Consider the following 57671-nt stretch of genomic DNA (forward strand, 5'->3'; position numbering starts at 1 on the left):
AAACCCAGGCATTGGTGGTGCTTGCTCGCAAGCTCTGCCGGGTGGCATTTGCCTTGATGAAAAATCAGAGCGAATACCAGCCGAAGCCTATGTTGCAGGGTTGCCCTGCAACATAGAATCTCCCACAATAATGCAGAACCTGTGGGAGCGAGCTTGCTCGCGATGGCTAACGCTCAGCCGCCACGTCCTTTCAAGCGTGCAACCCCGCCGCCGCAAACATCGGCTTACGCTTTTCTCCAAAGCCCGTAGCCACACCTATATATATATGTACGTCATTCCCGCTGAAACGGCGCGATAGGGTCCCAGCCCTACTCATCACCGGGACACCTGAATGACTGTCTTCCCTGAAAATGCACCTGGCGTAACGCCGCATGCTGCCGGCGTACTGCTCAGACCCATCAGCCTGTTACCCCACGGTATTCGATTTCAACCCCATGAATTCGCCGATCAATGGCTAAATCAATGGGGCCTTATTGGCGATACGCGGGTACAGGTCACTTATCAAGAGGTCGAGACAGTCGATTCGGCCGCTCAAAGAAAAACCTCATGGGTGCCTCTGCGTGACGCTGTGACACGAGGTTTTTTGATTGCCCATCAAAGCAGGGCGACCGCTGAGCCTTCTGCGCGCGAGGGTTGGGTTTATCCCCACCGAAGTCATATGTCCCTGGGCTTCCCCTCACTGCGGGTCAACGGTAAAGGCCTTTCAGCAGACGTTTTGCAGCAATTGCACGCCGGCATTGCGCCCGGCTACCAGGGCATTGGGCAGCCCGTCATTACTGAGGTGGACGCCCAAGGCAATCTGCTCAGCCCCCGTGAAAAAGAACAGATCAGGCAACTGGGGCACCTGGATGCCAATCAGGTGAAACTGGCGCGTCTGTTCGCCGCTTTGCCAACGTTCGACACCGTGCTCAAGCGTCTGCTGGTCAGCCGCATCAAGGCAAAGATCCCTGAGCGGAAATTCCGCGCCTCACTGCTCCAGGGCATCGACCCGGATCACTGGTATGTGAACCACTTTGATGTGGACTCGCTCGGTGGTCGTTCATTGACCGCCTCACAGTGCTTTACCGACGTGATGTTGGGCTGTTTAGCGACGGATACACCGCCCACTTACTCGCGCGGTGGTGTGGGCTTCTACACCCGTCCGGATTCGGTGGAAGAGGTCGACAGCGTATTCGTCAGCCCGCTGGACGCGAAAATTCCAGCGATCATGGAGTCCGTGTTCTATATCGCCGACCCCGTAACCAATGACAGCTTGAAGCAGCAGTTCCGTGACGATCTCAGCGCCTTTCGCCACGACAGAAACGGTGCAGATGCGTTCGATACGTCGACCACTGAAGCGGCACTTGCTCATCTGCTGTGCCGACGATTCCTGCATCTCTTCGACTTGTACAAAGTCGACCGGGATCCGGCCACCCCGTTAACCCAAAGTGCGCGAACCCTGCAGGATGAAGAAGATCGCCTGCTGGACCTCATCACCACTCACCCTTCGATGGCGAACAGAAGCCGTTTGCTGCGCACGTCCATTCCCCATGTCTATGCCGTCATGCTCGACATGGGCACCGCGAAGCCACGGAAATGGCCCGCTGCGATGGTGATCAAGCGCACGGATCAGTCTTCGCTGTTCCTGTACTCCCTGGAAGGGGGAGTACAGCGCTTTCGCTCTTTCCAGGACCTGGTCAATCACGTCAGCCCGACCTACGCGGGACAGAAGCGTGGGATCCGGGATATTGCTTCTGAACTGTCCGAGTCTGTTTTTGCCGTGGCGGCGGACGACCTGCTGCGGCACCAAGGCGCCGCGCTGGAGGCGGTCCTGAATGCCTCGGGCAACGAGACACTTACTTTGGCGGCTTATGCGCTGAAGGCTGAAGATGCGCTGGGGTTGCCCATGTTGTCGCTGGCCGGGCCGCTGGCGGCGCGCCGGGAAACTTTGGTTGAAAACAACCGAGCCGATTTTTATACAACCGCAACACGTGCGGAAAAATCGAACTACCGCAGCCTGGAAACGCAGGTATTGGAAGCCGCCTACACACTGGCGGGTAGCGATATCCCGACGTTGTTGCAGTTCACCCGCCAGAAGATCAAGCAGTACCTGCAACACACGGTGCACCCCGGCATGGATCCCGACCCGGACAAGACCTTGGTCACGCTTTCCTATGGCAAAGGTGCCAACCCAAGGCAGTCACGTATCGCCAGCCTGACCGAGTTGATGCTCGATAACCTGCGCCCGACTCAATACCCGAACGCGATGAGAGAAGTGCTGGCCGTCTACCTTGCCGATCAAGATGGCCAGCGTATCCGGCATCCGGCCAATGGCTTCCTGATCACGTTGACGGGCGGTGAGCTTGCCAGGATGGCGACGCACATTGATGCCGGCGGCCGTTATGAAACCCTGCTCCGGAAGGAAATGAATAAACCTGACTACAAAGCAGCCTGGCAGGCGGCCTACCTGGCCAATATGAAATTCAAAGGCCATGAGGCCGGGCTCAGGGGCGATGACGCCTTCAAGACCACCGTGCTCGATAGGGCCTTCCATCCACCGAAGCCCAAGAAGTTGATTGCTCTCTGGCTGCAGGCTGTTCTGCAATCGTCCGTTGCCGAGACACGTGCGCTGGTCCAGGGACGAAGGGTGCAGGTCTATGCGCTTGTGCTGGGTGGAAGTGTCGGGGCTGGCGAACAGCATGGGACGATGGGCAATGCGAGCAGCATTGATGGCGTGCTGGTTTTTTCCGATCAGGACGGGCCGGACATCAAGGGAACCGTGGGGGTCTATTTTCCGGACAGCCCCGAGGGTGATGACTTCCATGAGTTTTCCAGTCTGGGCGAAGGGGTGGCGGGGCTGTTGCAGCAAGAGCAATGGCAGGGATATTTCCGCTCACGCATTTGCACCCTTGATCCCGAAGAGATAAAGCGCACGTTGGGGCAACAACGTGGCCGACCGTTGATCCGCGGCGAGTTGATCCCTGGCAATCTTCTCGAGGCCCTCCATCGCGCGCACGTCAATTTCCATAGTGCTTATGCCGATCACCGCTCCAACAGCAACCGGGATGTTCATCGCCAGACGTCTGCCAGGCTGGTGATGATGGCGATGGAAACGTTCATGGACCTGGCCGGCATCTTCCTGGTTCCCGGCTTCCAACTGCTCAAGAGCGCCATCAAGACCGGCTGGTTGATGGTCAGGACCGGCGCTGTTCCAGCGAACCTGAGCACCTTGGCCTTTGTCCACAGAGTGGCCAATTATGGCGGACGAGGGTTGGCGGGTGGCGTGAGCGTTCCGGTGCGGGGACAGTCCTCTTTCCTGGCCGTGACGGCCCGCCAGAGCCAGGGCGAAACATTGGCAGGCCTGCCTTTGGAAGACGCGCTTTACCGCCGTTATGCCGTGACGGATACCTCGTTGCTACAAGGGCTGGCCGCAGATGCCCGGGGCTTCTATCGCCCCACGCTCAATAACAGCGCCACACGTCCGGTTTACGTGCGACAACCCGATGGGACGGTGTTCCGGGTGCACGACCATACGAAGTTGACGGCGACCGAGGCCACCCTTGTCGACCCTGCTACCGGGTTGAGTATCCGTTCCAGTGGCGTGATGAGAAGTACCGTGGCGCGGATGCCCGATGGCGAGTGGCGCGCTATAGGGTTTGGTCGGGGTGGTGGGAAGCGTCCGGCACCGGCTGAACCGGGTCCCTCGAAACCCAAGGTGCCTGCTCCGTCGTCGGCGTCTGTTTCCGGTTTGATCCGTACGCCAGGCGTCTGGAATACTCAAGTCATGGAGCTGGTCCCGGCCATCATCACGCGCCTTGCGAGCTGGCCGCAAAACCGTAGCTTGCTGATCATCGATGAGATCACGGCAGAGCGTAGTTGGTCTGTGCGCTTTACCCCGGGCGCGGTGGAAAGTGTCTATCCGATGAGCAACCACCCAGGACAGTCGAGCACCGATATTGTCTTGAGACGAACGGCCCAGAACCATTACAGCCTGGTGCTGGGAGACCGTGTCGAGGAGATCCCTGGCGACGGTGATTGTTTTTTCGATGCCGTTGCCCGTGGGCTGAATGAAGGGCAAGCGCAGGAGACTTTCTCGATGCAGGGGCTGCGTAATGCAGCGGCCGACTATGTCGATCAACATCCGGAATTGAATCAGTACATGGTGTCGCGAGCCTCCGGGGTCCGACAAGCGCTCTTTGAAAATGCCCCCTGGCTGGAAAACCTGCTGGACGAGGAGGCATTGTCCGATCTCAGCCGGATCATCTATGGGGCCCCCAACCCGTATCGCTTGTTTCAACCGACCCAGGATTACCTGAGGCTGTACGCAAACAGCGTCGGTCGCCGGACGCTGTTTGCGGCGCGAGAGGCCGACCTGCCACCGGAGGTGCTGCAGCAAATCGGGCGTTACTTATCGCCCCGTTCCCCAGAGCAACTGATGCCCGGCAGCGCACCGTATTACACCCGGGAGAACCAGACCCTGCGGCAGTTTTTCCAAGATACCCTGCTGGGTCCTGTCGAGGATTTGCACCTCACCGAACTGCTCAATAATGAATTCCTCCGGCTGTCTCAAGGCGTGATCCATATCATGCTGGAATACGGAGTCAGGGCCCGGCAACTGACCGACCATCACCCCAGGAATCAATTGGCCTACGTCAAGTTCGACCAGGCCAGGCATGGTCATCTTGATGATAACCAGCTTGAACAATTGCTCGACGGTGCCTACCTGGTGGACCGCGACGACCTGGATCAGGTGAAGTTGAGATTCGAGCGTGAAACGGGCCGGGTAATCGATGACGACTCAGAACTGATGGAGCAGTACATTTATTACGACCGGGCTGAAAACACCCGTGATCTGCTCATCGCTTCCCTCGAACGTTTCCCCGATTTGTTGAGGCGGGCGAATCTCCTCCTGAGGTCTGCGGTTATTTCATCCAACCTGGACGGCATGTTGCCTGTGAACGTAGTTGCAAGATGGCTGCGCAATCCGGCGCTCTCCGAGCGGCGACTGCGAGTCATCTCTGAATATGCCGATACGCGTTACAAAGAAGTGGTGAGGCACGGCGATATCGATATCCGCTGGATGCGATTGTTCGATGACAGCAATCTGCAGAATATCGTCACCCATCAACGGGTACTGACGGCGTTTTGGGATTACCTGGAAAGGCCGCCGGTGAAGGCTGGCGAGGCCAACCAGGCGCCTGTTATCCGGTTATTCAGTGCACCGGGGCAATTGCCCTCCAATACCCGGGTGAGCATTTTGTTCAATACCCCAAATCTATGGAGCTCGCTGCAACGTCTCCCCAGGCATCACGCCGTGCAGATCTGGGACGATCTGACTGGATCTCAATTTAGCGACTCCGTGATTCAATTCACGCTCGAGCGCCCCGGCGTGCTTCGTTCCGCGCTGGATTTTGTGCTCGCATTAAGAGGCAATCTTCGTGCGAACCGGATTGTCAGGGAGCTGTTCAGCGTTGACCAAAACCGCGCCCAACAGTATCTGTACAATTTTGATTTCCCGGTCAATCGCTTGGGGCACAGCCTTTTGGACTTCGTGACGTATCTGGAAAGCCACATGGCCGTACCGGACTGGGCCTGGCAGTACCTGAAGAGAGGGGTGACACCCGAATCGCTCAAGACTTTTGGAGAGATGAAACCGAAACCGGAGTGATCGGGCGGTTGGCAGCCAATGAGTTCATTGCCTATTAATCGCCATCGCGAGCAAGCTCGCTCCCACAGTCAATCTGTGATGATCACTTAATCCAGGTCCACAACAGATCCACTGTGGGAGCGAGCTTGCTCGCGATGGCGGAGCGTCAGGCACCGATAGCTATGCCCGACACTCCACCAACCCACGCACCTGCCCACCCTCGCGCTGATTGTCCTCACTCAACCAGCGCTCGAAGCCTGCGGCGATTGCCGGCCATTCCGAGTCCAGTATCGAGTACCACGCGGTGTCGCGGTTCTGGCCCTTGACCACCATGTGCTGGCGAAACACCCCTTCAAACTTGAACCCCAGCCGTTCGGCCGCATATTTGGAGCGGGCATTGCCGTTGTTGCACTTCCACTCCAGCCGGCGATAACCCAGGGCGAAAGACTCCTTGGCCAGCAGATAGACCGCCTCGGTGCTTTTCGGCGAACGCTGCATCGGCGCGCCGAAGGTCACGTGGCCGATCTCGATGCGGCCCTGGGCCGGGACGATGGACATCAGGCTGAGAATGCCCTGCACCTCGCCACTGGCGCGGTCGATCACGCTGAAGAAATACGGGTCGGTATTGGCCGCATGGTTGTTCAACCAGGCATCGAACGCGACGCGATCCGTGAACGGGCCATAGGGCAAGTAATCCCAGAGTTTCGGGTCGGCGCCGGGGCCTTCGAGGGCTTGCCAGAGGCCATCGGCATGCCGCGCCGGATCGAGTTTTTCCAGGCGGATGAAACGCCCTTCGAGCACCTGTGCAGAGGGCGCCGGGACACCTTTCCAATCGGCGAGTGAAGTCGACATGCTGCGCTCCTTAAAGGGCTTTGCGAAATTGAATGAAGCCTGGGCGCTCGGCGATGCGCTCGTACAGCTGGATCGCCGTGGCGTTGGTTTCGTGGGTCAACCAGTGCACCTTGCAGCAACCATCGGCCTTGGCGGTGGCATAGACGAATTCAATGAGCTGGCGGCCCACCCCGGTGCCACGGCTCTGTTCCGTTACCAGCAGGTCTTGCAGGTAGCAGGAATTCTCGATGCTCCAGTTCGAACGGTGATAGATGAAGTGCACCAGGCCTACCGCCGTGTCGCCATTCCAAGCGAGGGCAGCATGGGTCGGTTCACGCTCATCGAGCAAGCGCTGCCAGGTGCTTTGGCTCACGGCGTCCGGCAATTCGGTTTTATAGAACCGCAGGTAGGCCTGCCACAGCGGCAGCCAGGCGGCGTGATCGTCGGCGCTGACGAGGCGGACTTCAGGTTGGCTCATGTTCACTCCTTGGACGATTGTTCAGGCATCAGGTGGGCGAGCGCCCGGTCCTGCGGGTCGGGGCTGGCGGCGAGGCCGTTGCGTACGCCGGCGACATCCGCGGGGCTACGGTTCTGGCTGAGCTTGCGCTTGCCTTCCAGGCGCTGGATGGGCAGGGCGAAGCCGACGATGGCCTTGAGCATGCTGTCGATGTACTCGGGCGGCGCATCATCGATCTTCCACGGCTGCTCGCGACCGGTTTCGTGGCGGTCGGTGAGGGCGCGCACCAGGTTGCGCAGGCGATGAGCGTCGCTGAACACCTCGGCGCTGCCATAGGCGTGTACGGCCACGTAGTTCCAGGTCGGCACGACTTTGCCGTGTTCGGCCTTGCTGGCGTACAACCCTGGGCTGACGTAGGCATCGGCCCCGGCGAATATCACCAGGGCTTCGGCGCCGGCTTCCAGGTCACGCCATTGTGGATTGGCCCGGGCCATATGGCCGTAGAGGCTTCCGTTCGGCCCTTGTTGCGTGTCCAGCAACAGCGGCAGATGACTGGCCTGCAAACCCTGTTCACCCTGGGTGACCAATACGGCCAGGCGGCAATCGCCGATCATCTGGTGCAGTTCGGGCAGGTCTTCGACGGCAAAGGCTTTAGGGTTGTACATGATAATTTTCCTTGGCGAATGCGAGCATCCTAGGCAGGCTATTGGTCTGTTGTAAGAGCCACTTCCGGCCAATTCAATAGGTCCATTCGTGAGGGCTGCCATGCACAACGCCACGCCGCCATTGTCGTTCAACCCGGCAGGCATTGAGCTGGACCGCCGCCAGGGGCTCAGCCGCCAGCTTTACCAGGCATTGCGTACCCGGGTGCTCGATGGGCGCCTGGCCAGCGGCACGCGCCTGCCGGCCAGCCGCGACCTGGCGGCGGCCTTGTCGATTTCCCGTAACAGCGTGGTGCGGGCCTATGACCAGCTCTACGCCGAGGGTTTCATCGAAGGGCGGGTCGGTGACGGTACATATGTGGCGAAACTGTCCTCGACGACGTTGCCGCTGAAAAACATATCCACAAAAGTATCCACAGGGTTTTCAACAGGCTTACCCACAGCCTTATCCACAGATTGGCTCGATTTACCTGTGGGTCCATCCAGTAAAGTTATCCACAGCGAGGCGCTGAACCGCGTCGAAAAACACCATTTGGCCCAACCGCCCAGCGGCCCGCCGCGAGCGTTTCGGGTCGGTGTACCGGCTTTCGATCTGTTCCCTTTCGACGTCTGGGCCAAGCTGAATGCGGCTTTCTGGCGCAAGCCGGATCTGCAGCAGCTGTGTTATGGCGATTCCCAGGGCGATGCGCGCTTGCGCGGTCTGATCGCCGCGTACTTGCGCAGCTCCCGGGGGCTGCACTGCACGGCTGAACAAATTGTGATCACCAGTGGCGCACAGCAGGGCATCAGCCTTTGTGCACAGCTGTTGGTCGACCCGGGCGACGTCGTGGCGGTGGAAAATCCCGGCTATCGCGCGGCCGGGCATGCGTTCGCTGTTGCCGGTGCCGACGTCAGAGGCGTGCCGGTGGATGACGACGGCTTGGATTGCGCTGCGCTGGGCGGGTTGAGCCACTGTCGGCTGGCCTATGTCACACCGTCCCATCAATACCCGACCGGGGTGGTCATGAGCCTGCCACGGCGGCTGGAACTGTTGGCCTGGGCCGAGCGCAACGACGGCTGGATCGTCGAGGATGACTACGATGGCGAGTACCGCTACAGCGGCGCGCCACTGGCACCCTTGGCGGCACTGGATCGCCAGGGGCGGGTGCTTTACGTCGGCACGTTCGGCAAAGTGGCGTTCCCGGCCCTGCGCCTGGGCTACCTGGTGCTGCCGCCGGGCCTGGTCAACGCCTTCGCCCGACGGCGCGCCGTGGACGTGCGCCACTCCGAAGTCAGCACCCAGGCGGTGATGGCCGAGTTCATGGCCGCCGGGCATTTCCAGCGGCATATCCGGCGTATGCGCAGGGCCGCCCTGGTTCGGCGCGATGCGTTGCTGGCGGGCTGGCCCACGGCGGTTGCGGGTGTCGGAGCCCTGCCCACTGTCGTGGCCGGGCTGCATCTCACGGTCACAGTGGAGAGCATCGAGCGCGAGCGCGAACTGATCGCCCAAGCGACGAATGTGGGTGTGGAAATCAATGGCCTGAGCAGTTATTGGTTGCCCACCACCCCGTCGCAAGTGCGCGCCGGGCTGGTGCTCGGGTTTGCGGCGGTCCCGCCAGCGGCGATTGGCACCGCGCTGGCGAACCTGTCGAAGGCCTGGAAACCCTGAGGGCGCGCCGCCGGGGCATCGGCGGCGGCCCTGGTTTTATGGCCGCTCCTTTGGAAAAAACACCTGCTGGGCCTGGTCCACGGCAATTTCGCTACGGTAATGATTGATCAACTGACGCTGGCTAAAGCCTTTTGTAGAGACGTTGGCTATCCCCAGAACCACCTGCTCCACTGTTTTCAGGCGTGCCGAAAGGAACGTACGGGCAGGCACCCAGTTCGTGGAGTAGTGAAAGTCGGCGAACCAGAGCGTCTTGTTGGTTTTCTTGTCCTTGATTTCATACCTGTCGAGGTAACCATGTATGCGGCCCTTGATGCGTTGGCGGTTTATCCGTTTGGTGATGGAAATACGGTTTCGGTCTTTCAGCCAGATCACGCCACTCATGGTCGGAGGGCTCTGCTTGATGATGTTCAGTACGGTTTCGAATTCCTGTTCATAGAGCGACTTCGATTCTCTCTTGAGGCGCAATCGCAAGGATTCGGCCGAGCGCTGCTGCGCCTCTGATATTTCAATCGTTTCGTTGGTGGCAACGCCTTGTGCCTGGTCGAGTGCCTTCCTGATCGCGACGCCGACCTTCTCCATCCGGCTGGCATGGGCATTGAGGATCATTGCCACACCGGCCGGTGTGCGGCCTGGCTTTTTCAAGTCTTGTTCAATTTGCGCCTTGAACGCGGTCAGCCCGTCGATCAGGGCTTGGCCTTTGCGAACGCTCGTGTCCAGCGCAGGGACTGCCAGGGGAGGCGGGTCGGCCATCACGTGGGGCGCCCATTCGCCGGTTTCCTTGCGGTGGAACGAGACGATGATTTCCTCCGAGAACGGATTCTTCACATCGACCCAATCCGTTTCCTCGTGCAGTTGCGATAAGCGAGGCTCGCCGCTGATGACGCCCCAGAAGCGTGCCCTGATGAATTTTTTCCTGGCCCGCGGACGTGGCTCATGAGGGCTGCCTGACCTTCGCCGGTTGCTTCGCTCATCAAGGGCTTGCGCCAACTGCTCCAACGTTCGTCTTCTACAATCGCCCATCTGCCTGACCAGCCGAGTGAGTTGTACGGGGCTGGTGCTGCCTCGGTATTCGGTGCCCATGTAGTCGAGATGTTCTTCGATGGCGGCGAACTGTTCCGTCAGGCTGCCGAGCGCATCGATTTGTTCATCCAGCCGGATCATGCTTCGCTCATCCATGGCGTCGCGCAGGCTCTGGAAGGCCACCGTGGCATTGTCGACAATACGGTTAATTTCCACCCAGCCTTCAGGCATCGTCTCGACGCTTTCAAGAGACAGGCAGAGGTGGCGGTACATATCCAGCTGGATAAGTCGCAGATCGTCACTTTTGTAGACCGGCATCTTTGCGCGGTACTGGCGGACAAACTCAAAGCCTTCGCGTCCCATTTCCTTGAGCCTGGAAAAACGTGTCTCCATGTAGTCCAGGCGCTCGATCATGTCGTCACCGGCGTTGATCATCGTGTTGGCAGCATCGATGTGTTGTTGCTCCAGCGCCTTGACCTCGGACGTGATCATGCCCATGGCATCGGTCAGGGCCGGCGTAAAGCGCTCTCGCAATACATCCATTTCCGCGAAGGTGAAATTCACTTGTGCGTTCAGGTAGCCAAGGCTGACGCGAGGGTAATCGGGGCGTGACTGGAAGACCGGCCATTCAATCAGGGTCTTCAGCGCTTTTTCGTAGTTTTCTCGCTGGGCTTCCAGGGTCGTCAGATACGCCACACGCTTGGTTTCCCGGGCCGCGCCGGACGCCTGGTTCATTTCCTGCGCGTCCATGGTCAGCAACTTCTGGTTCGCCGGTTTCTGTTCTTCAAACTGGTTGAGTTCGGCCAGCAGCTCCACGTTGCGGCGTCGTGCCTCGGCGACGACCCTCTGTCGGGCGCCTTTCGAGCCGCCACCGCGTAAGCGCAAGCGGGTATCGATCTGCCACTGGCCGCGTACATCATGGATCAGCGGAGGGCCGGTGCGGACTCCGTCAATCATGCAGACCAGATCGCCCTCTACGGTGACTTCGAACCATTTCCCCGCCATCTTCGCGTACCACTTCCTACCCTTCGCATAGAGGCCCCTGAGCGCGCCTTCGGCCCTGGGTTGCCCAGGTGAGTCGGGGGCGGCGATGCTGAAGCTATCGAGCAGATTGGCGCGCTTGCTCGACCTGCCGATCAAGGCACCGCTGGTATGAATGACCTCGTAGTGCTCTTGTGGCAGCTCTGTCTTGGTGAGCGGCGCGAGCGTTTCGATAATGAGCTTGGGTTTGAGCACTGGCGGGATTTCTGGAGGAGCAATCTCCGGGGCCTCTGTCGGACGGCTACCTTTGCTCGCCCTGGTGCGGTCTATCACGTAATGGATGATCCCCAAGGAGACGTTCAACAACACATCGACAAAGAGCGCCCACTTGGCCTGGCTACTGGTTTCTTCGTCACTCTGCGTCAGCTCTTCAAGGTCGTTCAGGATCTGCCAGAGCCAGGTCGTGGTGGCCACCGTGGTGCCGAGGTAGGGCAGCGCCAAATTGAAAATCAGCCAACCGGCCTGCTTGAAAGACTCCCAACGGCTTTCGCGATTGGAGACCGACTGATGATCGGCGAGCGTGACCAAGGCATTGGCGTTGGCCCGGAACAACAGTGGCAGGAAGTCGGCGCCCAAGGTCTCGTCGCCAAGGCTGACAGGACCATTATTGGACAACGTCTCCAGCGGGGCTGCCACGAACTCCACGATGGTCCAGGGCGAGGGCAGGGCGCCTGGAAAGACATCGCGGCCATAGGTTTCGCGTACCTCATCGGGCAGCCACGCCAGTACCGATTGGCGCAAGGGAGCGTTTTGCCTGATGGTGTACAGCAAGTTGCTGAACGACGGGAACTGCCACAGCTGCGGTTCAAGCAACGGTCGATAAAGCAGGCAAGGACCGGCACTTGGCGTCTGCGGGCCGATCACGAACATGTTGGCAACGATGTCCTCTGAAAGCCCCAACTGCAGCTCGGGCACGAAAGCCAGTTTGCGCAGGACGATGGTTTGCCCGTCTACCTTGCGGTCGTCTTCCTGGGGCTCCATCAGCGCCGCGACATAACGACAACCGCGCTCATCGATATTGCCCTGTCCACGCAGTTTGCCCTCCAGCGCAAGCATGGGCAGCTGTATGCGCAACTGCGAGGTGTACAGGTTTTCGCGGCGGAACGACTCCGCCGGATCATTCAGCAGTTTGCGCTTGATCAGGTCGGGATAAACACGACCGATATCGACTTGGGTGATGAGCTTCTCGACGTAGTCCACCGTCAACCACGCGGGCAACACGGTCGTGTCGAGAGACCTCACCGTCTTGTTGCCCGGGGGCAGGGCAATCAGGTTTTGCAAGGCCAGGTCGACGAGGTTGAACCGCGTGGTATCGAATTTGAAGGGCACCACGAAGGTACCCCAGACAACCGGGCTTTTTATCTCGATCTCGATTTTTTCCGGGTCCAGCGTCGAAGCGTCGTCGTGGTCGGATTGCATCTGCGTTTTCAGCGCCTGCGCCGCATACGCTTTGAGGGGGGGAATGTCGTCCAGGTAGGTTTTGCCGGCGTGGGAGCTGCTCAGCGCCGAAAGATTCTTCATGTATTGGGCGAACAGGATCTGGTCGGAAACCGACGCGGCCTGCAGCCATTCGGGCAACTGTTTTTGGAACCAGCTTTCGCCAGGCCCTACGTCCACTCCGCTGGGGGCCGGTGGTTCGTCTTCTGCATAGCCCGGATTCAGACTGATGCTGGGGATGCCAAGGATCTTGACCTGCACGGCGATGATCCCGCAGGCCTTGCTGTCGAAAATATTGCCGCTGGGTTCATAGAGCCGCCAGCGAATTTTCGTCGGGTGGACCAAGGTGCCCAGGTGTTCTGGAAGGGCTTGTCCCAACGCGTGCCGTGAAGCGAACTTCTCATAACCGTTGAGCAACGAGTGCACAAGGATGACCTCCTTGTTGTCGATCAGGCCGATCAGCACCACCAGCGAGTTTTCATTCACGCGGTTGATCTCGTCGCCGTCGACCTCCTCGATGTCGACCAGATACGCGTGGCTGTCGTAGCTGTCGTTACGGTCTTGTGGGTCGGGGTACAGGAACAGTTGCCGGGCCATGTCGCATTCAGTCGCCGTCCAGCCCTCGATCTGCTTGACGTCCCAGAGCTTGCGCAGCGTGTGGGAGAGTTCATGCCAGCGTGGGCCGTAATTGCCGAACGGCATGTTCCAGTACGCCAGTTGCTGCTCCTGGCTGGCCGGCACCATGGCTGGCACCAGCTCGTTGATCAAGCGGCCGATCTGGTCGATGCGCACCGGCAAATGCACCTCGGGCGCGGTGATCGGCAGTTGGGTCAGGAAGTGCAGCCCTTCGATCAACAACGTGGGTTTGCTCTGGTCCACCCGCGAGGCCAGCAAATCGCTGAGCGATTCATAGCGGGTGGGGCGCGCCACGATCTCGCCACCAACAATGTCCCAGGCCGGTTCGCCGATGACGGTGGTATGCGGGTCTAGATCCAGTGACGGGTACAGCTTCTTGAGTGCGTTGCGCAGCAGCATGGCCGCCACTTCCGGGTAGGTGGGGCCTGCGAGCAGTTGGTTGACCAGCGTGCTCCTGATACTCGCGTTGAACGCCGGGGCGGTGCCGGTAGGGTCTGATGTCATCTGAGTTGTCCCTGTCTCGAGATGGATGAAAACCCCGAAGCCGAACGCTTCGGGGTTTCCATGCTAGAGAGGCAAGGGACGGGGCAGGTGGTAACTATGTATACGCAGCCAACACCGGGTGGGAGCAAAGCTTGCTCGCGAAACAAGCGCCTCGGTCCTTGGCAGACCGCAGGGCCTTCATCGCGGGCAAGCCTTGCTCCCACAATGGTCTTGCTCCCACCATGGCCTTTATCCCCCAACGGCCTTTATTGGCCGGATTTGATCCGGGTCCAGGCTCGTGTGCGCGCGCGCTCGGCATCCCGGGGCAAGGGTTGCAGGGTGTAGAGCGTGGTCATGGCCGCAGCGGTCGGGTACAGGTTGGGGTTGCCGCGGATCGCCGGGTCGACCATCTCGGTGGCGTCCTTGTTCGGGTTCGGATAGCCGACAAAATCGCTGACCGGCGCAATCACCTGCGGTTGCAGCAAGTAGTTGATGAAGGTGTAGGCGTCGTCCGGGTTCTTCGCGCCTTTGGGGATGGCGAGCATGTCGAACCAGATCGGCGCGCCTTCCTTGGGCAGGCGCATGTCCACGGTCACGCCGTTCTTGGCTTCCTTGGCGCGGTTGGCCGCCTGGGAAAAGCTGCCGGAGTAGCCCACCGCCACGCAGATCTCACCGTTGGCGATGTCGGCCATGTACTTGGACGAGTGGAAATAGGTGATGTACGGGCGGATCTTCATCATCAGCGCTTCGGCCTTGGCATAGTCCGCCGGCTTCTTGCTGTTGGGGTCCAGGCCCAAGTGCTGCAAGGCCAGGGGCAGGATCTCCGACGGCGAATCGAGCAGCGCCACGCCGCACTGCTTGAGCTTGCTGATGTTCTCTTCCTTGAAAATCAGGTCCCAGCTGTCCACTGGTGCGTTGTCGCCCAGGGCGGCCTTGATCTTGTCCGGGTTGAAGCCGATCAGGATGGTGCCGTACATGTAGGGCACGGCGAATTTGTTGCCCGGGTCGTTGGCTTCGATCAGCTTCATCAGCTTGGGGTCGAGGTGGTTCCAGTTCGGCAGCTTGCTGCGGTCCAGGGGCTGGAACACGCCGGCTTCGATCTGCTTGGCCAGGAACACGTTGGACGGTACCACCACGTCATAGCCGGAGTTGCCCGTCAGCAGCTTGGCCTCCAGGGCCTCGTTGGTGTCGAAGATGTCGTAGACCAGCTTGACCTGGCTGTTCTGCGCCTTGAAATCGTCCAGGGCCTTGGGCGTGATGTAGTCGAACCAATTGTAGACGCGCAAGGTGCGCTCCTCGGCCTGCACAGCGCCGCAAAGCAGCGCGGCGCACACGGCTGGAGCCATTAAACGCTTGAGTCTGTTCATGCTGTTATTCCTCATGGGGCGCTTTGGAAACCTTCAAGGACGTTCACGGCATTGATGCCGATTTCTGCCACCGCGTAGCCGCCTTCCATCACGAACAATGTTGGCTTGCCGAGCGCCGCGATGCGCTTGCCCATCGCCAGGTAATCCGGGCTGTCGAGCTTGAATTGCGAGATGGGGTCGTCCTTGAAAGTGTCCACGCCCAGGGACACGACGATGACGTCGGCGTCGTACCCCCGGATTTGCCCGCAGGCCTGCTCCAGCGCCGCGCTCCAGGTGTCCCAGCCTGAACCGGCCGGCAAAGGGTAGTTGAAGTTGAAGCCCTCACCGGCGCCCTCGCCACGCTCGTCGGCATAGCCCAGGAAGAACGGAAACTCCGCCTCCGGATGGCCGTGGATCGACGCGAACAACACATCGCTGCGCTCATAGAAAATCGATTGGGTGCCGTTGCCGTGGTGGTAATCCACATCGAGGATGGCGACCTTTTTATGGCCCTGGTCGAGAAAGGCCTGGGCGGCGATGGCCGCGTTGTTGAGGTAGCAATAACCGCCCATCAAATCGCCAGCGGCGTGGTGCCCCGGTGGGCGGCACAAGGCAAAGGCACTGCGCGCCCCACGCTGGATGTCCGCCTGGGCGGTGAGGGCCACTTGTGCGGCGCTGTAGGCCGCCTGCCAAGTGCCGGCGGTAATCGGCGCGCCCGCGTCGAAACTGTAATAACCCAACTGGCCGTGCAGGCTGGTGGGGATGACCGTGCGAAAGGTCCGCGCCGGCCAGGTGTAGGGCAACAAATCGCCGTCGCGGTTGTACTTGGCCCAACGGTCCCAGGCGCCTTTGAAAAATTCCAGGTACGCCGCGCCATGGATACGCTGGATCGGCCCCAGGCCGAAATCCTGCGGTGCCTCCACCGGCCCCAGCGCCCGCGCCTTGACCCGCTCCAATACATGATCGGCCCGGGACGGCATCTCGAAGCAGGGCATCAACTGCCCGTCCATCAACTCGCAGCGCCCGTGGTGCAGGTGGTGATCGTCCGAATAGATCGTCAGCATTTTTGTTCTCCGCAAGGCTGATCGGTATGAACACAGTCTTGCGGCGCGCGGCGTTTCAGAGAACGGCAGGAGAGGCCAAAAGGGGATCGGAATGGCCAATAAGTTTGACCGTAAATCGCCCCTTGTTGGCGCGGGTGTGCGCGGGGTTGGGGCATACGGGCAGTTGGCTTGAGAGGTTTGGAAAAGTCGCAGCGAACAAGCGTGCTCTAGGGGAAAGGAGAAGAGTAAATGAATGACCGGCCCCCCCTGGAGAGACCGGCCATTCAGTGCATCTTTTCAATCATTGGGGCTGGATGGCGGGCAGCGAGAGGGCTGCACGAATTTCGTTCAAGGACTCGTAGAAGTCCTTGGAGATTCCGAACAGCCCTTTGCGAATCTCGTGAATCAGAGCCTCGTCCTTTTGCTTGGCGATCTCAATGAACAGGGCAAACGTCAAGGAGATGCCCCGTGGCAGTCGCATGTAACCCTTATTTACAAGCTGCTGGGCGCGCAGTTCAAGCAATGGGAGGTTCCCTTTAAATACGGCATCCACTTTATCGATGCTATCCAGCTTCAGTTTGGTGCTGAGGTAGCGGTCGTACTGGATGGTGTGCTCGCTTTCATACCACTCCGAAAGAATCTCGATTCCGAATTTTTTTGCCAGCTCGGCATCCATCGCCGAAACCAGCAAATTCGACCGGGCATAGGTGGAGATGTAGTTGTAAAACTCCCGCTCCAAGGTCTCCAGGATCAAGGTGTTTTTCGATTTGCCAAGCGTATTGGCGACGGCGGCGATGGTCTTGTCCAAGCTGCTGCTCAAATTGCGCAGCGTGTAGGAGACCGTTTCGGCCTTTTCAGCATCAGTCATGGGAATGACTCCGGTAACGCTCCTCGGAAGTCGAGGAGGCAAAACCATACTCGCCTAAAGAAACCAAATCGTCAACAGTGGTTCAGATTATTTTATATGGTTCTTTTTGTGCACTGGCGAATCTCACGCGTTTGGGACATGCCCTATCCCCAGGCACGCAGGTCTGTACGAAGCCACCCAGCGCAAAAGACCAATCGCTAACCATCCCGAGGAGAGCACAGAATGGACACCCACCGCCAACCTCTGTGGGAGCGAGCTTGCTCGCGAAGGCGGCAGCACGTACATCCCCGGCCTGAAGGCGTACGCAGTCCATGACAAGGAAGCTTGCTCGCGCTCGGCGGAGCAACTGCCGATCAGATGATGGAATCAAGATCCAGCGTGTAGGGTTTACCAATGGCATACCCATGAGCACCACGGATCAACTCACTATCGTCATCCATTGCCGGCGCCATCGCCAGTTGCTCAGCCACCCTGTTCTCCGGGTGTGCCTGCCAGCGGGCCAGGTTGTGTGCCAGTTGCTCGGGTTGTTCCGCCAAGCTCCCATAGACGTCTTTTTCGCTCACCGACACGGTGCGCAGCGTGGCCAGGCGAGCGCGGGTGTTGTGCATCTTGTCGACCTCACGGATGAGCGCGATGTTGATGGAGCTCTCACTACGCCCATTGGGCGCGCCCCGTCCTGCCAGGTAGCGTTCTTCATCGCGCAACTGTTGGGTAATCCGTGTCAGTGCATGATCGATCCACTCATATTCGCGTTTTGTCGCCAGCGGGCTTCCGTCGATTTGCGCTTCCTGCCAGCGACGCAAGGTCGCCCAGCAAGCGGGGATGTAGCTGGGTGATCAACTCTCCAATTGAGTCGGCGTTGATTTCGGGCGGTATTACTGGTTTTTCGATTCGATATGAGCATATATTTTTTCGCAAAGCTCGATTAAATTTTGTGGCAAGTCCCATTCGATTTCACTCATTATCTGAACAGCTTGCTGACAAAATTTAACCTTGTCATTAATTGTTCCACTCTCATCAGCAAAGACTCTGCGTTCTTTACCTTTTCCTTTAAGTCCAAGAGCTCTATCCAGGTGATACCCAATCCCATGAATTGAAGTGGCTAAATCTACAGTTAGAATTTTTGTAAGGTTTTCAGCATCCAAGCCATCTCTTGTTTTTGATAGCTTTCTGTCAAATATTTTTTTTGCACTTTCAAGGACTATGGCTGGCGGCAGTAAGTTCTCGATTTCCTTGCCAGAAAGCAAGTGAAAACGATTCTGCAATTCATTCGACAATTTTTGAGCTCGTTCGGACTTGCTTGTAATATCGCCGTCAGCGATCAAGAAAGCATCCGCGCATAGTCGTGATGCATTCAACCGTTCTGTGGTGTCATCATCGTCATCGAAGCCCCAATGACCTAACGTGCCGCCCTGATACTCGACGAATGCATAGTGATAGTTTTCTAAATAACCTTCAAGTACGGTTTTCTTGGAGGCGTCCTTAAGAGTGTTAAGATATTTTTTCATTATCACCTTTAAATAGAGGCGATCTGTTATACCTTCTACCCAAATCGTTGAGTTTGCGAGATAGACTGATGAGGCTCGCACGCCGAGATCCGCCAGGATCTCCCTGTCCTTTGTGCACTCCTGCATGTAAAATCCAGTGCCATCTTGATTGCTCTTCTTACTTACTCTATGAATTAAAACTTCCCCATGGGTTTCAGCCAGATCAAGCAAATGATTAGAGTGTGTTGTAGCAATATATTGATGGTCAGTATGATTCAATAAAAATAGAGCTAGCTTTCGTAGGAGTCCTGGATGGAGGCAGGACTCCGGTTCCTCGACAAAAAATATTGATTTCTCCTGCTCCAGGAATGCAGCAGATGTAATTATGATCACTTGTTGAAGGCCGTCCCCAAGATCATATATCGAGAACTGTGCGTCGTTGCCTATCTTTACTGCAACTGTATCTTGGCCGTATTGAGGTATAAGCGTTATGTCAGCTCCTCCAAAAAACTCGTTGCCTAGTATCTTTTCATAATTGCGCACTCTCTCTCTCTCATCAGGCTGGCCAAGCAAAAATCGCGCTAACAAATTATAAAGATCAAAACCGGTAGTTACGTTGACTTTATTGGGCCCCGGAAAATAATCTCGCAGCGTTCGCTCAAGAAAAAGGTCTTTTCCATCCCCAAGAGGTCTCATGCCCCTCAGTATTGGTATGTAATGCTTTTTAATATTACTGATCTGCTCGGTTAAGTCTGTGAGGTTGCTTAGCACTTCCTCAAGGTTTTCCTGAGGAAGATGGCGCCGAATTAGATTGAAGTCGTTTACTGTGTCTCCTGAAGCTCGATAACCTGGATTGTTTGCATTGCTTAAAGTTCTTATAAGATCTCTAATTGTCGCTATTATTATGCTGGCTTCTTTGCAGTCTGCATTATATATGCTCATAAATTCATCGCAGTCTAAGTCGAGAATTTTTGAACAGCCGCTCAGTACAGTAATTATTTTTCCAAGATCACTGCAGGCATACCTGATAGCATCTCCTACACCAATATTTAGTTTTTCGGTCTCGGTAGAAAACAACGCTCTTAGCAACCGACTTTTTCCGCTATTGTTGGGGCCTACGAGGAGATTTAGTTTTTGTAGATTAATCCATTTCTCCTTCGGTGAGATATTTGAGTAACCGATCAGGCTCTTAGACCATATTTTTTGTACTTGCATTTCAAAAAATGCTCCACTCAATTGAGAGTTCGTGGATGTTAATAGGAGGGTAAACTCGCTAATTCAAGCCTCAAGAAAAGCGTTGGGTTTCTTTCGGACGGTGTGCGTTCCTTTTTGTGCGACACACTGATTAATTGCTTCTGGCCTAGAGCTTGTAAATCCGCTTTTTTATTTTTCCGATTCTGGAGAGTACGTCGCAAGGTGCAGAAATCGCAAGGCGTCGCGAGCAAGCAGCAACACAGGTGCGTTAGCGTTTGTGGTGTACGTCCTAAGCGGGACTTTTCGATGAGTTCTAAAGCTTCAAAGCGTTGCAACCTTTCAATCTTAAGGTGTTCGCGATCCATGCGAGGGAGCTTGCTCCTGCTCGACGGCGCAACCGTCGTAAACCGGCTGATGCTGTTTGTCTGGAAAATGCCTCGGCCTGTTTTAGGGCGGCTTCGCCACCCAGCGGGAGTAAGCTCCCTCGTCGCGGGATTGGTGCTGTAGCGGCTAGCGAGGGTCGACGTTATCCAGCACTCGGTTCGCCAGCAATGAACTCAGTTCGATCAGTTGCTGGACGCCGAGGGCGATGTGGCGGCGGGGGCCTTCCAGATCGAAAGCCAGATTGCTGATCATCGCGTCGGCGGATGCCAGGTTTTCGCTGAGGTTGGCGAGCAGGCATTCGTTGTCGGCGTTTTTTGCCACGGTGAAGAGCTGGTCTGGATTGGATGCTTCTTCGGACTTTTCCGGTTTGGGTAACAGATAGTGATCCAAGACGCGTTTGGTGGTTTCGTCGTGCTTTTTGTTTTTGCGACCGGAATGGGTAGACGTTGAGTCAGTTTCAGGAGGATTTGGAGTAATTTTGAACATCGTTGCGTTACCTCTAATGAGTAGGCCGCAACCATCTCGCTACTAAACGAAAGGAGGCAGCTGTGCGCAAGTTAGTAGACCGGTAGAGGTAACGGATCCCGGCGCGCCCGAAGGCGCCATGCGCACAGCCACCATCGAGTGCAGGCAATGCCTGACTGATGAGACTCATGCAACCGTTACTACTTCCGGGCTACTAAACCCGACCACTGATGGGCAGTGGCAGGGAAACGATAGAACCCATGGGCAAGGCGCACAAGCGGGCGGATTCTGGCGTAGTTGTAGGCAATGGCGCAAGGATGTGTAGCTGGGTGGAAGCGTTGCGGAGGGAGAATAAACAAGCCTTCGTAATGCCCAGGATTCGGGGCCAGGAAGCGTGCTCTTGCTCGGTGGCGCAGCGGTTTTCTGTAGGAATTTGCCGGCCTTTTTGGGGCGGCTTCGCCGCCCAGCGGGAGCAAGCTCCCTCGCCACGTGATCTGTGTTTCGGATCAGGCCCTGTGGTGTTGGCTCGATCGGCATTTCGCCCTTTGGACAGCTGTCAAAGCTTATCCAGGCTAGAAACCGTGGTGGTGTAGAAGGCCACGCCCGACTTGTCGATGACTTTTATCCTGCCGCCTTCTTCCTTGAGGTCTTTGAGGTACGGACCGAACGCTATTTCGTCGGGTGCGGTTCGCAGAATTTCTTTGTCGAGTACCGGTGTGTCTTTCCTCAAGACCTTAAGGTTCATGAGGAAGCAGTCGATGGTTAACTGGCACTCCAGGGCGCAGACATAATCCGCCCCTTTTATTTTTTTCTGCTTGAAGGTCCACTCGTTTTTATAGTGGTTGCGGCGGAACTCATCCATTGCGTTTTTCAGCAGATCAAGGGGCAAGGCCATGTGTGGGCGGCATTTTTCCAAGCCTTCCAGCAACAGTTGTATAAAGAACTCATTGAGCTCGTTGACCGATGTGCATTTTTTATACAGTTCGGTGTCCAGACCGACATTGACGATGAGCGCGCCGCTGGAGTTTACATAGGGCTCATTGACGGCTTGGCGGGTGCCGACAAAGCAGATTTTCTTGAAGTTCGGCGTTTCGAATTTTTCTGCACTCAGGTGGCGCTCAAGAAAGTTGCAGATCGATCGGCTTTGGTCGCGAAACGGATGAATAATTTCGTCGCTGAATTCGCCCAGGTCGGGGTATAGGTAGATTTCTTTTAAGATCATGGTCTTGAATGCCTCGCTGGGTCTGGTTCCCGCCTGCGTCGATTCGCGTTTCTTCGCTCAAAATCTCGACTTTCCAACGAGCAACTGGGCCGGCCGGCTCTTTTTTGATGACTCTGGATTCGTAACGCCCTCTTGAAGTCCAATACTCATACGTAGACCTGAGCGAGCCTCGTGAGGCTATCGCTTCACAGGCTCGTGGGTAGGTTATTTCCAGGCAGCATGGTAAGCCTGTCCAGCGATGACGCCACCGGCTCTATTGGCCTGTGAGTTCAGCAAGGAACTCCTCAAATGATTCGCATACGAACGCCAGATCCTCTTCATCCATCAAGTACAGGTAAATATTCCCGAAGTCAGCTTCCTTAACGGATAAGAGGAAGGAATTGCCACCGTGATCGTACGCAAAGGGGATCATTTGTTTTAGCAACGGAACGTCGTCCGTCAAGTCGCGATAGACCGTTTCGATAGGGGCTTGTCCGTATTTGATCGGAGTGAACCCACCCAGCAAGAAATCATTCTCGCTACTACTCTCAGACAAATCGCCGCCGTTGTGCTTTAGATAAAATTGCTTAAAGGCTGTCGGTAATTCCACATTGAATTTTTCCTGGAACTCATTCAGTTCTTGCATAGAGAGGGCGCGTTCGGATTCTTTGAGGGTCAGCCGCATTTGGATGCTCCTTTTGTTCTGCATTGAAGTGATCTGACTTTCCACTAAATCTTCAATATGACGTTCCTTTTGAGGCGGCTTCGCCACCCAGCGGGAGCAAGCTCCCTCGCCACGGGATCTGCGTTTCGCCTCAAATCTTGTGCTCAGCCAGCGTTCCGCTCTGCCTCTTTCTAGCTGGAATTCAGACGGATAATTTGATGGTTTATGTTATTGCGGTTTATGACGCCAGGAAGAAAAGTCGGATATGTAAATTTCATCCAGCGTTAGCGTCGGCGGTATGTTTTCGATGCTGTCAGCTATCTCGTCATAAGGTGTTGGCAAGATATAGCAGAGGCCGAAATCCTCGTTGAGGATTATGACGCCATTAAATATGCGTTGGCGTTCGGTTAGTTTTTTTATCTGGTCAAAAGGCATTCCTGTGGAAAGCGTATTTTGGTAAAGCCCTTTGTAGCGCGGGTTACAACCTATTGAGAAAATTGTTCCGTCAGGTAGGGTCGAGAGGGTGAGCGTACTATCGATTATGTACGCTGTTCTTGTCTCGCCGTCAGGTAATGTGTAGTTTTTTATCTCGACTTTATGGTTTTCATAGAGTTCATTCATATAGGTCGAGATATTGTCTTGCAATAAAATATTCGCAATTGAATGCTTGGATTTTATGTCGGCTGCAAAATCAATCATTTAAATTCCACCGTTCATTAACGTACCGTTTACGTAAACTGGGGAGTCTTTTATAAGGTCATAGTTTTTAAAGTCACCATGTCCAATCCTGCCGAATACAACATCTTCGCCGGCTTTATTGACTTTATAGACCTTCCAATAATCATTTCCATGGATGTTGGGCTGGGTAGGGCTGCCGCCTGGATGGTAGTCAAGCTTGTAGGTGGCTCCGGATTTTGTACTGCGCACATACTGGACGTGCTGAATCGCATCCGGTCTGCCGGCTTGTGGATAGGTTTTGGTCCATCCTCGCGATGTCAGGTAGCCGTCGACGTCAGCAGGTTTTTTCCCTGTTAGTTTTCCAGTCCATCGTTGGGTTATCGTATTTTTTCTGGCAAATCCTTTGGCCGAGGTACAGCTCAGTCCCAGTGGGTCGGCATACCCTGCAGGATTCGGCGCATAAGCGTAGAAATTAATGCCCCCCGCCAACCCAATCGGATCCGGCGTAGTAAACCGCCCCACATCCGGATCATAAAACCTGAACGTATTGAAATGCAGCCCGGTTTCCCGATCCAGGTACTGCCCCTGGAACCGCAAATTCTGCTCTTCGATGTAATACGGCTCGCGCACTTCCTCCAGCGTATTGCCCCAGACCCGATACGTGGCCTGCCACACATTGTGTCCGTCGGCTTCGGTGAGTTGTTCCGGCAGGCCGTTGAGGTCGTTGTGGTAGTAGCGGATCTTTTGCAGCGGGCCGCTGCCGTCGACGCGGGCCAGGGGTTCGTAGCCGTCGTCTTCGTAGAGGTACAGGCTGGTTTGCTGGTGGCGGTGTTCCTGCAACAAGCGCAGGCCATCCCAGGTGAAGCGAGTTTCGCCCAGCGGGTAACCATTGCTGTCGTGTTCGGTTTTTTCGATGCGCCGGCCCAGCGGGTCGTAGGCCATTTTGACCACGCTGCCGTCGCCGTTGCGCACCTCGATCAAGCGGCTTTCAGCGTCATAGGCAAAGTGCTGCACGCCGCGTTTGGCGCTGCGCTTTTCGATCATCCGGCCGAAGGCGTCGTAGCGGTAGCGTTTGTCCTGGTAGGTCAGCAGCTTGTTGTGCACCACCAATCCGGCGCCGGGGGCCGGGCCGTCCAGCAGGTTGGCGGCGGCGTCGTAGGTGAAGGTTTCGCGCTGGCCGTGCAGGCTGTCCTGGCTGGCGACGATGCGGCCGGTGGCGTCGTAGTGCAGGAGCTGGCGCTGTTGCGCGGCGGGTTGCTGGTCGAGTTTGCCGATGAGGTTGTCGGCGGGGTCGTACTCGAAGTGTTTTTGCACCGCCGCTGGCAGCAGCGAGGGTTGGCTGCTGTGACGGCGTTGCCGTGCGCGCAGGCGGCCGCTGCGGTCGTATTCGCTGCGGGTGTTGATCTGCCCTTGGGTGCGCAGCACTTCGCGGTGCAGGCGGTCGCGTTCGAAGTCGCTGATGACCTGGCCGTCGAGGTTGATCTGGTGCAGGTGGCCGCTGCCGTAGTACAGGCGGTTGACCCAGCGGCCATCGGGCAGTTGGGTCTGGATCAGGTTGCCGAGTTCGTCGTAGTGGTGTTGCAGGCTTCCGGCGGCGCTGTTTTCGGCGAGTAACTGGCCGAGGGCATCGTAGGCGAAGCTCAGGGTCTGGGCGTTGCCTTGCAGGTCGGTGAAGGTGACGGCGGTGAGTTGGTCCAGCGGGTCGTAGCTGTATTCGGTACGGCCATCGTCGGTGACTTTGGCGATCAGCCGGCCCACGGCGTCGCGTTCCAGGCGATGGACGGTGGGGGGCGGTGGGGCTTCGGGAACGAGCGCCAGGCCGGTGCCGTAGGGCGCGGGCATCGCCGTCACTGCCGCGACGTTGTCGAGGCGGTCGTAGTCGTAGCGCTTGGCGCTGCCGTCCAGGTCCTGCTGCTCGATCAACCGATCCCCGATATCCCAGGCAAACCGGTAGCTCTCGCCATTCTCGTTGGTCAGCGCTTGCAGCCGGCCGAAGCTGTCGTAGGCGAACTGCACCTGCCGGCCTTGGGCGTCTGTGCGTTGGCGGACCTGGCCGCGGCGGTTGTGTTGGTAGAGCGTGGTATGCCCGGCCGGGTCGGTGTAGCCGGTGAGTTGGCCGGCGGTGTCGCGCTGGTAGTGTTCGGTGCGGCCGTCCGGCAATTGGCTGCTGAGCAGACGCCCCTGGGCGTCGTAGCGGAATTGGGTGCGCTCGCCGAGGGCGTCGGTGATGATTTGCAGGTAACCGCGCGCGTCGTAGCTGAAGCGCGTCGGGTAACCCGAGCAATCGACGTGCTCCACCAATTGGCCGAACGGGTTCCAGCGCAGCTTTTTGCTTTTGCCGGTGGCGTCGATGATCTCCACGACCTGGCCGTGGGTGTCGTAGCGGTAGCGGGTGATGTGGCCCAGTGGGTCGGTTTCCTCCGTGCAGTTGCCGCGTTGATCGTAGCGGTATTTCCAGCTGTGGCCGGCGGCGTCGGTGTCCACCAGCGGCAGGGCCCAGTGTTCGAGCCAGAGGGTGGATTCGCTGCGGCCCAACGGGTCGGTTTCGCTTAGCAGGTTGCCGGCGTCGTCGTAGCTGAATTGGTACTGGCCGCCCTGTGGATCGGTAGCGCTGAGCAACTGGCGCTCATCGTTCCATTCGAACAGCCAGGTCTGGCCGAGGTTGTCAGTGAACTGGGTGATCTGGTGCTGGCTGTTCCAGTGCCGGGTGCTGACGCGTTGCAGGCTGTCGCTGATGCGGGTGATGCCCGCCTTGAGGTCATAGTCGAACTGGTAGGCGTCGCCTTCGTCGGTCCAGTGCCGGACCACGCGCCATTCCTGGTCGTCGATCAGGGCCCATTCGTAGAAGCAGTGCAGGCCGCTGGGCAACTGGTGCTCGACCATCCGCTGCCCGGCGTCGTAGCTGAAGCGCCGTTGCACCTGGCCGGTGGCGTCGCGCACTTCGGCGAGGGTGTTGGCCGCGTCGTAGGCGTAGCTGACCAGCACTTCCCGCGATTGGTCGGGGTAGAGGCGTTCGATGTGGGTGACGCGTTCGCCTTCGCGGATCAGCTCGACTTGCACCAGGTCGAAGGTGTCGCGCAGTCGCACCAGGCGTCCGGCGTCGTCGTAGTCGAGGTGGATGCGGTTGTCGTTGCGGTCGCCCAATTGGCTCAGGCGCAGGTGCGAAGGGTTGGCTGGCGAAGGTTCGAACAAACGGTACAGGCCGTCGTCGCTTTCGATCAGCAATTGCCCGTTCACATGGCGGCGCACGGCCAGGCCTTCGCCGGCGCTGAACACCGCGCCGCCCAACGGGATGGAACCCATGTCGATGGGCCGGCCTTGTTCGTCGGTGTAGACCAGGGTTTCGCCGCCCTCGGGGTGGGGCAGGATTTCTACCTGGACTTCGTAGGCGACGCTCCAGCCGGCGCCGAACAGGCTGTCTTGGCGTTCGTCGCGGCTGTTGTACACGCGTTGCCAGTCAATCGGCAGGATGCCGGGCAAGACGAAATCCAGGTCCTCGTCACCGCCTAGCACCTTGGCCCCGGTAGCGGCATGCACCGGGTTCGACGAACCCAGGGCGGCGTTGGCGGCCGCGTTCGCCGCGCTGCTGACGGCCATGGACACCGCGCCGCCCACCAGCATGCACGGCAGTTTGCTGAAAAATTTGCCCTTGCCGCCCTTGAGCATCAGCAGCGCGGTGACCGCCAGGCCTACGCCCGGGGTCTTGCCGCTGCGGATCTCGCGCACCACCACCGAACCGCCGCCAATGGTCACGTCAGGGGAAATCAGCCCGGCCGACACCACGGTCGCATCGCAGGTGCTGCGGTCGCCGCTGCGCACGGCGGGCTGGCCGTTGATGGTGACCTTGTCCGAACCTTCGGCCATGAACTGCGGTGGCATGGGTGGGTGCTTGGTGCAGATCACCAGGTCTTCCGGCCGGGTCTCCGTACCGGGGGCGGGCGAGGCGACAGTGGGGCGCCACATCTGCGAGAAGAAATTCCCGGCCATGTCCAGGTAACTGGGTTCTTCTTCCGGCTCGGGCATTTCCAGTTCGGTGCCGGCCGGTGCGACATGGGAAACAACAGCGCCGGCGGCGCGGGCCGAGGGGATGTTGTTGGTGAAGGTGTCCTTGGAGCCGGTGAGGATGTTGGCCTGCACCGTGGGCGGAAAGAGCGCGTTGCCGATGCCCTCGCATAAATTGCTCAGGCCTTTGTCGGCCCCGGTCTTGCTCATGGCCAGGCCGACGATGGTGCCCACCACCAGGCCCAGGACGAAGCAACCCAGGCCGCCGGTAACCACGGTGATGCCCGTGGCCGCGACCACGGCGGCGGTCGCCAGGGCGGTGATCGCGATGTTGGCCGCCACCTCCAATACGCCGCCAAGGATGTCGGCCATCATTGAGGTGTGGTTGAGTGCATCGCCCAGGCGGGCGGCCCAGAGCGCGTCAGACATGCACGTTGCTCAGGCGGGTAGGGGGGCTGGGGAATGTGGGTTCAAGCAATTTGATGCCTTCCATTGCATCTGTGTCCTTATGGGTTACGGCATGCTCATCAGGGCCATTCTCAGGCGCTTGATCAGTTTCGGGGTCTTGAGGCAATCGGCCGGGCGTTTGTTGCCCAGGGCGGGCACGGTCTGTTCCAGCCACCAGAACCCTTCCTTGAGCCCTCTTTTTCCGTAGAGCACGACGGCCATGTCGAGGTTGTCATCCATGGCCTTGGCCAGCGCGCGTGCGTTGTCGTCGAGGTAGTCCTCTTCGTACAACCGCACGAAATGCTGCCAATCGGCATCGCCGACGTATTCGTCTTCCAGTCCCATTTTAAAAACCTGCAAAGGAAATCAAGTTGCTGCCGGTCGGGTTTCGCGCCGACGGCGCCAGGATCCCATCATAACCATTAGCCTTGGCCCAGGCGCCGATTTGATGGGTCTGGGTGTACTTGTCGCCGGTAATGCTCTTGAGGGAGACCCCCAATTGTTTGCGCACATCGGCCCGGGTCAGGTCCAGGACGTTGTTGAGCTGCACTTTCTTGCTGACCAGTACCCGTGTGGACAGGTCCACGCCCCAGTGATTGACTTCGCCCATGGCTGTCTTGCGTGAGTTGGCGCCATAGACACCGCCCAGGCCGGGGGCGGTGTAACGGTGCCTGGAGGCGACGTTCCACTTGTGCGCGGTCCAAGTCGTGCTGATCCGCCCCGGCTCTTCAAAGCGATACACCGTTCGGTTGACCTTGCGACCCTTGGGCGGCGTCGAGCATTTCATCAGCCCGAAGGGGTCGATCCAACTCACCGGGTTCGGCGCGTACTGGTAGAGGTTCAGCCCACCGGCTAAGCCGATCGGGTCCGGTGTGGTGAAGCGGCCGATGTCCGGGTCGTAGAAACGCAGGGTGTTGTAGTGCAGCCCGGTTTCGCGGTCCAGGTATTGGCCCTGGAAGCGCAGGTTCTGCTCTTCGATGTAATACGGTTCGCGCAGCTCTTCGGCGGTGTTGCCCCACACTTGGTAACGGGCTCGCCAGAGTGTGTGGCCGTCGGCTTCCGAGAGCTGTTCGGGCAGGCCGTTGAGGTCGTTGTGGTAATAACGGACCTTCTGTTGCTCGCCCAGGCCGTCGACCCTCGCCAGGGGTTCGTGGCTGTCGTCGGCGTAGATGTAGAGGCTGGTCTGGCTGTCGCGGTGTTCCTGCAAAAGTTGCAGCGCATCCCAGGTGAAACGGGTGCGGTTGAGCAGCGTGGCGTGGCGGTCGTACTCGGCTTTTTCGATGCGTCGACCCAACGGGTCATAGGTCATTTTTACGACCGAGCCGTTATCGTTGCGCACTTCCACCAGGCGTTGTTCAGCATCGTAGCGAAAACGCTGGACGCCACGGCGGGCGCTGCGTTTTTCCACCATGCGACCGAAACCGTCATAGCGGTAGCGCTTGTCCTGGTAGGTCAACAAGCGGTTATGCGCGACCTGGCCTGTGCCCAGACCGTCCAGCAGGTTGGCGGCCGGGTCATAGGCGAAGCTTTCACGCTGGCCTTGAAGGTTGTCCTGGCTGGCGAGAATGCGGCCGGTGGCGTCATAGTGCAGCAATTGGCGATGGGACGCTTCGGGCTGGCTGTCGAAGCGCTCCACTCGCTGATCGCTGGCGTCATAACCAAACAGTGATTGCGCCACGGGCGGCAACAGCGTGGACTGACCCTGTTGCCGCCGCTGACGGGCCCGCAGGCGGCCACTGCGGTCGTATTCGCTGCGGGTGCTCTGGCGCCCCTGGGTGCGCAGCACTTCGCGGTGCAGGCGGTCGCGTTCGAAATCGCTGATGACCTGGCCGTCGAGGTTGATCTGGTGCAGGTGACCGCTGCCGTAGTGCAGGCGGTTCAGCCAACGACCGTCGGGAAGCAGCGTCTGGGTCAGGTTGCCCAGTTCGTCATAGCGATGTTCGAGGTTCCCCGCCCAGCCTTGCTCGGTAATCAATTGCCCCAGGGCGTCGTAACGCAAGCCCAGGCTTTGTACTTCACCGGTCTGGCTGGTGAAGGTGATCGCGTTGACCTGGTCGAGCGCGTCATAGCGGTACTCGGTGCGCCCGTCTGCGGTGACTTTCGCCACCAGTCGCCCCATCGCATCGCGCTCCAGCTCATGAATGATGGGGGCTTGGGGCGAGAGGTCCAGGTCGGTGCTGCCGGGCACCGCGAGCGCTTCCACGCGGGTGACGTTGTCCAGCGGGTCGTAGGCGTAGCGCTTGAGGCTGCCGTCCAGGCTGTGTTGGGCGGTCAAGCGGTCGGCGGCGTCCCAGGCAAACCGGTAGCGCTCACCGTTTTCATTGGTCAGGGCCAGCAGGCGCCCGTAGTTGTCGTAGCTCAGCTCAACCCGGCGGCCATGGGCGTCGGTGCGCACCCGCAGTTGACCGCTTAGGGTGTGTTGGAAATTTGTCGTGTGTCCAGCCGGGTCGCTATAGCCGATCAACTGTCCGCTAGCGTCACGCTGATAGTGCTCGGTGCGCCCGTCCGGCAGTTGCTTGCTCAGCAGCCGACCCTGGTCGTCGTAGCTGAAAAGCGTCCGCTCTCCCAGTGCGTCGGTGCTGCTGAGCAACAGCCCGCGCTCGCAATAGCTCAACCGTGTGGTGTAACCGGAACAATCGGTGTGTTCGCTCAGTTGCCCAAGGGCCGTCCAGCGCATGGTCTTGCTTTTGCCGGTGGCGTCGATGACCTCCACCACTTGGCCGTGGGCGTCGTGGCGATAGCGGGTGACGTGGCCCAGCGGGTCGGTTTCGCGAATGCGGTTGCCCCGCGCGTCATAGCGGTACTGCCAGGTATTTCCCGCGGCATCGGTTTCAGCCAGGGGCAGGGCCCAGTGTTCGAGCCACAGGGTTGACTCGCTGCGCCCCAGCGGGTCGCGGGTTTCGCAGAGGTTCCCGGCTTCGTCATAGCTGAACTGATGTTGTCCGCCGTTGGGATCGGTCGCCCCCAGCAACTGGCTTTCGTCGTTCCACTGGAAGGTCCAGGTGCGATCCAACGGGTCGGTGGTTTCGGTGATCTGATAGCGGGTATCCCAGCGACGGGTGCTGATGCGCTGCAAGCCGTCGGTGATGCGCGTGGTCCCGGCGGCCAGGTCGTAATCGAAGGTGTAGGCGTCGCCCGCGTCGGTCCAGTGGCGAACCACGCGCCATTCCAGGTTTTCAACCAACGCCCATTCATAGAAACAGCGAAGCCCGGTAGGCAGTTGGTGTTCCACCATTCGCCGCCCGGCGTCGTAGGCGTAGCGACGTTTTACCTGGTCGTTGGACTGACGGACCTGCGCCAGATCGCCCTGGCCGTCGTAGCCATAGTGCATCAGCACTTCCCGGCGTTGATCGGCATAGAGGCGGTCGATCCGGCTGACTCGTTGTGGCCAGCGCTCGTCATACGCCAGTGCGATGCGGGTCAGGTCGAAGGTGTCACGCAGTTGCGCCAGGCGTCCGTTGTCGTCGTAGTCCAGGTAGATACGGTTGTCGTTGCGGTCACCCAGTTGGTTCAGGCGTAGCAGCGCTGCATTGGCTGGCGTGGGTTCGAACAAGCGGTACAGTCCGTCCGCGCTCTCTATCAGCAGCTCGCCGTTGGCATGCCGTCGCACGCTGAGGCCTTCACCGGCACTGAACACGGCGCCGCCCAACGGGATGGAACCCATGTCGATGCGTCGGCCCTGTTCGTCGCTATAAACCAGGGTTTCGCCGCCGTCTGGATGGGGCAGGATTTCGACGCGCACCTCATAGGGCACGCTCCAACCGGCACCGAACAACCCGTCGCGGCGTTCGTCGCGGCTGTTGTAGAAGCGTTGCCAGTCGATCGGCAAGATGCCGGGCAGGACGAAGTCCATCTCCTCGACATCGCCCAACACTTTCGCCCCGGTGGCGGCGTGCACGGGGTTCGAGGAGCCCATCGCGGCGTTGGCCGCGGCACCCATCGCGCTACTGACCGCCATCGACGCCGCACCGCCGACCAACATGCACGGCAGGTTACTGAGGAATTTACCCTTGCCGCCCTTTAGCATCAGCAGCGCCGTGACCGCCAGCCCGACGCCCGGGGTCTTGCCGCTGCGGATCTCGCGCACCACCACCGAACCGCCGCCAATGGTCACGTCAGGGGAAATCAGTCCGGCCGACACCACGGTCGCATCGCAGGTGCTGCGGTCGCCGCTGCGCACCGCGGGCTGACCGTTGATGGTGACTTTGTCCGAGCCTTCGGCCAGGAATTGCGGCGGCATCGGCGGGTGTTTCATGCAGATGATCATGTCCAGCGGCTTGGGCACGGCACCGGGCGCGGGCACGGCGACGGTGGGACGCCACATCTGTGAGAAGAAATTCTCGGCCATGTCCAGGTAGCTGGGTTCGGCTTCGGGTGCTTCAAGTTCGGTGCCGGCCGGCGCGACATGGGACTCGATCGCTCCGGCGGCGCGGGCGGCAGGGATGTTGTTGGTCAAGGTGTCGGTGGAGCCGGTGAGGATGTTGGCCTGCACCGTGGGCGGGAAGAGGGCGTTGCCGATGCCCTCGCATATGTCGCTTAGCCCCTTGTCGGCCCCGGTCTTGCTCATGGCGAGGCCGACCACGGCGCCCACCACCGCGCCGAGTAGGAAGCAACCCAAGCCGCCAGTGGCAACGGTAATGCCCGTGGCCGCTACCACGGCAGCCGTCGCTACCGCGGTGATCGCAATGTTCGCGGCTACTTCCAGGACGCCGCCGAGGATATCGGCCATCATCGAGGTGTGGTTCAGCGCGTCGCCTAGCCGAGCGGCCCAGAGTGCGTCAGACATGCAAGGTGCTCATCAAGCCAGAACGTCGAACAGCAGCGAACCCTTGATCGTTGCCCAATGTGCCGCTTCGGCATCGCCCAGTTTCTCGGCTTTCACGTAGCTCAGGGCAAGCATTTTGCGGGTGCCGGGCAGTACCAGGGCCAACTGGAACTGGAAGACCTTTTCATTGCCCTTGTTGAACTGGCTGCGCAATTCGATGGCTTCGACTTCCTGGTTGGCGCCCACGCGCACGGTGGCGCCCGGTTGGCAGCGCAGGTCCTGGACCTGTTTTTCCAGGCGCTTGAGCTGGTCGTCGAGGTTGCTTTGCAGGGTCTCGCCCTCGGTCAGCAAACTGCGGCTGACGATCAAGGACGTGCCCAGCTCGGGGAACTTGAGGATGTTGATTGTCGCGTCCAGCAATTCGCTGGGCGGCAGCTGGAACTGGAATTCATTGAGGCGGTAAGTCATGGCGCAAAAATCTCGAGGTTAGCCCTTGGGTGCAGGGAACGCGGCTTGGATGTTGGCATCGATGCTGCCCTTGACGCCCTGGCCGTCCGGCGTGGCTCCGGGGCCGCCGCCGTTGTTCAGGTGCAGCACGCCGCCGGTGTTGAACTCGGCATCGCCGCTGGCGTAGAAGCTGATCTGTACGCCGGTCAGGTTGATCTGGCCGCTGGCGTTGAGCTCCAGGATGCTTTCGCCGCACACCAGGCGCAGGTTTTCGCCCACTTCAATCACGTAGCTCTGGCTGATGCTGTCGGTCTTGCGCTGGCCGACGGAGAGGATGTCCTCCTGCTTGACGATGCGCAGGCGGTTGTTGCCGATGGTCACCGTCTCGTTGTGGCCGATGCTCTTGTTGCGATCATGGCCCACCGAGTGGCTTTCATCCACCTCGACCACGATGTCCTGGTTACGCTCGGCGTGGATGTACAGTTGCTCGGCGCCTTTCTTGTCTTCCATGCGGATTTCGTTGAAATTCGCCGGCGTGCCGCCCTTGCTCGAACGGCTTTTCATCCCGCTCTGGGTGGCATTGGCGGGCAAGTCATAGGGCACGGTCTGTTCGGCGTTGTAGACGCGACCGGTGATGATCGGCCGATCCGGGTCGCCTTCGAGGAAACTGACGATCACTTCCTGGCCAATGCGCGGGATCTGCATCGAGCCCCAGTTTTTCCCGGCCCATGCCTGCGACACGCGAATCCAGCACGAGCTGTTTTCGTTGGACTGGTCGTGCCGATCCCAATAGAAGTGCACCTTCACTCGGCCGAACTGATCGGTCCAGATTTCCTCGCCCTTGGGACCCACCACTAAGGCAGTCTGCGGGCCCTTGACGATAGGGCGATGGGTGATGGGCAGCGGCCGATAGCTTTGCTGGGCGTCGATGCAGGTCAGGCTGCTTTCGAACTGTGCTGTCGGCGCGCCGCCGCCGGTTTCGCCGCTTTCCTGGGAGAGGTAGTAGCGGGCGCCGACGATCAGGTATTCGCGGTTCTGGTCCTGGCGGCTGAAGCCGGTGAGGCTGAACAGGTGCCCCGAACCCAAGCCGCGGGCGTTGCCGGCCAGTTCGACCTGTTCGTGCTGGGTCTGCAAGGCTTCGATGCGGGTGCGGGCGTAGTGTTCGCCGTCCTGGCTCTGCACGTAGGTGCCAGGGTAGTCGTACAGGGGATAGTCGCCGGCAGTGTGTGGGCGGGGCATGGCCGAGCGTACGTCGATGCGTGCGCTGGGGCGTTGGAAGTCGTAGTCGTTGAGCTCCAGCGAGCCGGGCTGGACTTCCTGGGCCAGGTGCCAGTCGTGTATGTGGTCACGCTCGCGCTGCTGCTCGTTCTTGGGGTAGTAGGGCACCGAGCCGTAGCCGGGCGCCGTGGTGTGGGCTCCATAAGCGTCGGCCAGCACCAGCACATGTCGACCTTGCTCATGGCGGAAGAAGTAGTAGATCCCTTCCTGCTCCATCAAGCGGCTGACGAAGTCGAAACTGGTCTCGCGATACTGCACGCAGTATTCCCACTCGCGATAAGGCCGGCTCAGGGCGTCTTCGAAATCGGAAAAGCCCAAGTCGCGGAACACCTGCTTGATGATCTGCGGGATGGTGAGGTTCTGGAAAATCCGGCAATCGGAGGTACGGGTCAGCAGCCAAAACCACGGGCGCAGGGTGGCCTGGTAACTGGCGAACTGGCCCTGGTCGACGTTCTGGCTGAAACGGGCCACGATGCCATGGAAATAACGCTCGCCACCGCCATCGAGTTGCAGGCTCACGCACATGGGCTTGCCGAGCACCTGATTGAGGTCGATGGCGTTATCCAGCGAGTGCAGCTGCAACTCATAGTTGAACAGCCGCCCCAGTTCTTCGCCGCCGCCCATGTCCTTGAGCAGCAGTACCTCAGGTCCCAGGGGGCTGGTGATCTTGGCCAGGCGTGAGGCTTGGTTGAATAACATCGGTCATCTCATCGTTGTAATGGCTGCGCCGCTGATTGCCTGACGACACCGGAACAACTGTGGGAGCGAGCTTGCTCGCGAAGGCGGTGTGTCAGGCAACATCAATGGCACTGACAGATTGCATTCGCGAGCAAGCTCGCTCCCACAGGGTTATGCGGTGCTCCTTCGGGTCAGGCCGCGTCGCTGAAATCGTACTGCAATTCATTGTCCACGGCGCTGATCCGCACCCCGGCCAAAGCCTTGCCTTCGAGCATGCGGGTCAGGAACTCGCGGCTCATGTCCGGCAGCAGGCTGTTGGTCAGGATGGTGTCGATCATGCGCCCGCCGCTTTCGGTTTCGGTGCAACGCGAGACGATCAGGTCGATCACCGCGTCGTCGTAGTCGAAGGCGACTTTGTGGGTGCTTTCCACGCGCTTCTTGATGCGGTTGAGTTGCAGGCGGGTGATGGCCTTGAGCATCTCGTCGCTGAGCGGGTAGTACGGGATCGTCACCAGGCGGCCCAGCAAGGCTGGCGGGAAAATCTCCAGCAGCGGTTGGCGCAGGGCCTTGGCGATTTCTTCCGGCTCGGGCACGTTCTGCGGGTCTTTGCAGACCTGGGCAATCAACTCGGTGCCGGCGTTGGTGGTCAGCAGGATCAAGGTGTTCTTGAAGTCGATCACCCGGCCTTCACCGTCCTCCATCACGCCTTTGTCGAACACCTGGAAGAAGATCTCATGCACGTCCGGGTGGGCCTTCTCGACCTCGTCCAGCAACACCACGCTGTACGGTTTGCGCCGCACGGCTTCGGTCAGCACGCCGCCTTCGCCATAGCCGATGTAGCCCGGTGGCGCACCCTTGAGGGTCGATACGGTGTGGGCTTCCTGGAACTCGCTCATGTTGATAGTGATGACGTTCTGCTCGCCGCCGTACATGGCTTCGGCCAGGGCCAGGGCGGTTTCGGTCTTGCCCACGCCGGAGGTGCCGGCGAGCATGAACACACCAATCGGCTTGCTCGGGTTGTCGAGGCCGGCGCGGGAGGTCTGGATGCGCTTGGCAATCATCTGCAAGGCATGGTCCTGGCCGATGATGCGTTTCTTCAGGTGCTGGTCGAGGTTGAGCACGGTTTCCAGTTCGTTGCGGGCCATGCGGCCCACCGGGATACCGGTCCAGTCGGCGACCACCGAGGCCACGGCCTGGTAATCCACGGTCGGCAGGATCAGCGGGGTTTCGCCTTGCAGGGCGGTCAGGCGCTGTTGCAGGTCCACCAGCTTCTCGCGCAGTTGGTGGCTTTCGTTGTCAGAAGCTTCGCTGTTGTCTTCGCTGTCCACCACGCCAACGCGTTCGCGCAAGGTGGCGCGGGTGGCGAGCAGTTCGTCCACCAGGGTTTTCTCTTCGGCCCAGCGGCCTTCCAGCTCGGCCAGGCGTTCGCGCTCGGCGCTCAGCAGGGTTTCGCTCTGGGTCTGGCGGTTGCCGATGACCACGCCAATCGCGTGTTCACGGGCGATGATTTGCAACTCGGTTTCCAGCGCTTCGATGCGCCGACGGCTGTCGTCCACTTCGGCCGGTACGGCGTGCAGGCTGATGGCGACGCGGGCGCAGGCGGTGTCCAGCAGGCTCACGGATTTGTCCGGCAGCTGGCGCGCGGGAATGTAGCGGTGGGACAGCTTGACCGAAGCTTCCAGGGCTTCGTCGAGGATCTGCACCTGGTGGTGTTTTTCCATGGTCGAGGCCACGCCGCGCATCATCAGCAGGGCCTTGTCTTCCGACGGCTCGGCCACTTGCACCACTTGGAAGCGGCGGGTCAGGGCCGGGTCTTTTTCGATGTGCTTCTTGTACTCGGCCCAGGTCGTGGCGGCCACGGTGCGCAAGGTGCCACGGGCCAACGCCGGCTTGAGCAGGTTGGCCGCGTCGCCCGTGCCGGCGGCGCCACCGGCACCGACCAGGGTGTGGGCTTCGTCGATGAACAGGATGATCGGCTTGGGCGAGGCCTGGACGTCTTCGATGACCTGGCGCAGGCGCTGTTCGAACTCGCCTTTCATGCTGGCGCCGGCCTGCAACAGGCCCACGTCGAGGCTGCGCAGTTCCACGTCCTTGAGGGCCGGCGGCACGTCGCCGGCGACGATGCGCAGGGCGAAGCCTTCGACCACGGCGGTCTTGCCCACGCCGGCTTCACCGGTAAGGATCGGGTTGTTCTGCCGGCGGCGCATGAGGATGTCCACCAGTTGGCGGATCTCTTCGTCACGGCCGACGATCGGGTCGAGCTTGCCGCTGCGGGCCTGCTCGGTGAGGTCGACGGTAAAGCGCTTGAGGGCTTCCTGCTTGCCCATGGCGCTAGGGGCCATGGCGCCGCTGGCTTCGCCCGGCACCGCGCCGGCATTGAAGCCGTCGCTGGCGGTCAGGGCGTTTTCCGGCGAGTCGCCGACGTATTCGTCAAACCGTTCGCTCAGGGCTTCGACCTTGACCTTGTCGAACTCCGACGACAAGCCCAGCAGTGCGTGGCGCAGGCTCGGGGTCTTGAGAATGCCCAGCACCAGGTAACCGGTGCGAACCTGGCTTTCGCCGAACATCAGGCTGCCGTAGACCCAGCCGCGTTCCACGGCTTCTTCGACGTGGGACGACAGGTCGGTGATGGACGTCGAACCCCGTGGCAGGCGATCCAGGGCTTCGGTCAGGTCACGGGCCAGGCGCGCCGGTTCGATGTTGAACTGGCGGATGATGCGGTGCAGGTCCGAGTCCTGCAGTTGCAGCAACTGGTGAAACCAGTGGGCCAGTTCCACATAAGGGTTACCGCGCAACTTGCAGAACACGGTGGCGGCTTCGATGGCTTTGTAGGCCACGCTGTTGAGTTTGCCGAACAACGCGGCGCGACTGATTTCACCCATGCTCATGGCTCCTTGAGGTCTGTGAGGTGTTGGCCTGTTCGGCGTAATGCCGGGCCAGTATTAAATCGTTGGCATCTGTTTCGGGGCGGCCCAGCCAGGTATTGAAACCCAGGCGGAAACGCCCATTGAGTTGCAATGCCGGGACTTCGGGCTGTTCCAGGACCAGGTTCAGGTCCCAGTCCAGTTCATGGCCCAGGTATTCGGCGACCCAGGCCACCAGCTCGTTGAACGGTTGGCTGCCAGGCAGCATGCCCATGTAGTCAACGAGCTTGAGTGGCCCCAGGCGAATGCGGAATTTGTGCTGGCGATCCCACACGAAGCGGCCCAGGCAGAAGTCCACGCCCAATTGATGAGCGCTGACCCCGACGCGGCTGCGTTCGGGCAGTTCCAGCCATTGGCCGACGTATTCTTCGATCTCCACCGGAAGGCCGAAGTACTCGCCGAGGATTGCCTTCAAACCGTCCGGGTAGCGGGTTTGCGCTGCCAGGTGGCCGCTGTAGTGCAGCTTCGCCGTGTCGGGAATCAACCCCTGGTTGAGCAGGCTGGGCATGCCCCGACCGCTCAGTGCCGCCAGGCGCGCCGACCAATAGTCATCGTCCGGGCGATCGTGGCTGACCGTCGGCCGCGCTTCGGCCCAGGCCCGATAAAACAGGCTGAGCAGGCGATGGTGAAACACATCGAGGAAGCGCTTGCTGGTGCTGTCGGCGTTGTTGCGCTGGCGTTCGCGCACGTATTCGGTGATGTGCAGCGGCATCGGGCCGTTGGGTCCGCCGAGGCCGAAGAAAAATTGCTCCAGGCGTGCCGGCGCACCGTCGCTGCCCGGTTGCACCGAGGCAAGGGTGGCCGGGGCGAAGGTGCATTCGGCCCGTTGCCCGAGGCGCAGCGGGTCGTCGGCCAGGCGCAGGGAATGGCCCAGGCGCGGCAGCTCGGGGGATTCGCACTCGATGCGCCGCAACGCCTGGAAGAAATCGTATTCCCAGGGTTCCTGGTGCATCGCTTCCAGGGTACTCACAGGGTCGGACGACGTCCGGGCTTGGCTTTCCATCGCATGATCTCGCCGCGTTCGGTGGTACGGATCACCGTCTCGGTAAAACTGTTGATCGACACGTAGCGTGCCAGGAAGCGCTCGAACACCGCGCCGAGCAGGAACACCCCGGTGCCGCGAAACGCGTTTTCATCGAATTCCAGGGTGATCTCCAGGCCGCGACCAAACACGATCGGGCCAGGCATCGGCAAGCGCCGGGTGCAGGCTTTGCTGCTGACTTCGCGCAGGCCTTCGATCTGCAACTGCAGCGCCGCGTCGTTGCTGTCGCCGTACAGGCGCAGCAGTTCACGCAGGGCGGCTGCGCCTTGGCCTTGTTCGCTCAACGACAAGTAGTTCAGCGACAACTGGCTGATCAGCCGCCAGGCCTTGGCGTCGTGGGCATGGCTGGCCCGTGGGCGACTGGGCCCGGCCACGCAGCGCACGGCGCCAACCGGCGCACTGTCGGCGAGGGTGAAGTCGGTCTTGCCGTTGCCCACGCTCATGAACAGCGGCAGGTCGCGGTTGGTGCACAGTGCGGTCACGCCCAGTTGGCGCAGGTCGTGGCGATAGGGCGCTTGCTGGCTGTCCACCAGGCTGACGAAGGTCTCGCTGCCGATGTAGGTCGAGCGCGGGCCGTTGCGTCGCTGGTCGCTGGACAGCACGCGCGGTTCGCGCCGCACGGTGTAATAGGCCTGGTCGCGGCCATAACGGGACGGATCGCGTACGGCGTAGAACGGCAGGAACGGTTGCTCCGGCCCGGTGCCGTGGCCGGTGAGGCCGTTCAGCGAATGCACTTCGAAATCCATCGGCCGGGTACGGTCGGCGATCACGTGGTGTTCGTTGACCCGATCCGACAAGTGAATGCGGTCCAGGCGCTTGGGAAACAGGTTGATGGCCGGGGTGCAGAACGGCAGGAACTGCGAAGCGCCGACGCTGCCTTCCAGGCTCGGATCGTGACGGTCGAACAGCACGATCAGCTCCAGCTCCTGGCCGTCGCAACGCTTGACCGCGCGGCTCAGCTGGGTGAAGTCGACGAACAGGAAACGGTGGGGCAGGGCGAAATATTCCTGCAACAGGCGATAGCCCTGGAAGGCCCGCGGCACCACCGGCAGCGCGGCGTCGGCATCGTCGAAGCCGCGCGAGCGCAACGCATCCTGCGGCAGCCGCTCCACCCAGTCGCCGCCGGGCTTGCGGGCGAACACCGCGCAGGCATTGCCCAGCAGTTGTTCGTAGAGGCGGAAGGGCTGTTCGTCGGCACCGCTCAAGTACAGCGGCAGGTTGTCCAGGGCCAGGCTGTTGAACGGCAGTTCGGCGCCGGTGCGCAGGGTCAGGCGCAGGCCGGCCTTGGCTTTCGGTTCGCTGGCGGCCAGGCGCCCGAGCACGGCGGACGGGTTGCCGAAGTACTCGGCCTGGCTGACCTGCAACGGCCACAACGTCACCGCGTGGGCGGTGCGGTACTCGCAGCAGGTCTGGGTTTCACGCCCCAGGGCGGCACGCAGGACCGTATCGCGCGGCAGCGGGAAACCACTGCTCAGCGAGCCTTCGTCCGGGTCGGCCTGCAATTGCACCACCGTCATCGATGGCGTCGGCGCCAGGTAATGCGGGTAGGCGATTTCCAGCAGGTTGTGGGTGAAGGTCGGGTACTCGGCGTCGAGCTTGAGCTGCACTCGTGCCGTCAGGTAGGCGAAGCCTTCCAGCAGGCGCTCGACATACGGGTCGGCGCAGTCCATGCCGGACAACGTCAGCCGACTGGCGATCTTCGGGTATTCCTTGGCGAACTCCGCCGCGCTTTCGCGCACGTGGTGCAGTTCCTGGTTGTACAGTTCCAGCAGGCGTGGATTCATGAGCGTCTCCGCTGGTCGGCGTTGACCACGCGCACATGGCCGGTTTCCAGGTCCAGGTCGGTTTGCAGCATCAGGCGCAGCGGCACCGGCTGCGCCCAGAGATCGCCTTCGATCTCGAAACTCAACGCATTGTGGTTCATCTCGGCCGTCGCTCGGGCGCGCACTCGCAGGGTGTGGCGCAGGATTCGCGGTTCGAAGGTGGCAATGGCCTGGTGGATCAAGGTTTCCAGGGCCGAGACATCGACGTTCGACGCGCTGTTGCCGGCCAGTGCCGGCAGCCCGAAATTCACCACCGACGTGCCCGCCGGGGTATGCAACGTGGCATCGGCGCTGAGCAATGAGGTGGTGTTGAGCAGCCACGCCAGGTCACGCAGCACCGAGGCTTTTAATTGGGTCAGGGAGAGCACGCGCTTGTCGGCGCTTTCCTTCGGGTTGGTCGGATCGTCGTCGGTCAACCGGTCCAGCAGGGACGGTTGAAGGCGATCGCGGGTGGCGATTTCGGTTACCAAGTGAAAAGGCCCGTGTAATTCTTCTGGTCACCTGTGCCGCGCATGCAACTGGCGTTGCGCGCGATAACCGAGGGCTCGAGCTGCCCATTGATCTGGCGCACGGCGCGGTATTCGGAGCGACATTCCTGATTGTTATGGGGGCCAGCAGATACATGGACAACGATGACAATGGGCACCTTACCGAAGGTCTCGACGTGAGGTTTGCCCTGTCGATCGACCGTGAACTGGCAGGGCCAAGCCAAGTCGAGTGGCATCAGGGTCTGGTCGGGCTTGCGCAGCGCGCAGCGCGCCTGGTCGTTTTCCAGCCTCAAAGTTTGTCCGCCCATCGAGACGACCTGCTCCACCGCTACGGAGGCCGTTGTCGACGGGGATTGCTGTTGCGCACAGGCGGTCAGGCTGGTCAACAGGCAGACCACCCATATCGCGCAGTGAGTCTTGATCATACGAGCTCCCAGAACCAGATCGCTCGGGATCGATAGGCCGGATCGTCATACCCGAGGGTTAGGCCACGGTTCCAGAGGTCGATATGATCGCCGGTGCGACCTTCCGAGGCCTCTCCCACTTGCTGGAAACAATCCTTGAAGAAAATCAGGCCAGTCTTGTCTTGCAGCTTGCGTCGGTCCGCGGCAGTTCCGCCGAGGATCAACGGGCGACCCAGATGATGTTTCCACAGCCAATTTGCCAATGACTCGGCCCCTCGTGCATGCCCATGGACGCACTTGGGTTCGGTATAGGTGGACTTGTTGACTTTGACGGTCAGCTCGGTGTTGAGCGTGATGCTCATGCGAATCGCGCATTGGTTTGCCCAAGGACCGTCGCAAGGTTTCGCGTCGGGATAGGTCACCAGCAAATCGGAATAGGCTTTCCACAAATTGATAAACGAAGGCTTGGCCATGACTCAGATACCACGTGGGAAAGAATTGGATTCGAGCAAGCACCAAACACCCCCGGCGCGTGGCACCGGGGGCGTGTTCGATTACACCTTGACGTTCTGACGGATGTTCCAGCCGAACTTGACCGGACCGCCTTCCTTGGTGCCGTCGGCTTTCTGTGGCTGGTAGTCCACCAGCACCTTGGCGAAGTTCAGGGTGACGTTTTCAGTCAGGCGATCATCGCCGCCCGAGCCGCCGGTGCTCAGGGAAGTGACCAGCACTTCTTCCAGGTTGATGATCATGTACTCGACCTGGCTTTCACCGCCGGCCTTGCGCACGGTCAGCTTGACCTTGTCGATGTGCTTGCCGCTGGCGCAGTGCATCATCAGGTTCGGCGACGCCTTGTCGACGTACTTGGTCAGGGACAGGTCCTGGACGTTGACCTTGCCCGCACCACCGCCGCTGCCCACGTGCATGTTGCCGGACTGGGACATGCCCCAGCTCCAGTTCAGGACATCGATCTCGTCCTTGTGGGCCTTGTCCATGGACTCGCCCTTGATGTCGCCAATCTTGATGAAAATATCAACAGCCATGTTTTCTCCCTGTGTGGTCTCTACCACATTGTTTGGTTGACGCTGACCTTGCGAAATTACACGTGCCGAACGGTTCCGATGATCTCCAAGCCACTGAAGATCGCCTGTGGGAGCGAGCTTGCTCGCGATAGCGCAGTGTCAGACATACGCATGACAACTGATCCACCGCCATCGCGAGCAAGCTCGCTCCCACATTGGCCTTGCACCGTTCAGTAAATCTTTATGCGCCCTTGGCCGAAGGCAGTTTCGATACCAGGCGCAACGACACGGTCAGCCCTTCGAGCTGGTAGTGCGGGCGCAGGTAGAACTTGGAGTTGTAGTACCCCGGGTTGCCTTCGACTTCTTCGACGATCACTTCGGCTGCAGCCAGCGGGTGCTGGGCCTTGGTGGTCTCGGTGGAGTGCGCCGGGTCACCGTCGACGTAGTTGAGGATCCAGTCCTGCAACCAGCGCTGCATCTCGTCCTTCTCTTTGAAGGAACCGATCTTGTCGCGCACGATGCACTTGAGGTAATGGGCGAAACGGCAAGTGGCGAACAGGTACGGCAGGCGCGCGGCCAGGTTGGCGTTGGCGGTGGCGTCCGGGTCGTCGTATTCGGCCGGTTTCTGCAGCGACTGGGCGCCGATGAACGCGGCGAAGTCGGTGTTTTTCTTGTGCAGCAGCGGCATGAAACCGTTCTTCGCCAGCTCCGCTTCACGGCGGTCCGAGATGGCGATTTCGGTTGGGCACTTCATGTCCACGCCACCGTCGTCGGTCGGGAAGGTGTGGGCTGGCAGGTTTTCCACTTCACCGCCGGACTCCACGCCACGGATGCGCGAGCACCAGCCGAAGTGTTTGAACGAACGGTTGATGTTCACCGCCATCGCGTAGGCGGCGTTGGCCCAGGTGTACTTGGAGCTGTCGGCACCGTCGGTGTTTTCTTCGAAGGCGAAGGCTTCCACCGGGTCGGTCTTGGCGCCGTACGGCAGGCGCGCCAGGAAGCGTGGCATGGTCAGGCCGATGTAGCGCGAGTCTTCCGATTCACGCAGCGAGCGCCAGCCGGCGTATTCCGGGGTGGTGAAGATCTTGGTCAGGTCGCGCGGGTTCGACAGTTCCTGCCACGAGCCCATGCCCATCACGGTCGGCGATGCCGCAGCGATGAACGGGGAGTGCATGGCCGCGCAGACTTTCGACAGTTCGCCCAGCAGCTCGACATCCGGTGGCGACTGGTCGAAGTAGTAGTCGCCTACCAGGCAGCCGTAAGGCTCGCCGCCGAACTGGCCGTATTCTTCTTCGTACATCTTCTTGAAGATCGGGCTCTGGTCCCACGCGGTGCCCTTGAATTTCTTCAGGGTCTTGTGCAGGTCGGTCTTGGAGATGTTGAGCACGCGGATCTTGAGCTGCTCATCGGACTCGGTGTTGTTGACCAGGTAGTGCAGGCCACGCCAGGCGCTTTCCAGTTGCTGGAAGTCGGGGTGGTGGATGACCTGGTTGACCTGGGCGGTGAGCTTGGCGTCGATGGCGGCGATGATCGATTCGATCGACTTGATGGCGTCGTTGGACACCAGGTCGGTCTGCGCCAGGGCCTGTTCGGCCAGGGTGCGTACGGCCGTTTCGACGGCTTCGCGGGCGCGCTCGGTCTTGGGTTTGAATTCTTGCAGCAGCAGGGACGCGAACTCGCTGGTTTCTTCGGTTGCGCCCAGGTTTTGCACGCCTTCGCGAGCTGTATTGTCAGTCATGATCATTGGTCCTGTGCTGGCTTCGGCGCGCTCGCCAGGGCCTGCAACAGCGCTGGGTCCTTGATCGCCTTCATGATGATTTCTTCGGCGCCGGTCTTGCCGTCCATGTAGGTCAGCAGGTTGGCCAACTGGGTGCGCGCTTCGAGCAGCTTGTTCAGCGAGTCGACCTTGCGGGCCACGGCCGCCGGGCTGAAGTCGTCCATGCTTTCGAACGTCAGGTCCAGGCTCAGGTTGCCTTCGCCGGTCAGTTCGTTAGGCACATGGAACGCCACGCGCGGCTGCATGGCCTTGAGGCGCGAGTCGAAGTTATCGACGTCGATCTCGAGGAACTTGCGATCAGCCACCGCTGCCAGAGGCTCGGCGGGCTTGCCGGCGAGGTCGGCCATCACGCCCATGACGAAGGGCAACTGGACCTTCTTCTCGGCGCCGTAGAGCTCGACGTCGTACTCGATCTGCACTCGAGGCGCGCGGTTGCGCGCGATGAATTTCTGAGAACTTTGCTTCGCCACGTTGCTGCTCCTGGTCGCTTGAGCGACGGTGTTGGCGTCATCGGGGGTACCGGTGACGTGACTGCGTGATCCGTTCGCTTTTTATTCGCTGTCTGGGCCGCGCAGGTTTTCAAATTGACTCATGCCGTCGGGAATCAGGTTGCGCACAATGGCCGCGAAGTCGGCGTGCACCAGATTCTTGGCCCGGTTCAACAGCACCGGCAGCGGGCTGGAGGGCTCATGACGGGTGTAGTAAGCGAGAATCCGGTCCAGGCTGCGCAGCACGTCGTCGCGGTTGTTGATTTCGCCGCTGACGGTGCTCGTGCTGGTGTTGCGCGGCGTGCTTGGCGCGCTGGCATATTCCGTTGGCGCGGCGCTGTCGTCGCTGACGGGATCGGACAGGGCGCTGTCGCCGCTCTGCGGGGCGAACTGGCCGAGAATCTGCAGGGCCATCTTCAGCGGTTGCTTCAGCGGGCCAAGGTCCACGCCTTGGGCGGAACCGACCTGGTCGCTGACTTGCTGCTCGATGGCTTCGGCGGCGCTGCGGGCTTCCAGCAGGGCCGCACGGGTGATTTCCAACTGCTCGGGGTCGCTGTCGAGCAGGGCCCCGGCGAGCTGTTCGGCGCCGAGGTTTTCATCCGGGAAACTTTGCAGGCCGCTGGCGTTGGCGGCGGCGCGCAGGCTGACGGCACCGAAGGTCCGCGAGCGGGCCAGGATGCTCTCGCGCAGCAAGCGAATGGTGATGTCGGACGTCAGGCCGGCGAGGGCATTGATGCGCACGGTGGGGTCGTTGTCGTCCTCGGCGTCCAGGCGCGGATGCAACTCGGCCCAGTACTGCTTGAGCAGTTCGCTGATCAGCGTCAGCACACGGGCCATGCCCGGCAGGCCTTCGAGGGCCAGGGAGCTTTGCAACAGGAAATGGGTGATGCGCAGGTCTTTGCTGCGTTGCAGCAAGTCCAGGCTCTGCTGCTGGATGCTGCGCCACTCAGGAGGTTCGGCAGGCAGGATCGAATCGCCCATGCTGCGTTCGGGCTGGCCCCGGGAGTCGCGTTCCAGGCGCAAGAAATCCGCGTCATATTCCAAATCTTCACCACACGGCGAAGTCGCGGAAACGGCGGCGAGCAACAAAGGCACATCCACTTGGATCGATCTCCCTATCACCCGCTGAAGAAAGTCGGGCAGTTCACACGCAAGTTTCGGATGAAACTCACATGTTCCTTGACGGTAATGGCCCTTTAGACTTGCACTGATCTTAAAGTGCCATCATGTATATTCAAGAAGTTGTGCATTTTTGGTGTAGTACTTATCGCTTGTCAAGGTAAGCTATTTCACCAATGTATCCCCTCTGTAACAGTTGTGATGGGCTTAACAGCCTGCCCGACCCATCGGTCGAAGCGGCAACTGACGTGGGGTTTTTGTCACGCAAGCCGGTTATGATCAGCAATCATGCTGGCAAAAAGCCGTTTCACGGCTGTTGGCAAAGGTTGCCGGCGGGTAGTCAGGGCCTGAACCCTCACTCTCGCCCGCGCGCGAAGTATTCAGCAAGGAGGCAAGATGCCGCTGTGTTTGACTATCACTAGTTATCACAAGATCACCCCAGGCCAGTGTTCTGAAAAGTCCATGGATCAGGGGGTGATGGCAATTGGCCGTAATTCCGATAATGACTGGGTATTGCCGGACCCTGAGCGCCTGGTTTCCGGCAAACATTGCGTTATCCAATACAAAGACGGGCGTTATTATTTAACTGATAACAGTACTAATGGTGTGGAATTGGTCAAGGCCGGTGTTCGCCTGCGCAAGGGCAACAGCGAACCCCTGCAAGACGGCGAAGTGATCCGCATCGGTGATTATGAGATCCAGGCGCGCGTCGATTTCAGCCTGCCGGTCACCGACAGCAACCCGTTTGCCGAATCGCCCAGCAGTTTCGAGGCCTTGATGGGGCGCCAGGGCGCAGCGGTGCATACGCCGTCGCCGCTTCATACGCCATCGCCGATCCAAGCGGCTCCGCCTGCGCATTTCCAGGGCGGGTCGGCCATGGATACCCTGCCGGACCTGTTCGATTTCTTGACCCCAGCCAGTGTCCCGCCGGCCACCCAGCCTGACCATGTGCCGGCCGAGCAGCACAACTTCCGCCCGCCGACGCCAATTCCCCGGCCGAGCCCACCGCCCGTGGTGGAGCCGGTGATACCGCCGTCTGCCTCGGTGATTCCGGATGACTGGGATCCCTTCAGCGATAAGTCGGTTCCGGTGGCGGTATCCCCGCAGCCCGTGGCCCCGCAGCCGGTGCCGCTACCATCTGTGGTTGAGCCGGTCGCGTCGCCTGTCCCGCAGGCCCCGCTCGTCGACATTTTTGCTGAAATCAGCGCACCGCCGCCGGCACCCGTGCCCGAAGCGTCGGTCACCCGCGTCGAGCCCCCGGTCGCACCTCCAGTTGCTCCAGTTGCTCCAGTTGCTTCGGTCGCTCCAGTTGCTCCGGTCGCTCCAGTTACCCCGATCGAGGCCAACCAACCCGATTTGCTGCAAGCCTTCCTGCGCGGTGCCGGGCTCGATCAGTTGCGCCTGGACAAGGCCAACGCCGAAGCACAGATGGAAAGCATCGGGCGCAGTTACCGGTTGATGGTCGAAGGCCTGATCGATGTCTTGCGCGCCCGCAGCAGCCTCAAGGGCGAGTTCCGCATCCAGCAGACGATGATCCAGCCGGTGGAAAACAACCCGCTGAAATTCGCCCCCAATGTGGATGAAGCCTTGCTGTTGCTGTTGCGCCACGGCAACCAGGCGTTCATGGCCCCGGACGCGGCGGTGCGTGACAGTTTCGATGACTTGCGGGCCCACCAACTGGCGGTGATGGCCGGCGTGGAAGCGGCCATCAAGCATTTGCTGGGGCGTTTCGAGCCGGCGCAACTGGAAGAGCGCATGGCCAAGCCCGGTGGGCTCTCGGGTATTTTCAGCGGCTCGCGACAGGCCCAGTACTGGCAGCAGTTTACCGAGCTCTACAGCAACATTTCCCGGGAAGCCCAGGAGGATTTCCAGGACCTGTTCGGTCGCGAGTTCAGCCGCGCCTACGAAGAACACAGTACGCGACAGCGACGCCGATAAGCGGCGTCGTCCCATAACAAGATTGATCGGCACACAACGGATAGCTCAAACGTCATTGAGGACGCAGGATGATTCCCAGGTTTTTACTCGCAGTCGCCACCGTGCTTCTGCTGACGGCGTGCGCCAAGGATGCGGCCAACCCCCAGCCCGAAGAAGCTGAGGCCGACACCGCCGCCATCGAGCTGCACTTTCACGCCATTGCCGGCCTCAACCCCGGCGCCACCGGCCAGCCGGCCCCGGTCCGGGTGCGCATTTTCGAACTGAAAAATGCCGCGACCTTCGGCCGTGCCGATTATTTCGCCCTCGCCGAACGGGCCCAGGCAACGCTGGGCGCCGACCTGATCGACCAGGACGAGGTGCTGATCCAGCCCGGCCAGCAACTGAGCCTGCAACGCGACCTCGACCCGGCCACGCGGCATATCGGAATACTGGTGGGCTATCGCGAGCTGGACCAGTCGCTGTGGCGCACGGTGATGAACGTCCCGGCGCGCGAATACACCGAATACCAGATCAGCCTCGATGTGCGCGCCGTGCGCAGCGCCGTCGTCGTCCCCCCATCCAGCCCTGCCCAATAAGCAATCGGAGCCCCCATGTCCTGGAACAATCGCGTGGTCTGGTCGGAAGGCATGTTCATTGGAACGCAGCACTTCCAACAGCATGACCGTTACCTGGAAAACCTCATCGACGCACGCAGCCGCCCGTTGTCGGCCGGCGCCTGGGGTTTTTCCGAATTGCTGATCGACCAGGGCCTGCTGGCCCAGGGCAAGCTGGCGATCATCTCGGCGCGCGGCCTGTTGCCGGACGGTACGCCCTTCAACATTCCCCAGGATGACCTGGCACCAACCCCGCTGAACGTCGACGACAACCTGCGCGATGGCCTGGTGTACCTGGCCTTGCCGCTCAAGCGCGCCGGCGCCCGGGACACCGTGGACGAAGGCGAAGACCTCGGCGCTGCGCGTTATGTGAGCCAGGTGTGCGAAGTGCGTGACGACAACGCACCGTTCGAAAACCGCGCACCGGTGGCCCTCGGCTCACGGGCGCTGCGGCTGTTGACCGAACAGGATGGCATCGGCGACTACGCCGCCATCGGCGTGGTTCGCATCAAGGAAAAGCGCGCCGACCGTGCATTGGTACTCGACGACGCCTACATCCCGCCGCTGCTGGATGTGATCGCCTCCAAGCCACTGGCGGCGTTTCGCAGCGAACTGCTGGGCCTGCTGCATCAACGCGGCGAAGCCCTGGCCGGGCGGGTAGTGGCGTCCGGCGCCGGTGGCGCCTCGGAAATTGCCGATTTCATGCTGTTGCAACTGGTCAACCGCGCCCAGCCGCTGATCCAGCACCTGAGCCAGTTGAGCCCGCTGCATCCCGAGCGTTTCTACAGCGAGCTGGTGAGCCTGGCCGGGGAGTTCTCCACGTTCACCGCGTCCGGGCGCCGACCGCAGCAATACCCGCCTTACCAGCACGATGACCTGGCGCTCAGCTACGCGCCCGTGATGCAGGCCCTGCGCGAAGCCCTGTCGATGCTGATCGACAGCAAGGCGACGCCAATTCCGATTGTCGAGAAAGCCTACGGCATCCACGTGGCGATGCTGGCCGACAAGACCCTGCTCGACAGTGCCAATTTCATCCTGGTGGTGCGCGCCGACGTGCCGGCCGAGACCCTGCGTGGCCGCTTCGGCCAGCAGAGCAAGGTCGGTTCGGTGGAGCACATCCGCGACCTGGTCAACCTGCAACTGCCGGGCATCGGCCTGCTGCCGTTGCCGGTGGCGCCACGGCAGTTGCCGTACCACGCCGGCTCCACTTACTACGAGCTCGACCGGGGCAGCGATCACTGGCAGCAACTGAGCAACTCCGGCGGCTTTGCGTTCCACATCGCCGGCCAGTTCCCAGGGCTGAACCTGGCCTTCTGGGCGATCCGAGGATAAACCGCGATGAGTAACGACGATCGTACCCAGTTCATGCCGACGCCCGGTGGCCGTGGTGGAGATCCCTTCCGCCCAGACGCTGGCCGGCCACAGCCGACGCCTGCGCCTGCACCGCTGTCGATGCCGGCCGCGCCGGTGCTGACCGGCAAGGCCGAGGGGCTCAACCCGCTGGAAAGCGCCGCCGGCCCGCTGCTGGCGCTGCTGACGCGCCTGCGCAACACCATTGCCCACCCGGCGCCGGCCAGTCTGCGCGCACAACTGCTGGCCTACCTGCGCCAGTTCGAAGAGCGTGCCGAGGCCGCCGGTGTGGTACGCAACGATGTGTTGCTGGCCCGCTACGCCTTGTGTACCGCGCTGGACGAAGCGGTGTTGAGCACGCCGTGGGGCGGCACCAGCGATTGGGGCAAGCAGAGCCTGTTGATCACCGTGCACAACGAAGCCTGGGGCGGCGAGAAGGTGTTCCAGTTGCTGGAGCATTGCCTGCAAAGCCCGCGCGAGCGCCTGTATCTGCTGGAGCTTTTGTATCTGTGCATGTGCCTGGGTTTCGAAGGGCGCTATCGGGTGATGAACGACGGTCGCAGCCAACTGGAAGCGTTGCGTGAGCGCACCGCCGCCGTCATCCGCAGCGCCCGTGGCGACTACGAGCGCGAGCTGTCGCCGCACTGGCGCGGTGTCACTGTGGCCCGTGATCGACTGGCGCAATTCATGCCGCCATGGATCGCCGTGGCCATCGGTGCGGCGCTGTTGCTGGCGCTGCTGTTCGGCCTGCGCATGAAGCTGGCCTCCGATGCCGAGCCGGTGTTCAAGAACATTCATTTCCTCGGTGAAATCCCGGTGCAGACCATCGACCGCCCTGTGGTGCAACCGAAGGTGATCGAGCGCCCACGCCTGGCCGGTTTCCTCGCCGATGAAATCCGCGCCAACCGCATTGCCGTGGAAGACGCCGTCGACCGCTCGGTGGTGACCATCCGCGGCGATGAGCTGTTCGCCTCGGGCAGCGCCAGCATCAAGGACGATTTCCAGCCGCTGATGCTGCGCATCGCCGATGCGGTGCGCAAGGTCAAGGGCCAGGTCCTGGTCACCGGGCACAGCGACAATCGGCCGATCGCCACCCTCCGGTTCCCGTCCAACTGGGCGTTGTCCGAAGCGCGGGCGCAATCGGTGCTGCAAATTCTCTCGGCCAAGACTGGCCAGCCCGAGCGCTTCAGCGCCGAAGGCCGCAGCGACACCGAGCCGTTGGCATCCAACGCCACCACAGAGGGGCGTGCGCGCAACCGTCGGGTTGAAATCACAGTATTGGCGGAGGGGGTCGAGTGAAGGCGTTTTTCAGTTTTATGACCCGCTGGGTCATCCCATTGCTGGGGCTGATCGCCCTGAGCCTGATCATCTGGTTCGTTGGCCCGCTGCTCGATTGGCTGGTGCCCGAAGGCCGCCGCTGGGCCTTGATCATCCTGGTGTTCGCGGTATGGATCGCCTACCGGGTGCTGCGCATCATCCAGGCGCGCCGTCAGGCCGCCGAAGTGATGCGCAGCCTGGCCGCGCAAACCCCACCGGACCCGACCAGCATCGCCACCGCCGAAGAGCTCGAAACCCTGCGCCAGCGCATGGACGAAGCCTTGGCCCTGCTCAAGAAAGCCAAGCTGGGCGGTGACGAGCGCCGCAACCTCTACGAGCTGCCGTGGTACGTGATCATCGGCCCGCCGGGTTCGGGCAAGACCACCGCGCTGGTCAACTCCGGGCTGCATTTCCCACTGGCCGCGCAACTGGGCGCCGGCGCGGTACGCGGTGTCGGCGGCACGCGCAATTGCGATTGGTGGTTCACCGACCAGGCGGTCCTGCTCGACACCGCCGGCCGCTACACCACCCAGGACAGCGACGCGACCATCGACAAGGCCGCCTGGCTGGGCTTCCTGGGTCTGTTGAAAAAACAACGGGCCCGGCGCCCGATTGATGGCGCGTTCATCGCCATCAGCCTGTCCGACCTGCTGCTGGGCAGCGACGCCGAGCGCGCCGCCCATGCCGCCGCAATCCGGCTGCGGATCCAGGAGCTGTACACCCAACTGGGTGTGCGCTTCCCGATCTACCTGATGCTGACCAAGCTCGACCTCGTGCCGGGGTTCATGGAGTATTTCGATACCCTGAGCAAGGAAGAGCGCGCCCAGGTCTGGGGCATGACCTTCGCCCTGGACGATGGCAAGAGCAGCGATAGCCCGCTGGCGCACCTGCAAAGCGAATTCACCGGCCTTGAGCAGCGGCTCAACGACCGCTTGGTGGAACGCCTGCAACAAGAGCGCGACCCGGCGCGGCGCGATCTGATCTACGGTTTCCCGCAGCAGTTCGGCGCCTTGAAAGATTGCCTGCAAAGCTTCCTCGAAGGCGTGTTCAAACCCAACGCCTTCGAAGAGCGCGTGTTGCTGCGTGGCGTGTATTTCACCAGTGGCACCCAGGAAGGCAGCCCGATCGACCGCCTGATCGGCTCCATGGCCCAGAGCATGAACCTGGATCGTCAGCACCTGGCGCGCCAGACCGGCACCGGGCGCAGTTATTTCATCGAAAAACTCTTCACCGCCGTGGCCTTCGCCGAGCGCGGGCTGGTGGGCGTCGATCCGAAAGTCGAGCGGCGGCGCAAATGGATCGCCCGCGGCGTTCTGGCCTCCACCGTGGTGTTGGTGCTGGTGGTCAGCACGTTGTGGTGGGTCAGCTATCGCGCCAACCAAGCCTACATTGCCCAGGTCGACCAGAAGGTCGCGCCGTTGGGGCAAACCGTGCAGAACCTCAGCCCGGCGCAACGCGACGTCCTCGCCGTGTTGCCGTTGCTCAACGCCGTGAAACACCTGGCTGACGACGCACCGAGCTGGGCCGAAGGCCTGGGCTTGTACCAGGGCGACATGCTCGAAGCCGAGTCCGGCAGCGTCTACCGCAAGCTGCTGATCGCGGTGTTCGCGCCACGTCTGCTGACGCGGATCGAAGAGCAGCTGCACAGCGGCGGCAATTCGGATTTCCTCTACGAAGGCTTGAAGGCCTACCTGATGCTCGCCGACACCGAGCATTACGATGCCGACTTCATCAAGGCCTGGATCGCCCTGGATTGGGACCGCAGCCTGCCGCGGGATTTGCCGGCCGAGCAGCGCCAGGCCCTGACCGCGCATTTGCAGGCGCTGTTCGAGCGGCGTCCGCCCCTCGCGCGCCTCGATCCTCGCCTGGTCGAAGACCTGCGCCGCCAGTTGCAGCAATTGCCGGTGGCCCAGCGGGTCTATGACCGGATCAAGCGCCAGAAGCTGCCCGAAGGCATCCCGGACTTCCGTATCAACGAAGCCGCCGGGCGTGACGCGGCGCTGGTGTTCAGCCGCAAGAGCGGCAAGCCATTGGGCGAGCCGCTGAGCGGGTTCTTCACCGTCAAGGGTTACCGCCAGGGCTTCTTGCTCACCAGCCTGAGCCAGACCGGCACCCTGGCCGAAGAGCAATGGGTGCTTGGCCACGAAGAGGCCGATCAGCAGAACGTCGCCAGCCTGGCTGCCGATGTGCGTCGCCTGTACTTCCAGGACTACCTGCGCCAATGGGACGCCTTGCTGGCCGACATCGACTTTGTGCCGATCACCAGCGTGGCCCAGGCCGCCGATGTGCTGCGGGTGATTTCCGGCCCGACCTCACCGTTGAAAAAACTGCTGGTGGCGGTGGCGAAGGAAACCGACCTGCAACAGGATGAACGCCTGCTGGCTGCCCAAGGTGCGCCGGTAGAAGGCGGTGTGGACAAGCTCAAGGAGCGCCTGGGCAGCTTGCTCGGCCAGGAGCAGGCGACGCAAAACGCACCGGCGCAAAGCGATGATCCGATCACCGCGCACTTCGCCGAGCTCAACAGCATCGTCAGCAAAAGCGAAGGCGAGCCGGCGGCCATCGACGGTTTGCTGGCCGACATGAACGCCCTGTACGTGCAGGTCAGCGCCATGGTCGGTGCCAGTGGCGACGCCTTGCTCGGCGAAGCCAAGAACCAGGCCACGGCCGCCGCAACTCGGGTCAGCCTTAATGCCGAACGCCAGCCGCCGCTGGTGCAGGGCCTGGTCAAGTCGGTGGTCAACTCCACCACCAACAGCATGATGGGCGGGGTGCGCAACCAACTGAACGCCGCCTGGACCAGCGAAGTGGTGAACATCTATCGCCAGTCCCTGGCCGGGCGCTATCCGATGTCGCCAGGCAGTGCGCGGGACGCGACCCTGGATGACTTCGGCCAGTTCTTCGGCGTCGGCGGGGTGATGGACAACTACTTCCGCAAGTACCTGCAACCCTACGTCGACACTTCGACCCCGACCTGGCGCTGGCAGCCGGGCGCGGCGCAGAAGCTCGGTATCGCCCCTGGCGTACTGCAGACCTTCCAGCGCGCGGCGACCATCCGCGATGCGTTCTTCCGTTCCGGTGGCACGCAACCGATGGTGCGTTTCGAGCTCAAGCCGGTGGCGATGGACTCGACCATCACCCAGTTCCTGCTCGACCTCGACGGCCAACAGTTGAGCTACGACCACGGCCCGAGCCGGCCGACCGCCATGCAGTGGCCGAACCCGGGCAGCATCGGCGTGGTGCGGATCTCGATCATGCCGCCGTCGTCCAGCGGTCGCTCCGGCATCACCCTGGATGGGCCGTGGGCCTGGTTCCGGCTGCTGGAGCAATCGGACCTGACCGCCGGCAACTCGCCGGATCGCTTCAACCTGCGGCTGCGGGTCGATGGCGCCAGCGCCTCTTATGAGCTGCGGGCCAACAGCGCCTTCAACCCATTCAAGAGCCGGGTGCTCAGCGGCTTCAGCCTGCCGGAGCGGCTATGAGTACACCGGGCTTCTATGGAAAGTTGGCCAGCCGCGGCGATTTCGTCAGTCGTGGCTTGCCCCAGAGTTTTATCGGCCCGTGGGATTCGTGGTTGGCGGCGGGTTTGCTCGCCAGCCAGACCAGCCTCGGCGAGCGTTGGCTGGATGCCTATCTGGTCAGCCCGCTGTGGCGTTTCATGGTCGCACCGGGTGTGTGTGGCCCGGACGCCGCGGTCGGCGTGGTGATGCCGAGCATTGACCGGGTCGGCCGTTATTTCCCGCTGACTGTCGCGATGCTGCTGGAGCCCGACGCGGACCCGGCGTCGGTGGTGGGCGGTGCGGACGAGTGGTTTGAGCGGGTCGAGAACCTGTTGCTGAGCACGTTGAGTGTGGAGGCCAGTTTCGAGGCGTTCAACGAACAGCTGGAGACCCTGGGCAGCCCGATGTACCTGCCGCGCACGCCGAGCAGCCGCTTTGCCAGCCTGCATCGCTTCGATGCCACTGACCCGCAACGGCGCATGAGCGCCCTCGCCGAGGCGGCCTGCGAAGGCGCGAGCCTGTGGTGGGGCCAGGGATCGGAACGCATTGCCCCGGGTTTGATGCGCTGCCAGGGATTGCCGGCGGCGGCTGATTTTGCGCAATTTTTGCTCGGCCAAGAAGGTGTTGTGTAGATGCGTCCAAGTGCCGGAAAAGCAATCAAGTCTGCAAGCAAGAGCCATGTCGGGATGGTCCGCCAGGTCAACGAAGACGCCTGCCTGGACCTGCCGGAAAACGGCCTCTGGGTCGTGGCCGACGGCATGGGCGGGCACGCGGCGGGCGACTACGTCAGCAGCCTGATCGTCGACAGCCTGCGCGGCATTGCCGTGGGTCGTTCGCTGGACGAATACGTCGCGGCGCTGCAAAGCGACCTGTTGCGGGTCAACGCCGCCGTGCGGGAAGAAACCGCCAACCGTGGCGTGACCATGATGGGCAGCACCGTGGTGGTGTTGGCCGCCCGCGACCTTCGCGGCATGTGCCTGTGGGCCGGTGACAGCCGTTTGTATCGCCTGCGCGACGGCGTGCTCGAAGGCATCTCCCGCGACCATAGCTATGTCCAGGATCTGCAGGACAGCGGCCTGCTCAGCGAAGCCGAGGCGCGGGTGCATCCACGCGCCAACATCGTCACCCGGGCGATTGGCGTCGAGGCGCAACTGAACCTGGCGCTGACCGAGCTGCTGCTGGTGCCCGGCGACAGCTACCTGTTGTGCAGCGACGGGCTGACCAAGACCGTCGAGGACGATGAAATCCGCGAGGTATTGAGCCACGACGAGCCCGGCGAAATCGCCAGCAGCCTGGTGTCCCTGGGCCTGATGCGCGGCGCGCCGGACAACATCACCGTGGTGGTTGTGAAGGTGCCGTCATGAGCTTGACCTTGAACATTGTCATCCCCGGTTACGACATCGAAGGGCCGATCGGCGAAGGCGCGATGGCCAGCGTGTACCTGGCGACCCAGCGTTCGCTGGAACGCAAGGTGGCGTTGAAAGTCATGGCCGCCGCACTGGCGGCCGACCCGACCTTCTGCGAGCGTTTTTTGCGCGAAGGCAAGACCCTGGCGCGCCTGTCGCACCCGCACACCGTCACCATCCATGACATCGGCAACGTCGGTGAGCTGTATTACATGGCGATGGAGTACCTGCCCAACGGCACGCTCAAGGAACGCATCGCCGCGGGCCTGACGCCGGAGCAGGGCCTGACCTACATCCGCCAGATCGCCTCGGCCCTGGGTTATGCCCACGGGCTGGGCCTGGTCCACCGTGACGTCAAGCCGGCCAACATCCTGTTCCGCGCCGATGGCACGGCGGTGCTCTCGGACTTCGGCATCGCCAAGTCCCTGGACGACCGCACCCAGTTCACCCAGGCCGGCTTTGCCGTCGGCACGCCCAGCTACATGAGCCCGGAACAGGCCCGTGGCCAAGACATCGACGGCCGCGCCGACCTGTATGCCCTGGGCGTGGTGCTCTACGAAATCCTTGTTGGCAAACTGCCGTATACCGGCAACGACGCACTGTCCACGGCCCTGGCACACCTGACCGAACCGTTGCCGGAACTGCCGGTGCACCACGGCCGTTACCAGGACGTGTTGCGCAAGCTGCTGGCGAAGGATCCGGCGGAGCGTTTCCCGGATGCGGCGGCGTTGCTGCGGGCGTTGGATAACCTGCCAGACGAGTCGGCGGAAGCGACGCTGATCCGGCCGTTGTCGTTGCAACTGCCGACCACAGCGCCTGCGGTGGATGACTTGGCGGGTTTGACGCCCATGTCCATCGACATTCCCAGCGGCCCGGCTTATTCACCACCGCCGCCACAATCGCAGCCCAAGCCCGTTGCGCCGCCGATAAAACCGCCGGTTCAATCCTCGGTGTCGGAGCAACGCAAGGGGCCGGTGTTCGCCCTGGCTGCCGTTGCGGTCGCCGTGGCGCTGGCGTTGGGTGGCGCGGGTTATTGGTGGTTGTCCGGTGATGACGGCAAAGACGTGAAGACGCCAGTGGCCACGACCACCTCGGTCAAGCCACCGGAAGTGAAGCCGCCGAAGCCCCCCGAAGTGCCAGCGGTCAAACCACCTGTTGCCCCTCCGGCTCAGCCACCCGTGGCGACCGAGGCCGATGGTGGCCAGCGTCCGCTGTTGATGGCCGGAAAGAAAACCCTGTTCCAGCGCGTGCTCAGCAAACCGGGGGCGAAGCTCGCCGATGCGCCGGGCGCCGCACCGGGCAAGGCGCTGCCAGCGTTTTCCGTGCTCTACGTGTATCAGCGCAAGGACGTCGACGGCGGTTCGTGGGTGCGGGTCGGTGCGGCCACTGACGGGCGCAGCGACGGCTGGTTGCCCGCCGCCCAGGTCAGCGACTGGAAGCAGAGCCTGGTGCTCAAGTTCACCGAACGTTCCGGCCGTGCGCCGGTGATGTTCCTGCGTCAGCCTGGCGACGTGGAAAAGCTCTTGGCTAACCCATCGGCCGCCAAGAACGTGTTGCTCAAGGCCCAGCAGAGCCCGCAGGACGACCAGCAAGTGCTGGCCCTGGAGCCGGCCGCCAGCGCCGTGCCGCAGAGCCAGTTCTATCTGTTGCCGATCTTCGATTCCCGCGAGAGCCTCGATGAAAACGGTCAGCCGG

General features: G+C 61.0%; 38 protein-coding genes and 1 pseudogene (1 of these 39 running past the window's edge). 11 read left to right on the forward strand and 28 right to left on the reverse strand.

Annotated features, from left to right (window positions below):
• Both KGA89_RS08705 and KGA89_RS08710 read left to right on the forward strand, forming a co-directional pair.
• Nucleotides 1-116 (forward strand): annotated as a pseudogene (locus tag KGA89_RS08705) (IS110 family transposase); the annotation flags it as partial.
• A gap of 215 nt (nucleotides 117-331) precedes the next feature.
• Nucleotides 332-5647, forward strand: a complete 5316-nt coding sequence (locus tag KGA89_RS08710) for a hypothetical protein (protein WP_223471298.1) — start codon at nucleotides 332-334, stop codon at nucleotides 5645-5647.
• 159 nt (nucleotides 5648-5806) lie between these two features.
• Here KGA89_RS08710 and KGA89_RS08715 read toward each other — a convergent pair whose 3' ends face one another.
• From KGA89_RS08715 to KGA89_RS08725, 3 genes are read right to left on the reverse strand one after another with little or no spacing between them, the layout of a single operon-like run.
• Nucleotides 5807-6478 carry a GNAT family N-acetyltransferase gene (locus KGA89_RS08715; RefSeq protein ID WP_223471299.1) on the reverse strand — a complete coding sequence of 224 codons (672 nt, stop codon included), beginning with the start codon at nucleotides 6476-6478 and terminating at the stop codon, nucleotides 5807-5809.
• Nucleotides 6479-6488: 10 nt separating this feature from the next.
• Nucleotides 6489-6935, reverse strand: a complete 447-nt coding sequence (locus tag KGA89_RS08720) for a GNAT family N-acetyltransferase (RefSeq protein WP_013694592.1) — start codon at nucleotides 6933-6935, stop codon at nucleotides 6489-6491.
• Nucleotides 6936-6937: 2 nt separating this feature from the next.
• Nucleotides 6938-7579 carry an FMN-binding negative transcriptional regulator gene (locus KGA89_RS08725; RefSeq protein WP_223471300.1) on the reverse strand — a complete coding sequence of 214 codons (642 nt, stop codon included), beginning with the start codon at nucleotides 7577-7579 and terminating at the stop codon, nucleotides 6938-6940.
• A 100-nt stretch (nucleotides 7580-7679) separates the two neighbouring features.
• On the opposite strand from KGA89_RS08725, the gene KGA89_RS08730 reads away from it, so the two are divergent.
• Nucleotides 7680-9224 (forward strand): PLP-dependent aminotransferase family protein, encoded by a 1545-nt coding sequence (locus tag KGA89_RS08730; RefSeq protein ID WP_223471301.1) that lies wholly within the window; start codon nucleotides 7680-7682, stop codon nucleotides 9222-9224.
• Between the two features lie 36 nt (nucleotides 9225-9260).
• Here the strand turns inward: KGA89_RS08730 and KGA89_RS08735 are convergent, their stop codons facing one another.
• The 25 genes from KGA89_RS08735 to tssA form a co-directional block, all read right to left on the reverse strand.
• On the reverse strand, nucleotides 9261-13862 hold the full coding sequence (locus KGA89_RS08735; protein ID WP_223471303.1) for a dermonecrotic toxin domain-containing protein: 4602 nt from the start codon (nucleotides 13860-13862) through the stop codon (nucleotides 9261-9263).
• 245 nt (nucleotides 13863-14107) lie between these two features.
• On the reverse strand, nucleotides 14108-15208 hold the full coding sequence (locus tag KGA89_RS08740; RefSeq protein WP_223471305.1) for a polyamine ABC transporter substrate-binding protein: 1101 nt from the start codon (nucleotides 15206-15208) through the stop codon (nucleotides 14108-14110).
• An 11-nt stretch (nucleotides 15209-15219) separates the two neighbouring features.
• Complete coding sequence (locus KGA89_RS08745; protein WP_223471307.1) at nucleotides 15220-16251, reverse strand: histone deacetylase family protein; 1032 nt, start codon at nucleotides 16249-16251, stop codon at nucleotides 15220-15222.
• Nucleotides 16252-16531: 280 nt separating this feature from the next.
• Nucleotides 16532-17098 carry a hypothetical protein gene (locus KGA89_RS08750; protein ID WP_223471309.1) on the reverse strand — a complete coding sequence of 189 codons (567 nt, stop codon included), beginning with the start codon at nucleotides 17096-17098 and terminating at the stop codon, nucleotides 16532-16534.
• A 353-nt stretch (nucleotides 17099-17451) separates the two neighbouring features.
• Nucleotides 17452-17901, reverse strand: a complete 450-nt coding sequence (locus tag KGA89_RS08755) for a hypothetical protein (RefSeq protein ID WP_223471311.1) — start codon at nucleotides 17899-17901, stop codon at nucleotides 17452-17454.
• Nucleotides 17902-17973: 72 nt separating this feature from the next.
• Entirely contained in the window at nucleotides 17974-19800 is a 1827-nt protein-coding gene (locus KGA89_RS08760) for an ATP-dependent nuclease (protein WP_013694584.1), read from the reverse strand.
• A gap of 489 nt (nucleotides 19801-20289) precedes the next feature.
• Nucleotides 20290-20649 (reverse strand): DUF6124 family protein, encoded by a 360-nt coding sequence (locus KGA89_RS08765; RefSeq protein WP_013694582.1) that lies wholly within the window; start codon nucleotides 20647-20649, stop codon nucleotides 20290-20292.
• A 535-nt stretch (nucleotides 20650-21184) separates the two neighbouring features.
• A complete protein-coding gene (locus KGA89_RS08770; RefSeq protein WP_013694579.1) occupies nucleotides 21185-21850 on the reverse strand; it encodes a hypothetical protein in 666 nt (221 codons plus the stop codon).
• Between the two features lie 253 nt (nucleotides 21851-22103).
• The gene (locus KGA89_RS08775; RefSeq protein ID WP_123351271.1) at nucleotides 22104-22514 is read right to left on the reverse strand and encodes an SMI1/KNR4 family protein; all 411 of its coding nucleotides are present in this window, start codon (nucleotides 22512-22514) and stop codon (nucleotides 22104-22106) included.
• 207 nt (nucleotides 22515-22721) lie between these two features.
• On the reverse strand, nucleotides 22722-23192 hold the full coding sequence (locus KGA89_RS08780; RefSeq protein ID WP_028237770.1) for a hypothetical protein: 471 nt from the start codon (nucleotides 23190-23192) through the stop codon (nucleotides 22722-22724).
• Nucleotides 23193-27602 (reverse strand): RHS repeat-associated core domain-containing protein, encoded by a 4410-nt coding sequence (locus KGA89_RS08785; RefSeq protein ID WP_223471313.1) that lies wholly within the window; start codon nucleotides 27600-27602, stop codon nucleotides 23193-23195.
• 84 nt (nucleotides 27603-27686) lie between these two features.
• Complete coding sequence (locus KGA89_RS08790; RefSeq protein ID WP_003206947.1) at nucleotides 27687-27965, reverse strand: hypothetical protein; 279 nt, start codon at nucleotides 27963-27965, stop codon at nucleotides 27687-27689.
• A gap of 1 nt (nucleotide 27966) precedes the next feature.
• Nucleotides 27967-32406, reverse strand: coding sequence for an RHS repeat-associated core domain-containing protein (locus tag KGA89_RS08795; protein WP_014340893.1), 4440 nt, complete (start codon nucleotides 32404-32406; stop codon nucleotides 27967-27969).
• A 12-nt stretch (nucleotides 32407-32418) separates the two neighbouring features.
• Nucleotides 32419-32853 (reverse strand): DcrB-related protein, encoded by a 435-nt coding sequence (locus KGA89_RS08800; protein ID WP_003206943.1) that lies wholly within the window; start codon nucleotides 32851-32853, stop codon nucleotides 32419-32421.
• Nucleotides 32854-32871: 18 nt separating this feature from the next.
• Entirely contained in the window at nucleotides 32872-34809 is a 1938-nt protein-coding gene (gene tssI, locus KGA89_RS08805; RefSeq protein WP_003206941.1) for a type VI secretion system tip protein TssI/VgrG, read from the reverse strand.
• 170 nt (nucleotides 34810-34979) lie between these two features.
• Complete coding sequence (gene tssH / locus KGA89_RS08810) at nucleotides 34980-37670, reverse strand: type VI secretion system ATPase TssH (protein ID WP_003206940.1); 2691 nt, start codon at nucleotides 37668-37670, stop codon at nucleotides 34980-34982.
• Complete coding sequence (gene tssG / locus KGA89_RS08815; protein WP_003206938.1) at nucleotides 37663-38715, reverse strand: type VI secretion system baseplate subunit TssG; 1053 nt, start codon at nucleotides 38713-38715, stop codon at nucleotides 37663-37665. The genes tssH and tssG overlap by 8 nt, the downstream gene beginning before the upstream one ends.
• Complete coding sequence (tssF, locus tag KGA89_RS08820; RefSeq protein ID WP_003206936.1) at nucleotides 38679-40538, reverse strand: type VI secretion system baseplate subunit TssF; 1860 nt, start codon at nucleotides 40536-40538, stop codon at nucleotides 38679-38681. The genes tssG and tssF overlap by 37 nt, the downstream gene beginning before the upstream one ends.
• A complete protein-coding gene (gene tssE / locus KGA89_RS08825; RefSeq protein WP_003206934.1) occupies nucleotides 40535-41047 on the reverse strand; it encodes a type VI secretion system baseplate subunit TssE in 513 nt (170 codons plus the stop codon). The genes tssF and tssE overlap by 4 nt, the downstream gene beginning before the upstream one ends.
• The gene (locus tag KGA89_RS08830; RefSeq protein WP_003206930.1) at nucleotides 41041-41490 is read right to left on the reverse strand and encodes a hypothetical protein; all 450 of its coding nucleotides are present in this window, start codon (nucleotides 41488-41490) and stop codon (nucleotides 41041-41043) included. The genes tssE and KGA89_RS08830 overlap by 7 nt, the downstream gene beginning before the upstream one ends.
• Nucleotides 41487-41942, reverse strand: a complete 456-nt coding sequence (locus tag KGA89_RS08835) for a type VI secretion system amidase effector protein Tae4 (protein ID WP_013694574.1) — start codon at nucleotides 41940-41942, stop codon at nucleotides 41487-41489. The genes KGA89_RS08830 and KGA89_RS08835 overlap by 4 nt, the downstream gene beginning before the upstream one ends.
• Before the next feature lie 81 nt (nucleotides 41943-42023).
• Complete coding sequence (locus tag KGA89_RS08840; protein ID WP_003206927.1) at nucleotides 42024-42512, reverse strand: Hcp family type VI secretion system effector; 489 nt, start codon at nucleotides 42510-42512, stop codon at nucleotides 42024-42026.
• A 220-nt stretch (nucleotides 42513-42732) separates the two neighbouring features.
• Nucleotides 42733-44229, reverse strand: coding sequence for a type VI secretion system contractile sheath large subunit (gene tssC / locus KGA89_RS08845; protein WP_003206925.1), 1497 nt, complete (start codon nucleotides 44227-44229; stop codon nucleotides 42733-42735).
• A gap of 2 nt (nucleotides 44230-44231) precedes the next feature.
• Nucleotides 44232-44738: a type VI secretion system contractile sheath small subunit gene (tssB, locus tag KGA89_RS08850; protein WP_003206923.1), complete on the reverse strand. Its 507-nt coding sequence runs from the start codon at nucleotides 44736-44738 to the stop codon at nucleotides 44232-44234.
• Nucleotides 44739-44819: 81 nt separating this feature from the next.
• Nucleotides 44820-45857 (reverse strand): type VI secretion system protein TssA, encoded by a 1038-nt coding sequence (gene tssA, locus KGA89_RS08855; RefSeq protein ID WP_003206922.1) that lies wholly within the window; start codon nucleotides 45855-45857, stop codon nucleotides 44820-44822.
• A 414-nt stretch (nucleotides 45858-46271) separates the two neighbouring features.
• Here tssA and tagH point away from each other — a divergent pair, with 414 nt between their 5' ends.
• The 8 genes from tagH to KGA89_RS08895 form a co-directional block, all read left to right on the forward strand.
• A complete protein-coding gene (gene tagH / locus KGA89_RS08860) occupies nucleotides 46272-47813 on the forward strand; it encodes a type VI secretion system-associated FHA domain protein TagH (protein ID WP_223471315.1) in 1542 nt (513 codons plus the stop codon).
• A 68-nt stretch (nucleotides 47814-47881) separates the two neighbouring features.
• Complete coding sequence (gene tssJ / locus KGA89_RS08865; RefSeq protein ID WP_003206918.1) at nucleotides 47882-48388, forward strand: type VI secretion system lipoprotein TssJ; 507 nt, start codon at nucleotides 47882-47884, stop codon at nucleotides 48386-48388.
• Between the two features lie 15 nt (nucleotides 48389-48403).
• Entirely contained in the window at nucleotides 48404-49738 is a 1335-nt protein-coding gene (tssK, locus tag KGA89_RS08870) for a type VI secretion system baseplate subunit TssK (protein ID WP_223471317.1), read from the forward strand.
• Nucleotides 49739-49744: 6 nt separating this feature from the next.
• Nucleotides 49745-51055 carry a DotU family type VI secretion system protein gene (locus tag KGA89_RS08875; RefSeq protein WP_013694571.1) on the forward strand — a complete coding sequence of 437 codons (1311 nt, stop codon included), beginning with the start codon at nucleotides 49745-49747 and terminating at the stop codon, nucleotides 51053-51055.
• Complete coding sequence (tssM, locus tag KGA89_RS08880; protein WP_013694570.1) at nucleotides 51052-54552, forward strand: type VI secretion system membrane subunit TssM; 3501 nt, start codon at nucleotides 51052-51054, stop codon at nucleotides 54550-54552. The genes KGA89_RS08875 and tssM overlap by 4 nt, the downstream gene beginning before the upstream one ends.
• Nucleotides 54549-55202, forward strand: a complete 654-nt coding sequence (gene tagF / locus KGA89_RS08885; RefSeq protein ID WP_003206910.1) for a type VI secretion system-associated protein TagF — start codon at nucleotides 54549-54551, stop codon at nucleotides 55200-55202. Before tssM ends, tagF begins: the two co-directional genes overlap by 4 nt.
• Nucleotides 55203-55934: a PP2C family protein-serine/threonine phosphatase gene (locus KGA89_RS08890; protein WP_003206909.1), complete on the forward strand. Its 732-nt coding sequence runs from the start codon at nucleotides 55203-55205 to the stop codon at nucleotides 55932-55934.
• A protein-coding gene (locus tag KGA89_RS08895; protein ID WP_317846390.1) for a serine/threonine-protein kinase crosses the window boundary here: on the forward strand, nucleotides 55931-57671 show its 5' portion. 1358 nt of this gene lie beyond the right edge of the window; 1741 of the gene's 3099 nt are visible here — the first part of the coding sequence; the start codon lies at nucleotides 55931-55933; its stop codon lies beyond the right edge, outside the window. Before KGA89_RS08890 ends, KGA89_RS08895 begins: the two co-directional genes overlap by 4 nt.

It is taken from the genome of Pseudomonas sp. A-RE-22 (genome assembly GCF_019956035.1).
Lineage (GTDB): Bacteria > Pseudomonadota > Gammaproteobacteria > Pseudomonadales > Pseudomonadaceae > Aquipseudomonas > Aquipseudomonas brassicacearum.

Coding starts and splice junctions, on each gene's coding strand:
- KGA89_RS08800 (WP_003206943.1), bottom strand. CDS start 32,853: ATGACTTACCGCCTCAATGAATTCCAGTTCCAGCTGCCGCCCAGCGAA.
- KGA89_RS08760 (WP_013694584.1), bottom strand. CDS start 19,800: ATGCAAGTACAAAAAATATGGTCTAAGAGCCTGATCGGTTACTCAAAT.
- KGA89_RS08790 (WP_003206947.1), bottom strand. CDS start 27,965: ATGGGACTGGAAGACGAATACGTCGGCGATGCCGATTGGCAGCATTTC.
- tssF (WP_003206936.1), bottom strand. CDS start 40,538: ATGAATCCACGCCTGCTGGAACTGTACAACCAGGAACTGCACCACGTG.
- KGA89_RS08715 (WP_223471299.1), bottom strand. CDS start 6,478: ATGTCGACTTCACTCGCCGATTGGAAAGGTGTCCCGGCGCCCTCTGCA.
- tssC (WP_003206925.1), bottom strand. CDS start 44,229: ATGACTGACAATACAGCTCGCGAAGGCGTGCAAAACCTGGGCGCAACC.
- tssI (WP_003206941.1), bottom strand. CDS start 34,809: ATGTTATTCAACCAAGCCTCACGCCTGGCCAAGATCACCAGCCCCCTG.
- KGA89_RS08775 (WP_123351271.1), bottom strand. CDS start 22,514: ATGCGGCTGACCCTCAAAGAATCCGAACGCGCCCTCTCTATGCAAGAA.
- KGA89_RS08875 (WP_013694571.1), top strand. CDS start 49,745: ATGAGTAACGACGATCGTACCCAGTTCATGCCGACGCCCGGTGGCCGT.
- KGA89_RS08840 (WP_003206927.1), bottom strand. CDS start 42,512: ATGGCTGTTGATATTTTCATCAAGATTGGCGACATCAAGGGCGAGTCC.
- KGA89_RS08770 (WP_013694579.1), bottom strand. CDS start 21,850: ATGATCTTAAAAGAAATCTACCTATACCCCGACCTGGGCGAATTCAGC.
- tssG (WP_003206938.1), bottom strand. CDS start 38,715: ATGGAAAGCCAAGCCCGGACGTCGTCCGACCCTGTGAGTACCCTGGAA.
- KGA89_RS08740 (WP_223471305.1), bottom strand. CDS start 15,208: ATGAACAGACTCAAGCGTTTAATGGCTCCAGCCGTGTGCGCCGCGCTG.
- tagH (WP_223471315.1), top strand. CDS start 46,272: ATGCCGCTGTGTTTGACTATCACTAGTTATCACAAGATCACCCCAGGC.
- KGA89_RS08730 (WP_223471301.1), top strand. CDS start 7,680: ATGCACAACGCCACGCCGCCATTGTCGTTCAACCCGGCAGGCATTGAG.
- KGA89_RS08890 (WP_003206909.1), top strand. CDS start 55,203: ATGCGTCCAAGTGCCGGAAAAGCAATCAAGTCTGCAAGCAAGAGCCAT.
- tssJ (WP_003206918.1), top strand. CDS start 47,882: ATGATTCCCAGGTTTTTACTCGCAGTCGCCACCGTGCTTCTGCTGACG.
- KGA89_RS08725 (WP_223471300.1), bottom strand. CDS start 7,579: ATGTACAACCCTAAAGCCTTTGCCGTCGAAGACCTGCCCGAACTGCAC.
- KGA89_RS08765 (WP_013694582.1), bottom strand. CDS start 20,649: ATGTTCAAAATTACTCCAAATCCTCCTGAAACTGACTCAACGTCTACC.
- KGA89_RS08830 (WP_003206930.1), bottom strand. CDS start 41,490: ATGATCAAGACTCACTGCGCGATATGGGTGGTCTGCCTGTTGACCAGC.
- KGA89_RS08795 (WP_014340893.1), bottom strand. CDS start 32,406: ATGTCTGACGCACTCTGGGCCGCTCGGCTAGGCGACGCGCTGAACCAC.
- KGA89_RS08745 (WP_223471307.1), bottom strand. CDS start 16,251: ATGCTGACGATCTATTCGGACGATCACCACCTGCACCACGGGCGCTGC.
- KGA89_RS08710 (WP_223471298.1), top strand. CDS start 332: ATGACTGTCTTCCCTGAAAATGCACCTGGCGTAACGCCGCATGCTGCC.
- KGA89_RS08785 (WP_223471313.1), bottom strand. CDS start 27,602: ATGTCTGACGCGCTCTGGGCCGCCCGCCTGGGCGATGCACTCAACCAC.
- tssK (WP_223471317.1), top strand. CDS start 48,404: ATGTCCTGGAACAATCGCGTGGTCTGGTCGGAAGGCATGTTCATTGGA.
- KGA89_RS08720 (WP_013694592.1), bottom strand. CDS start 6,935: ATGAGCCAACCTGAAGTCCGCCTCGTCAGCGCCGACGATCACGCCGCC.
- tagF (WP_003206910.1), top strand. CDS start 54,549: ATGAGTACACCGGGCTTCTATGGAAAGTTGGCCAGCCGCGGCGATTTC.
- KGA89_RS08835 (WP_013694574.1), bottom strand. CDS start 41,942: ATGGCCAAGCCTTCGTTTATCAATTTGTGGAAAGCCTATTCCGATTTG.
- KGA89_RS08750 (WP_223471309.1), bottom strand. CDS start 17,098: ATGACTGATGCTGAAAAGGCCGAAACGGTCTCCTACACGCTGCGCAAT.
- KGA89_RS08735 (WP_223471303.1), bottom strand. CDS start 13,862: ATGACATCAGACCCTACCGGCACCGCCCCGGCGTTCAACGCGAGTATC.
- KGA89_RS08780 (WP_028237770.1), bottom strand. CDS start 23,192: ATGATTGATTTTGCAGCCGACATAAAATCCAAGCATTCAATTGCGAAT.
- tssH (WP_003206940.1), bottom strand. CDS start 37,670: ATGGGTGAAATCAGTCGCGCCGCGTTGTTCGGCAAACTCAACAGCGTG.